This is a genomic window from Paraburkholderia nemoris, from assembly GCF_905221015.1.
Lineage (GTDB): Bacteria > Pseudomonadota > Gammaproteobacteria > Burkholderiales > Burkholderiaceae > Paraburkholderia > Paraburkholderia nemoris.
The window spans coordinates 114012-170776 of sequence record NZ_CAJNBO010000006.1 but is presented as its reverse complement, the minus strand read 5'-3'; the positions used below and the strand labels follow the sequence as shown (position 1 = coordinate 170776).

Below are 56765 nucleotides of genomic sequence, written 5' to 3'. Positions count from 1 at the left end.
AGTCCTTCGTCGTTCGTTCAGTTGTCGATACGACGAACTGGTTGGTGGTCGTGCTAGATTAGCCAAGGGCACCCGAACGGTGGGAGTGACAAGTGTGGCGGGATTCGAATAGACCATGGACTCACTAGTAACGGCTGCGGCGCGTGCGCTCGCGGCGGGCGACCCGCTCGGCGCGCTGAACCGGGTCGCCTTGCGTGACGATGCAGCCGCGCTCGCGCTGCGAGGCATTGCGATGGCGCAGCTCGGCGATCTCGTTCGGGCAAAAGCGCTGGTGCGAAGCGCAGCGCGCGCCTTCGGCCCGAAAGCGCCGGTGGCCCGTGCGCGGTGCGTCGTAGCCGAGGCCGAAATCGCGCTCGCCTCGCGCGATCTGGGCTGGCCCGCGAAGGCGCTCGACGCCGCGCGCGCAACGCTCGAAGCCCACGGCGACCGGCTGAACGCCGCGCATGCGCGGTATCTCGAAGTCCGGCGCCTCCTCCTGATCGGGCGCCTCGACGAGGCCGAGCGCCTGCTCGCCCACCTCGATCCCACGCCCTTCCCGCCCGCGCTGCGCGCCGCCCACGAGCTAGTCGTCGCGGGAATCGCGATGCGCCGTCTGCAGACGAAAACAGCGCGCGCTGCGCTCGCGAAAGCCGAGCAGGCCGCACGTCACGCAGGTATCCCGTCGCTGTCGGCGGAAGTCGAAAGCGCACGCCTTCTGCTGGACACGCCCGCGGCTCGTCTGATTGCACACGGCGAAGAACGGCTGCTCGTGCTCGAGGAAGTTGAGGCGTTACTCGCATCGAAGGCACTCGTGGTGGACGCGTGCCGTTATGTCGTACGTGAAGCAAACATCGTGGTCCCGCTCGCGAGACGTCCGGTGTTGTTCGCGCTAGCACGCGCGCTGGCCGAAGCGTGGCCCGAAGACGTATCGAGGGACACACTCATCGCGCGCGCATTCCGGACGAAACATGCCGACGAGTCGCATCGGGCACGGCTGCGCGTCGAAGTGGGGCGGCTGCGCGCGTTGCTTGGGCCGCTGGCCGGCGTGAACGCAACGAAGCGCGGTTTTGCGCTGGTGCCGCACGGCGCGCGCGAGGTCGTCGTGCTAGCGCGGCCGGTTGAAGAACCCCATGCGATGGTGCTCGCCTTCCTCGCCGACGGTGAGTCGTGGTCGAGCTCGGCGCTCGCGATTGCGCTGGATGCCAGCCAGCGCACCATGCAGCGTGCACTCGATTCGCTGGCGGCAGCCGGCAAAGTGCAATCGTTCGGCCGCGGACGCGCGCGACGCTGGATGACGCCACCCATGCCCGGATTCACGACGACTTTGTTACTCCCCGCTCCCCCTACCGAGTGATTAGGATGAAAACATGAACAAATCAGCCGCCAAAATCGTTCGGGAATATGGGCCCTTTCCGGGCGTCAACCAGGTGGGAGGCGTCACCTATGACGGTCAGCGTGTCTGGATTGCCGCCGGAGACAAGCTGAATGCCTTCGATCCGGTAAGCGGGGAAACGCTGCGCTCGTTCGACGTCGCCGCACAGGCTGGCACGGCCTTCGACGGCCAGCACCTGTTCCAGATCGCCGACGATCGCATCCAGAAGATCGATCCGGATACCGGCCGCGTGCTCGCCACGATTCCTGCACCCGGCGGCGGTGGCAACTCGGGGCTCGCGTGGGCCGAAGGCACGCTCTGGGTGGGGCGGTATCAGGACCGGAAGATCCACCAGCTCGATCCCCAAACCGGCGCGATTCTGCGCACGATCGAGTCCAACCGCTTCGTCACCGGCGTCACCTGGAGCAACGGAGAGCTCTGGCACGGCACGTGGGAAGACGACGCGAGCGAGTTGCGGCGAGTCGATCCCGGTACCGGAGAAGTGCTGGAAAGCCTGGAGATGCCGCCCGGCCTCACCGTGTCGGGGCTGGAAGCCGACGGCGGCGATCTGTTCTTCTGCGGCGGCGGAAACAGCGGCAAGGTGCGAGCCGTACGCCGCCCCGCGCGAAACGCCGAGGTCCCCGTCGAGTCTGCTAGCGAGTAATTTACCGCTTGCTTACCCAGTCGCGCACCGCTTGCGCGAACAATCTCAGTGCGATCGGCGGATGGCGGTTCGCGGGGTAATAGAGGCACAAACCGGGGAAAGTCGGACTCCATTCAGGCAGCAAATGGATGAGGCGCCCCGACGCCAGATGCTCCGACACATGATATTCCGGAACCCAGGCAATGCCGATACCTGCGAGGGCGGCCTCGATCACCAGATTGAGATTGCCGAGCGTCATCGGCCCAGCAACATCGATATTCGCGCTTTTACCCCGATGTTCGAGATCCCACCGGGGAAGCACGCCGCTATCAAAGCGGAAGCGGATGCACCGGTGCTGCATCAGGTCGTGCGGCGCTTTCGGCGGTACGTGATGCGCAAGATAGTCCGGCGAGGCCACCGCGGCGAAACGCATGTCGCCCCCGAAGCGGACGGCGATCATATCGCGCGGCACGTCGTCATAGACGCGTATGCCGGCGTCGAAGCCATCGGCCACGATATCCACAAGCCGTGTGTCCACGACGAACTCGACGTGAATGTCGGGATATGCCGCGAGGAAGTCAGGAAGAACATGCCGGATCAGCGGTCTCACTGACGCCTCCGACGCACTGATCCGGATCGAGCCCGACGGCCGGTCGTGTTCCGACGCGACCTGATTCACCGCCTCTTCCAGATCCGCGATGGCGGGCCGCACCCGCCGCAGGAGCTGCTCACCCGCCTCGGTGAGCGCAACGGATCGTGTCGTGCGGTTAAGCAGCCGCACCGCCAACCGAGCCTCCAGACCCCGCATTGAATGACTCAGCGCCGAGGGCGAGACCCCCAGCGTACGCGCCGCCGCGCGAAAGCTTCGCTGGTCGGCGATGGCGACGAATGCAGTTAATTCGGACAGACCGGCGCGCGCCATAGATGAATTTTCCTCAATACCCTGTGCAATTCTAGCCAGATTGTTGAGTCAATCACAACAGCATAAGATCGTTGGCGTCAACCGACATCGCACGAAAGGAGCAAGAACATGCAACATCGCAAGCTTGGAAACAGCGGTCTCGACGTATCGGCGCTTGGCCTGGGTTGCATGGGTTTGAGCTATGGCTATGGCCCCGCGACCGAAAAGTCCGAAGGCATCAAACTGATCCGGTCTGCTTTCGAACAGGGTGTGACGTTTTTCGATACCGCCGAAGCCTATGGGCCGTTTTTTAACGAGGAACTCGTCGGCGAGGCGCTAGCGCCGTTTCGCGATCAGGTCGTCATCGCCACCAAGTTCGGTTTCAAGGACGGCGACGTGAGCCAAGGCCTGGACAGTCGGCCCGAGCGCATTTGTGCGGTCGTCGAGGCGTCCTTGAAGCGCCTGAATACCGATCGCATCGATCTTTTCTACCAGCATCGCGTCGACCCGAACGTGCCGATCGAAGACGTCGCCGGCGCTGTCAAGGAATTGATCCAGCAGGGCAAGGTGAAGCACTTCGGTCTCTCCGAAGCCGGAGCGAATTCGATTCGTCGTGCCCATGCCGTACAACCCGTGGCGGCACTGCAAAGCGAGTACTCGATGTGGTGGCGCGAGCCGGAAGAAACGGTGCTCCCCACGCTGGAGGAACTGGGCATCGGCTTCGTGCCGTTCAGCCCACTCGGCAAGGGTTTCCTCACCGGCGCCATCGACGCGAACACCGCGTTCGACAAAACCGATTTCCGCAGTATCGTGCCGCGCTTCTCGGAGGAGAACCGCAAGGCCAATGCGGGCCTCGTCGAAGTGCTGGGCCGGATCGCGGACGGCAAAGGTGCTACCCGCGCCCAGATCGCTCTCGCCTGGTTGCTGGCGCAGAAGCCGTGGATCGTGCCGATTCCGGGTACGACGAAGCTGCATCGACTGACAGAGAACATCGGCGCGGCCGCAGTCGAACTGTCGGCTGACGATCTGTCGGCCATCGAAGCGGCCCTGCATGAGGTCAAGGTGGTCGGCGACCGGTACCCGGCCCATCTGCAGCAACGCGTGGATCGCTAATGCGCCTGGCGCGCCTCGCGCGCCTGAACTCTGCCTGACGGCTGATTTGATACAACGCCCGGATCGACACGGCAAGCCATAAACAACAAATGTTGTTGACTCAGGGTTTCCATCAACACAAATAGCTGTTGCCAAATTTTTTGTTGTCGTAGTATCCGCCTTGACAACACATGTTGCCACACAGGCGGGTTGTGCATCGCATGTTGCGACGCCGCCCGGTGTCCGTCAGCCGTCCCTTGACTCTGTCAGGGGCATTGCCTACCACCGCGGAGAAATTATGGGACGTCGCTCCTTCCTCATGTCTATGGTTGCTGTCGCCATGTTCGGCACAACCCTTGCTCACGCCGACACCAAAGAACTCATCGTCGGAACCGACACGTCGTTCATGCCCTTCGAATTCAAGCAGGGCGACAGGTACGTTGGCTTCGACCTCGATCTGTGGGCGGAAATCGCGAAAGATCAAGGTTGGAAATACAAGATTCAACCGATGGATTTCAGCGGATTGATCCCGGCCCTGCAGACGCAGAACATCGACGTCGCGCTCTCAGGCATGACGATCAAGGAAGAACGCAAGAAGGCCATCGACTTCTCCGACCCGTACTACGACAGCGGGCTCGCCGCAATGGTGCAAACCGGGAACACCAGCATCAAGTCCATCGACGACCTGAACGGCAAAGTCATCGCGGCCAAAACCGGCACGGCCACCATCGACTGGATCAAGGCGCATCTGAAGCCCAAGGAAATCCGCCAGTTCCCGAATATCGACCAGGCTTATCTCGCGCTGGAGGCAGGCCGCGTGGACGCCGCCATGCACGACACGCCGAACGTGCTGTATTTCGTCAGCACCGCCGGCAAAGACAAGGTGAAGGTTGCCGGCACGCCGGTCAGCGGCGACAAATACGGCATCGGCTTCCCGAAGGGCAGTCCACTGGTCACGAAGGTCAACGAAGAGCTGGTCAAGATGAAGGCCGACGGCCGCTACGCGATGCTGTACAAGAAGTGGTTCGGTTCGGAGCCGCCCAAGTCGTAATCGTCATCCGCAGGACGCGCAGCGAGGTCCGCTGCGCGAGAGACGACTCAACCAGGAGCGGTGTGTGGAATTCGATTGGTCAGTTATCTGGACTGCGCTTCCAGACTTGATGGCCGGCGTGAAATTAACGGTGTTCATTGCGTTCGTGGGACTGGTCGGCGGATTCGTCGTCGGCGTCATAGCCGGCATGTTCCGCGCGTACGGCCCCCTCGCACTGAACGTCATTGCGCAGGTCTACATTGAACTCATTCGCGGCACGCCGATTGTGGTTCAGGTGATGTTCCTTTATTTCGCGCTGCCACTGCTCGCGCACATCAGGATCGACGGGCTCACTGCCGCCATCATCGCGATCACGGTGAACTCGGGCGCCTACCTTGCCGAGGTCGTGCGCGGTGCATTGCTGTCCATTCCGAAGGGTTTGATGGAAGCCGGCCTCGCAATGGGATTGTCGATGCCGCGCGTGCTGCTGAAAATCGTCGGGCCGCTGGCGTTCCGGCGACTGATTCCGCCACTGGGCAATCAGTGCATCGTGAGTCTGAAGGATACGTCGCTGTTCATCGTCATCGGGGTGGGAGAACTGACGCGCCAGGGCCAGGAAATTATTGCCGGGAATTTTCGTGCGGTTGAAATCTGGTCTGCCGTCGCGGTGATTTATCTGGTCCTTACCGGTGTGATGACACTGTCGTTGCGTCTCGTTGAAAGAAGGATGCGCATACTATGAGCATGGTCGAATTCCAAAGCGTCTCGAAGAGCTTCGGCCACGTGCCCGTGCTCAAGGACATCGATCTTCGTATCGAGAATGGCGAGGTAGTGGTGATCGTCGGGCCCTCGGGATCGGGCAAATCCACCCTGCTCCGTTGCATCAATGCGCTCGAAAAAATCAGCGGCGGCGAATTGCTTGTCGACGGCCTGAGCGTCAAAGGCAATACGTCGGACATCCGCAGCATTCGCCTCGAAGCCGGCATGGTGTTTCAGCAGTTCAACCTGTTTCCGCAGATGACGGCGCTCGAAAACGTCATGTTCGGCCCCATCGAGGTACGTGGCGCAACGCGCGCCGAAGCGCGTGATCAGGCGATGGCGCTGCTCGACAAAGTCGGTCTCGAATCGCGGGCCAATCACTATCCGTCGGAGTTGTCCGGCGGACAACAGCAGCGTGTGGCCATCGCCCGTGCGTTGGCCATCAAACCGAAGCTGATGCTGTTCGACGAACCGACGTCCGCGCTCGATCCCGAGCTTCGTCACGAAGTTCTCAAGGTCATGCAGGACCTCGCGATGGAAGGCATGACGATGATCGTCGTGACGCACGAGATTGGCTTCGCCAAACGGGTGGGGACACGCCTGCTGTTTATGGACAACGGCGGAATTGCGGAAGATGGCGAACCGGCGATGCTGATCGACAATCCGCCGACGCAGCGCCTGAAAGACTTTTTGAAGCATGTGGCGTAGGCGGCGCATCATCTGGATGCCGGAATCAGGCCGGTAGGGGTATGCACGGTACCCCTGCCGCGCCCGCGATGCTACGCTTAAAGTTCTTTGCGCACGACACTAATTAAACGCAGACTTCAGCCAAACTTCGGACAACTCGTCGAGCCGCCACGGGATACATGACGAGTGTCTTTGGCGCTCCATCAAGTCGATAGCGGACTGAAAAAACGGCGCAAGCAACCGAATATCCGTTCAGGAGACTTCGATGAAGACAGCGGCTTCCACCCCTCTACCGCCGGATCAGGCGAAGAAGCAGGCCTTCTGGCCCCAAGGATGGTGGAGGCTGATGGAAATTCGCATCGGCATCATTCCGCTGCCGATCTATGTGATTGCCGGCGCGCTCATCGCAATTCTTGTCTATATCGACAAGCTGCCGAACGAAATCTCGCTCGTGATCGTGATGTTTGCGTTCTTCGGTTTCACGCTGGCCGAAATCGGCAAGCGCATTCCGGGCATTCGCGCCATCGGCGCCGCTGCCATCTTTGCGACCTTTATCCCGTCCGCGCTGGTGTACTACAAGTTGCTGCCTCCGCAGATCGTGAAGGTCACCATCGAGTTCACCAAGACCACCAATTTTCTTTACCTGTTCATTGCGTCCATTATTGTGGGCAGCATCTTGAGCATGGACCGTCAGGTCCTGATCAAGGGCTTCCTCAAGATCTTTGTGCCGCTCGGCATCGGAACGATCGCGGCCGGCGCCGTCGGCACGGCCGTCGGCACCGCGCTGGGACTCGGCGCCTATCACACGTTCTTTTTTATCGTCGTACCGATCATGGCGGGTGGCGTCGGTGAAGGGGCCATTCCGCTGACCGTCGGATATGCCGGGATCCTGCATCAGGACCCAGGTGTCCTGTTTGCAACCGTTCTGCCTCCCGTCATGCTCGGCAGCCTGTCCGCGATCATTCTCGCTGGCACGTTGAACTTCGCCGGCAAGCGATACCCGCGTTTCACGGGCGAAGGGCGCCTGCAGCCTGGTGAACAAGACGAGATGAACCCTGCCCAGCAAGAAATCTCGGGACATATGGATGTGACCCATATCGCCGCGGCGGGTATCACCGCGCTGACGCTCTATGTCGTCGGCATCTTGTGCCAGCGACTGTTCGGCCTGCCGGCGCCGGTCGCGATGCTTTTCATCGCCGTGGTCCTGAAACTGACGCAGGCAGTGTCTCCGCAGTTGCAGGAGGGTGCTTACGTTGTGTACAAGTTTTTCTCCACTGCCGTTACCTACCCTTTGCTGTTCGCCATTGGCGTGTCGCTGACGCCATGGGACAAGCTGATGGCATCCTTCACCCTGCCGACCCTCGTCACCATCGTGTCAACCGTCGCAACCCTGATGACGATCGGTGCTCTGGTGGGGTACTGGATGAAGATGTATCCAATTGACACGGCCATCGTAACCGCCTGCCACAGTGGCCAGGGTGGCACGGGCGACGTCGCCATCCTGACGGCGGCAAATCGCATGACGCTGATGCCGTTCGCCCAGATTGCGACGCGGATCGGCGGTGCGATTACCGTGACGACCGTGCTAATTGTGCTGTCGCGGGTTACCTAGGCAGCATCTCTCCACTGCGAGTGGCACCATGCAAGTCACAGGTGCCGCGGTCGCAACATGGGCACACGCGCGCCGCGTCTAGACACCCGCGAGCGCCGGCAGCTCCATCTCGTACGACACGCGCTCGCGCCAGCTGCTCATCTGCGGCTGATGTACCACGCGGGTCGGATGCGGCGCGCTTTCGACGCGCATCGATACGCGCGCCGGATAGCGCGCCTTTTTCCGCTCGAGAATGGCCCGGCTCAGAAACTCGACGCTATACGCCTTCAGCAAGTGCGGGTGATGGGCTTCGATGTACGCGGCAATTTGCGCCTCCTCGTCGTCGATCGTGGCTAGCAACGCCAGCGTGCGCGCATCCCAACGGAAGCGCAGGCCGAGTTCTTCGAAAGCACTGTTATAGGCGCACAGTTGCGCCTCTACTTCAGCATCGTGCGCGTTGTCGCGGGCGTCGAACTGGGACGGGTTCATGGTCGTCTCCTTCAGGCAGGTTGGCATGACGAAGAATAGGAGCGCGCATAGATAAACAATAGTTAAAGTTATTTAGAAACACTATAACATTTTGTTTATATATCCGTTCCCCTGACGACGACCTCCACGAAGTCAGGATGCCTCGACAGTCACCCTCAATGCGCTTTCCGGTCAGCTGCGCGACAGCTTCGTGTAGAAGAAGCTGACCCCGGCAATCCGCCGAACCCTCGTTGATCGAAAACTCCCCGAACGCAAGCACGGCCGGAAGCAGGCGCTTCTTGCAGTGCACCGCATGCCGGCTCGCTCCATGCAAGGTCGCGTTGCCCATGACGTGTAGTCAGAATCGACACATCGATCCATTCAGTATGCCTAATGCTAACCATAAAATGTTTTAACTTTTACTTATCGCTGTTCGCGCGCAGCATCCTTCAGACGCGCTCCACGCGAAACGCCTTCAACCCAGTTGTTGTGAGATCGACGGGCAAGGGTTTTCGTCAGTGCAATTCCCTCTGGCCGACCACTGGCGCTTGATTGCCAACAGACAAACCGGCGATGAAGCGATTCGATCACGTAGGTCCAACGTGCCGCTCGAGCGCGACGGAATATACAGGAGACGAAGGACATGGGACATACCAACGTATCCGGGACAGGCAGTACGCCTTTCCGGCAAAACCGCTGGGTGCAGCTAGCGATCGGCATCGTATGCATGGGGCTGGTCGCGAATCTTCAATACGCCTGGACGCTGTTCGTCGTGCCGATGGACAACGCCCACCACTGGGGCCAGGCAGCCATTCAGACCGCCTTCACGGTCTTCATCGTCACTGAAACCTGGCTCGTGCCTATCGAAGGCTGGCTCGTCGACAAGTTCGGGCCACGCCCGGTTGTGATCGGCGGTTCGGTGTGCGCGGCGCTCGGCTGGATCATCGACGCGCATGCAAGCAGCCTCGTCGAGCTCTACATCGCGGCCGTGATCGCCGGTATCGGCGCGGGGTGCGTGTATGGCACCTGCGTCGGCACGGCGCTCAAATGGTTTCCGGACAAACGCGGTCTCGCGGCCGGCCTGACCGCGGCAGGTTTCGGCGCCGGCGCGGCCGTCACTGTGATTCCCATCGCCAACATGATCCAGCGCTCGGGTTACGAGCACACGTTCATGTTCTTCGGCATTTTCCAGGGCGTCTGCATTCTGCTGCTCGCCACCATGCTGGTACGGCCGAAACCTCCCGCATTCGCGGTCGCGGCCAAACGCGTGGTCGCCAGCAAGATCGACTACACGCCTGGCGAGATGATCCGTTCGCCGCTCTTCTGGGTGCTGTATCTGATGTTCGTGTTCGTCGCGGCCGGCGGCATTATTGCCACCGCCCAGCTTGGGCCGATCGCGAAGGAATTCGGCTTTGCCAAGCTGCCGGTGAACCTGATGGGCATCACGCTGCCGCTGCTCACGATGACGCTGTCTATCGACAATCTGTGCAACGGCTTTACGCGTCCGTTGTGCGGTTTTCTGTCGGACCGCATCGGCCGCGAAAACACGATGTTCATGATCTTTCTCGGCGAAGGCGTCGCGCTGCTCGGGCTCATGCAGTTCGGCCACAACCCGTACGCCTTCATGTTCTTCGCCGCCGCCGTGTTCCTGTGCTGGGGCGAAATCTTCTCGATCTTCCCGGCGACCTGCGCGGACACGTTCGGCAGCAAATACGCCGCGGCCAATGCCGGCACGCTTTATACCGCGAAGGGCACCGCCTCGATGCTGGTGCCGCTCGCCTCGGTGCTGTCGGCCAACGGCGGCTGGAGCACGGTGTTCATCTCGGCGGCGGTGGTGTCGATTGCGGCAGCCGTATCCGCGAAATTCATCCTCGCCCCCATGAGAAAGCGCTGGATCGAAAACTCAGGCGCGCCGGCTGGCGTAGTGATCGCTGAAGCGCGCCTGCAGCCGTCGCCAGGCGGCTCACCTGAATGAACAACAACGTGAGCTCGCCACTCATGACAAACCCATAACGTCCCGCGACCAAGGAGCAGCATCATGGCAGAAGCCGACCGGCAATCAGTAGAAGAGACTTCGACACAACAAGCGGCCGAGACGACCGACGGGTTTCATCTCGTCATCGACGCGCTGAAACTGAACGACATCAGCACCATCTTTGGTCTTGTCGGCATCCCGATCACCGACCTTGCGCGGCTCGCGCAAGCGGAAGGGATGCGTTTCATCGGTTTTCGTCACGAGCAGCACGCGGGCAATGCAGCGGCGATTAGCGGTTTCATGACGCAAAAGCCGGGTATCTGCCTGACCGTGTCGGCGCCCGGCTTTCTGAACGGCCTGACCGCGCTTGCCAACGCGACCACCAATTGCTTCCCGATGATCCTGATCAGCGGTTCGAGCGAGCGTGAAATCGTCGATCTGCAGCAAGGCGATTACGAAGAAATGGATCAACTGAATGCAGCCAAGCCGTATGCGAAGGCCGCGTATCGCGTGCTGCATGCGGAAGACATCGGCATCGGCGTGGCGCGTGCGATTCGCGCAGCGGTGTCGGGGCGTCCGGGCGGCGTGTATCTGGACTTGCCGGCCAAGCTGCTCGCGCAAACATTGGACGCCGTGAAGGCGCAGCAATCGCTGGTCAAAGTGGTCGATGCCGCGCCGCGTCAGTTGCCGGCGCCGGAATCGGTCAAGCGTGCAATCGATGTGCTGAAGAGCGCCAAGCGTCCGCTGATCCTGCTCGGCAAGGGGGCGGCATACGCGCAGGCTGACGCGGAGATCCGCGCGTTCGTCGAGCAAAGCGGCATTCCCTATCTGCCGATGTCGATGGCCAAGGGCCTGTTGCCCGATACGCACGAGCAATCGGCGTCGGCGGCACGCTCGTTCGTGCTGCAGGAGGCCGACGTGGTCGTGCTGATCGGCGCGCGTCTGAACTGGCTGCTCTCGCATGGCAAGGGCAAGACGTGGGGCGCGGAGCCGAAGAAGTTCGTCCAGGTCGATATTTCGCCGACCGAGATCGACAGCAACGTCGCGATCGCCGCGCCGGTGATCGGCGATATCGGCTCGTGCGTGGCGGCATTGCGTGCCGGCCTCGATGCGGGATTCGCGAAGCCGAGCGCTGAGTGGACCGGCGCGATCGCCGAGCGCAAGAGCAAGAACCTCGCAAAGATGGCCGCCACGCTCGACAAGAACCCGTCGCCGATGAATTTCCACAGCGCATTGCGTGCGATCCGCGATGTGCTGAAGACGCGCCCAGATATCAACGTCGTCAACGAAGGCGCGAACACGCTCGACTACGCGCGCAGCATCATCGACATGTACGAGCCGCGCAAACGCTTCGATTCCGGCACGTGGGGAATCATGGGCATCGGCATGGGCTTCGCGATCGGCGCAGCGGTGACGAGCGGCAAACCGGTTGTCGCGATCGAAGGTGACAGCGCGTTCGGCTTCAGCGGCATGGAACTCGAAACCATCTGCCGCTACGACCTGCCGGTTTGCACGATCGTCTTCAACAACAACGGCGTGTATCGCGGCACCGACGTGAACCCGACGGGCGGCAAGGATGTCGCGCCGACCGTGTTCGTGAAGGGCGCGCGCTACGACAAGATGATCGAGGCATTTGGCGGCGTCGGCTACAACGCGACCACCCCGGAAGAACTGACGAAGGCGCTGCTCGAAGCGATTGCGTCAGGCAAACCGGCCTTGATCAATGCCGTCATCGACGAAGCGGCGGGCACCGAAAGCGGCCGCCTGACCAATCTGAATCCGCAAAGCGCGGCAATGAAAAAGTGATCCAGCGTAACCACGGAGATAGCAAAGTGAGCAAACCACTCGAAGGCATCAAGATCATCGACTTCACCCACGTTCAGGCCGGTCCTGCGTGCACCCAGTTGCTCGCCTGGTTCGGCGCCGATGTGATCAAGGTTGAAAGACCGGGTTCGGGCGACGTGACGCGCAACCAGTTGCGCGACATCCCTGACGCCGACGCGCTCTACTTCACGATGCTCAACAGCAACAAGAAGTCGCTCACGTTGGACACGAAAAAACCGGAAGGCAAGGAAGTACTGGAAAAGCTGATTCGCGAATCCGACGTGCTGGTCGAAAATTTTGGACCGGGCGCGCTGGACCGGATGGGCTTTTCATGGGAACGCCTGAACGAACTCAATCCGAAGATGATCGTCGCTTCGGTGAAGGGCTTCAGCGACGGCCATCACTACGACGACCTGAAGGTCTACGAAAACGTCGCGCAATGCGCGGGCGGCGCGGCCTCCACCACCGGCTTCTGGGACGGCCCGCCGACCATCAGCGCCGCGGCGCTCGGCGACAGCAACACCGGCATGCATCTGGCGATCGGCATTCTGACCGCACTGATTGGACGCGACAAAACCGGCAAAGGCCAGAAGGTCGCCGTGTCGATGCAGGACAGCGTGCTGAACCTGTGCCGCGTGAAGCTGCGCGACCAGCAGCGCCTGGAGCGCGTGGGCTATCTCGAGGAATATCCGCAGTATCCGCACGGCGAATTCAGCGACGTGGTGCCGCGCGGCGGCAATGCGGGCGGCGGTGGTCAGCCGGGCTGGGTGCTCAAATGCAAGGGCTGGGAAACGGATCCGAACGCGTACATCTACTTCACGATTCAGGGTCATGCATGGGAGCCGATCTGCAAGGCGCTCGGCAAACCGGAGTGGATCGACGATCCCGCCTACAAAACCGCTGAAGCACGTCAACCGCATATCTTCGAGATCTTCGGCACCATCGAAGCATGGCTTGCCGACAAGACCAAATTCGAAGCGGTCGACATCTTGCGCAAATTCGACATTCCGTGCGCGCCGGTGCTGACAATGAAGGAGCTGGCCAACGATCCGTCCTTGCGCGCAAGCGGCACGATCGTCGAAGTGCCGCACAAGAAACGCGGCTCGTATCTGACGGTCGGTAGTCCGATCAAGTTCTCAGACATGAAGCCGGAAGTGACCGCCTCGCCGCTGCTCGGTGAACACACGGATGAAGTGCTGGCGGGCCTCGGCTACAGCCGGCAGGACATCTTCAACCTGCACGAAATCAAAGCGGTTTAATGATGTCACTTACACTGCGAGCCTGTGCGTAGGCTCGCGCCTGTGGATACGGCGCCCCTCAGCGGGCGCCGTATCCAATTCAAGGATTTGCGGTTTTACTTCCGGGGAGCACCATGCCAAGCGCTATCGACTTCGAGCAACTCGTCAACGTAATCGGCGACGCGATCATCATTTCCGATGCCGCCGGCAGCATCACATTATGGAACCCCGGCGCTGAGCGCATGTTCGGCTTTACGCAGGACGAGGCACTGGGAAAGTCGCTCGACCTGATCATTCCGGAACGTCTGCGCGGCCGCCATTGGGACGGTTATCACAAGACCATGGCAACGGGCGAAACCCGTTATGGCAACGACGTGCTGCGTGTTCCTGCCGTCCATAAGGATGGGCGGTCATTGTCGATTGCCTTTACGGTCGCTTTGCTGCATTCGCCGCAGAACGAGCTCACCGGCATCGTCGCCGTGATCCGCGACGAAACAAGCCGCTTCCAGGAGGATCGTCAACTGCGCAAGCGTCTCGCGGAACTGGAAGCGTCCGCAGGCGCGTGAGCGTCAGGCATAGCGCGCGAGAAACATATCGGCCGCAGATTCCGCGACGTGCCTTTGTTCATCCCCGCTGAGGGGTGGCTGGCCCATCGTCACCTGCGGCCAGAACGCGAACGCTTTCACGAGAGCCTGCAACTGCTGTGAGGCGAACATCGGGTCCGACGTCTTGAGGCGACCATCAGCAGCGGCCGCCCGAATCCACACCGTCAGGTCCTCTTCACGCTCGCCCATGCGAGCCACCATATCGCGCGCGCGTTCCTGCGAATGAATGCCCGCCGCGATCGCAACGCGCGCCAGCGACAGAAACGCCTCGTTATTCAGAAGGGCCAGCTTTTTAAACAGAAGCTGGAGCAACTGCGCACGCAACGGATGCGCGGCCGAATAAGCCGTCACCTCCCCCGTATCGCTCGACTCCCACAACTGCCCCAGGATCGCCGCAAACAGCGCTTCCTTGCTCGGAAAATGGTTGTAGACCGTCCGCTTCGAGACGCCCGCGCGTGCCGCGATACGGTCCATGCTGGTCGCGTCGAAGCCGGCCGCGAGAAATTCTTCGATTGCCGCCCCAATGACGGCGGCGCGCTTGCGGTCGGTCAGGCGGAGGGTGGGTTCACTGGTGCTCATCATTAAATTTTACACCGGGCAGTTTACTTTTCTCGAAAATAAACTACACTGAGCAGTCTACTTTCCGCTTCGAGGCTGCCCGCATGACATCGTTTACCGGTTCTATTCGCCGCGCCTTGGGGCTGACGGCTGCGCAACGCGGGCGTGAATCGTTCGATATGTCGGCTCAGCACGACGGCGAGCGCTTTCGTAACGTCAAACCGCGTCCTGTCGAAGGACTCGGCAAGACCTTGAGCATCGTCTGGAATATTTTGCTCAACAAGCCGGCCGGCACGACGCCGGCGGGTGCCCTGCCCGTCGATGCGCTGTCGCCTGAACAACTCCAGGCCGCGCCGGACCGGAGCCTGTATCGCCTCGGGCATTCCACCATGCTGATCAAGCTGCGGGGGCAGTTCTGGCTGACCGACCCGGTCTTCGCCGAACGGGCATCGCCGTTCCGGCGCTTCGGTCCAAAGCGCTTTCACGCGCCGCCCATTGCGCTCGAAGACTTGCCGCCGTTGCGCGGCGTGATTCTGTCGCACGACCACTATGACCATCTGGACCGCGAGACCGTGCTGGCACTCGCTGCGAAGACGGGCGTATTCCTGACGCCGCTGGGCGTCGGCGACCGTCTGATCGAGTGGGGTATCGAGGCGTCGAAGGTTCGCCAGTTCGACTGGTGGCAGGGCGTCGAAATCGACGGGCTGGCGTTCACGGCAACTCCGGCGCAGCATTTCTCCGGCCGCAGTCTGTTCGACGGCAACAGCACCTTGTGGGCTTCGTGGGTCATCGTCGATGACGCGCTGCGCGTGTTCTTCAGCGGCGACACAGGCTACTTCGACGGATTCAAGGCCATCGGCGAGCGGCTGGGTCCGTTCGACGTGACACTGCTCGAAACAGGAGCCTACGACGCTCAATGGCCGTACGTCCACATGCAGCCCGACGAGACCGTCCAGGCCCACGTCGATCTGCGTGGCCGCTGGCTGGTGCCGGTTCACAACGGCACGTTCGATCTGGCGATGCATCGCTGGCAGGAACCGTACGAGCGCGTGATCGGGCTCACCGCCGCGCGCGGCATTCCGCTGTCGACGCCCCGCATGGGCGAGCGGCTGGACCTGGCCTCGCCGCACCGCGGCGAGAAGTGGTGGCGCGAAGTCGCCGAGACCGAGACTGCGCGAGCGTCCGCGACACCGCGGCGCCGGTTCTTCTGCCGCCAGACCCGGCAAGCGAATTCGTGAGGTCGACGACCTCACGCAGCGTCGTCTCAGCCGATTTGATCAGATACCCGCGCGCAGCGTTTTAGCTGCCGCAACCATGTTCTTCAATGCAGGAATGACTTCTTCCCACGCACGGGTCTTCAGGCCGCAATCGGGGTTCACCCACAAGCGCTCAGCCGGAATCCGCTCGGCCGCCTTGCGCATCAGATTCACGATGTGCTCCTGGCTGGGGATATTCGGCGAGTGGATGTCGTAGACGCCCGGCCCGATTTCGTTCGGATAATTGAAGTTGTCGAAGGCGTCCAGCAATTCCATGTCCGAGCGCGACGTTTCGATCGTGATGACGTCAGCGTCCATATCGGCGATCGAAGCGATGATGTCGTTGAACTCCGAGTAGCACATGTGCGTGTGGATCTGCGTCTCGTCCTGCACGCCATTTGCCGTGATGCGGAAGGATTCCACCGCCCATTGCAAATAGTCGTTCCACTGCGACTTGCGCAACGGCAGGCCTTCACGCAGCGCCGCTTCGTCAATCTGGATCACGCGTACACCCGCCTTCTCCAGGTCCAGCACTTCCTCGCGGATCGCCAGCGCCAACTGATAGCAGGAAACCGAACGCGGCTGGTCGTCACGCACGAACGACCAGTTCAGGATCGTGACCGGGCCGGTCAACATGCCCTTCATCGGCTTGGCGGTCTGCGCTTGCGCATACCTGATCCACTCGACCGTCATCGCCTTCGGACGGCTGATGTCGCCGAACAGGATGGGCGGCTTCACGCAACGCGAGCCATACGACTGCACCCAGCCGAACTGGCTGAACGCGTAACCGTCGAGTTGTTCGCCGAAGTATTCGACCATGTCGTTGCGCTCGGCTTCGCCATGCACGAGCACGTCGAGACCCAGCGCTTCCTGTTCCTGCACGCTGCGCGCAATTTCGTGCTGCATCACCGTCTTGTAGCCGGCTTCGTCCAGTTCACCGCTCTTGAACTGGCTGCGCGCCTGGCGAATTTCGGCGGTTTGCGGGAATGATCCGATGGTGGTGGTCGGGTAAGCCGGCAGGTTCAACAACGCCGACTGCCGGGCGGCACGTTGCGGATAGGCGCTGGCGCGACGGCCCAGCGCGGCATCGATCTTCGCGATCGCGTCTTTGACCGCCGGGTTGTGCACGCGCGGCGACGTGCGACGGCTCTGGATGGCGGCCTGGTTTTCCGCAAGCGCGGCTCGCACCGGCTCGCTCCCGTCGTTCAGCGCCTTCGCGATGATCTTCAGTTCATCGAGCTTCTGCAGGGCAAACGCGAGCCACGAACGGATTTCGTGATCGAGCTTCTGTTCGCTGTTCAGGTCGACCGGAACATGCAGCAACGAACACGACGGCGCGATCCACAGGCGAGCCTGCAAGGTCCGATGAATCGGCGTCAACCATTCCAGCACCGCGCTCAGGTCGGTCTTCCAGATGTTGCGGCCATTGATTACGCCAAGCGACAGAATCTTCTCGGCGGGCAAGCGTGCGACGACTTGCTCGACCTCGCTACGGCCGTTGACCGCATCGACATGCAGACCTTGAACCGGCAATCCGCAAGCAAGCGCGAGGTTGTCGCGCAGCTCACCGAAATAAGTTGCCAGCAGCAGCTTCACGCGGGTGGTCTTCAACGCGTCGTACGCCGTGACGAAAGCGTGTTGCCATGCCGGCTCGAGTTCGGTGACCAGTGCCGGCTCATCGATCTGCACCCATTCCAGCCCTTGCGCCGCCAGTTGCTCGAGCAGTGCCGCGTACACAGGCAACAGGCGCGGCAACAGCGCGAGCTTGTCCGAATCGTCCTTCGCCTTGCCGAGCCATAGATATGTCACCGGTCCGACGATGACCGGCTTGGCTTTGACGCCAAGCCCACGAGCCTCGGCGAGTTGATCGAGGAGGCGCGACGCGTCGAGCGAAAACTCGGTCGCCGCGCTGAATTCAGGCACGATGTAGTGGTAGTTCGTATCGAACCACTTGGTCATCTCGCCGGCCTGCACGCCGCAACTGCAGGCGGAATCATGCGCGGAGCGGCCACGTGCAACGCGAAAATAATTGTCGAGCGCATCGCCATCGAAGCCCCGGACCCGATCCGGGATATTGCCCAGCATGAAGCTCGTGTCGAGCACCTGGTCATAGAACGAAAAATCGCCAACCGGAACCTGATCGAGGCCGGATTGATTTTCCCAGTGGCGCTGACGCAGTTGCGCGCCCAGGCTTTTCAGTTCGTCGCGCGACGACTGGCCTTTCCAGTACTGCTCCTGGGCGAACTTCAGCTCACGCTTTGCGCCGATGCGGGGGAAACCCAGATTGTGTGTCGTAACCATGGTGATGAGCTGCTCCGAAAATGAACGGCTCAATCATAGGGTGGATGGCTCATGAAATATAATGGCATTATTTCATTGATCAATTAGTTTTCTTCATGGACTCGCCATGCTTGAACGAACCCATCTGACGATCATTCGGGAAGTGGACCGGCAAGGCTCCCTGACCGCGGCGGCTAACGTGCTGTGCCTGACGCAATCGGCGCTGAGCCACACCGTCAAGAAGATGGAACAACAGCTGGGCACCGCCGTGTGGGATCGCGAGGGCCGAAACCTGCGTCTGACCCAGGCAGGTCAATATCTGCTTGCGCTGGCCAACCGCGTGCTGCCGCAAATGGAACACGCGGAAGAACGGATGAAGCAATACGCCCAGGGGCAGCGCGGCACGCTTCGTATCGGTATGGAATGCCACCCCTGCTATCAGTGGCTGCTCAAGGTGGTCTCGCCGTATCTCGCGCGCTGGCCGGACGTGGATGTCGACGTCAAACAGAAATTCCAGTTTGGCGGCATTGGTGCGCTGTTCGGTTACGACATTGATATTCTGGTCACGCCGGATCCGTTGCGAAAACCCGGTCTACGCTTCGAGCCGGTGTTCGATTATGAGCAGGTGCTGGTAGTCGGTCCCGGGCACCGGCTTGCGCAGTTGCCCTTTATTCCGCCTGAGGAACTGGCGGATGAAGTCCTCATTACGTATCCGGTGGAAATCGATCGGCTGGATATCTATAACCAGTTTCTGATGCCGGCGAACGTCATGCCGAAGCGCCACAAGGTCATTGAAACCACCGACATCATGTTGCAGATGGTGGCGAGTGGACGAGGTGTCGCCGCGCTGCCGCGCTGGCTAGTGGAAGAGTACGCCGGCAAGGTCGCCATCAGTCCGGTCAGACTAGGCAAGCGAGGCATCGCCAAGCAGATTTTTCTCGGCGTACGCGAGACAGACGCGGCGATCGATTATCTGAAAGCGTTCGTCGAACTCGCGCGCGAATCAGACTGGAACGCGGCACAAAAAGCCGGCTGAACGGTGAACGTATCTGGAGAATTCGATGCGTTGATGGGCGGCCGTAGTGCGTGACGGCACATCGCTGATGGCCGTTTCACTGCGCCGCCCGGGGTCTCGACGGACTTACTCCGGTGACTCCATCGCCGATTGCTGATAGTTCTGAATCCCTACCTTGTCGATCAACTCCAGATTGGTCTCGAGCCAGTCGATATGTTCTTCAGTGTCGTCGAGAATATGGGTAAGGATCGCGCGTGAGACGTAATCGCTAACCGTCTCGCAGTAGGCAATGGCTTCCTTGCACGTTGCCTGCGACATCCGCTCGAGCTTGAGGTCACACTCAAGAATTTCCTGCGTTTCCTCGCCGATCAGCAATTTGTGCAGGTCCTGCAAATTCGGCAAGCCGTCCAGCACGAAGATGCGCTCGATCAGCAGATCGGCGTGCTTCATCTCGCCGATTGATTCGTCGTACTCGTGTTTGCCGAGACCTTTCAGGCCCCAATGACCATACATTCTTGCGTGCAGGAAGTACTGGTTGATTGCGGTCAGCTCATTCTTCAATTGCGCGTTCAGGTATTCGAGTACCTTGGCATCTCCTTGCATACCGCCTCCTCTATTCGCTACGCCACGCCGTTCAGGCAACGCACTTCGCGTGATGCTGTTTGGTGCATGGCATCACGCTGATCATGTGCGGCACCCGTTAGCGCAGCATAGTGCATGGCACGCCCGACCGCACGAATGAGAATTGGTATTGCTTCAGAACTCACCAAACCAAACGCGCAAACGGTCACTGGATTGCCAACTTGCGGATTCTATCCAGCAGCCTGTCAATTTCCGCCTCGGTAGTCAGATAGCTGACCGACGCGCGCGCGATCTGCTTAAGTCCTCTGGATTCCATATCAAGAGGCGTGTACGGGACACCGTTGCTGCCGATCGTGACACCCTGATCCGCCAGACTGCGCTGCACCGACACAGCCTCCAGACCTGCTATGTTGAACGCCACCAGCCCGGATTGCTCGCGGCCCTGGTCCAGCACCGTCACACCGGGAATCTCCGCGAGTTGGCCGCGCAACGCGCGTGCCACGCTGTCGATCCGCGCGCGAATATTGTCAACGCCGATCTCCAACGCCTCTTCCAACGCATTAGCCAGGCCGCAATGCAGCGCCGGCGCAGCTTCCGCTGCCTCGAAACGCACCGCGTCGTCCCGCAGGACAGGTTCGCCGTCAGCGCCCAGCGGCGCGGATCGTATGTCGACGAAAGCCGGCGTCAAGCGGGACAGAAAATCCTCCCGCACATACAACAGGCCCGTGCCTCTCGGACCACGCAGCGCCTTGCGGCACGGACCGGTGAGGACATCGCAACCCACCTCGGCGACGTCGATGGGAAGTTGTCCGATCGCCTGGGCGGCGTCAATGAAGTAGGGGATGCCGTGGCGGCGTGCGACCTGGCCGATCGCCGCAGCCGGATTGATCAGCCCGCCGTTCGCCGGCAACCAGGTCAGCGCAATCAGGCGCACACGGTCGTCAAGCATGGCCTCCAGCGCCTGCGGATCCACAGCGCCGCTGGAATCGGACGGAATGACTTCGATCGACGCCCCCGCGCGCTGCGCCGACAGACGCATGGCAGCCAGATTCCCGCCCCACTCGTGACGCCCAACCAGGATCCGTTCGCCGGATCGCCACGGCCCTAGCGCGGCGAATGCGCGCCCCCACCCTGCCGAGTTGCCGCTTGTCAGGGCGATCTCCTCCGGACGGGCGTTGAGCAGTCGCGCAGCCAGCAAGCGAGCGCGTTCAGACTGCTCACGCCCGGCTATCCCGGCTTCCATCGGCCCCGTCGTAGCTTCGAGCCAAAGGTGAGCGCGCATCGCCTCCAGCGTGGCGGACGATGGCAGCGAGGCCCCCGCGTGATTGAAATGCGTGGTGCTTTGAGCACCGGGCGTGAGGGCGCGCAACGCGTCCACGGCAGCAGGCGAAAGAGGAGAAGGCATGGTCGGTCCAATAACGCGCGGTGGGTTCACGCTTGAGTTTGTGTCAGGGATACAGCGGCTCACGCGCAAGAATCGGCGCGACGATCGAAGAGGTCATATCACGCGTGTCCGATCGTAAGGGACTCCCGATCCTATTGGCTAGGCCAGCGCGTGACAAATCAGTTTTTCCACTCGATGCATGAGCGAAACTAATACGTGCGGCCCAACGAGTCTTGCGCGGCGGCCTGTGTGATCCACGCGCGGAATGCGGACGCCGGATCGCCCAACGTCCCCTTGGGTGTGACGAGCCACCAACCGATGCGAGGGTCGTCGAGCACCGTATCGGGCAGTACCTCGACCAGGGCCTTGCTCGCCAGTTGCTGGGCAATCAGCCGGTGACGGCCCATGGCGATGCCCTGCCCGGCGAGGGCCGCTTCCACGACGATATTGTAGTCATGCAGCTGCACGCGCTGCGCCCGGGTCAGGTCCAGCCCGAAACGATGCGCCCAGACTTCCCACTCGAACGCATGTTTCGAATACGACGCCAGCAGCGGAAAGCGCAGCAGGTCCTGCGGCTTGCGCGGACGGCTCTTTCCGTCGACGAGGCCCGGGACGCAAACCAGTGACAAACGCTCCGGCATGAGTTGCTGCGAACGCACGCCCGGCCAGCCGCCGCGGCCGTAACGGATCGCCACGTCGACCTCGCCGCCGGACACGTCGGCAAGCTCGATCTCCGGACGCAGTTGCAGGTCGATACCGGGATGAGCCGCCGAGAACGCATGCAGGCGCGGTGCCAGCCAGCGCGTGGCAAATGACGCCAACAACCCGACCGTCAACGTGACGCGCTCGTCGGCGTGGGCGCGAACCTCGCTGGTGCCGGCCCGCAGGAGTTCGAATGCCGCGTGCACCTTTTCGTAGTACGCCCTTCCCTCCGGCGTGAGTTCGATGGCGCGCGTGCGTCGTTCGAACAACGCGACGCCCAGGTCGGCTTCCAGCTTCTGGATCTGGTGGCTGATGGCGCTTTGGGTCACGAAGAGTTCCTGAGCGGCATGGCTGAAACTCAGACGCCTCGCGGCTGCTTCAAAGGCACGTAACGACAGCAAAGGCGGTAATGGGCGAGCGGGATGCATCGGGCATGGACGATAGGCGCGAGGAGTTTGCCATGCTACGCCACCTGACCTCGGAAGGTGCTTGCTGCGCGCTCTCGATGGCTTCACGACTTTAAAAAAAGTCCGCATTCAGCGACGGATTCCCGCAGGTTGCTCCGTTAAAGAAGCTGAAGCACAACGTTCGCGGGTCACGAGCAGCCTGACGGCGCTGAAAGCTGGCGCGGCAAACCAGCAGTCGCGACGTGGCGGCCAACGTTATTGCCCCCTGATTGCCGGCCTATGCGTCGATTTCCCTACTATGACAACTCAAATCCTGGTCGTTGACGACGATGTCGAACTACTTGGGTCGCTGGCCGACTTTCTCGGACGAGAAGGCATGGCGGTCTCCGTATTGCACGAGGTGAAGTCGCTCGGGGAACACATCGAACGCAACCCGCCCGATCTGATTGTCCTCGACCAGATCATGCACGGTGTGAATGGCCTCGCAGCACTGAGCACGCTACGCGCCGCGGGCAACACCGTCCCCGTGATTCTGGCCTCGGGACCCGACGACATGGACCGGATCGTAGGGCTCGAAATGGGCGCGGACGACTGCATCGGCAAACCCTTCAATCCGCGCGAACTCCTTGCCCGCATGCGTGCCGTATTGCGACGACGAACCCTGCCGGCCTCGGCGGCGACGCGGGAAAAACATGAAGTCGTCGGATTCGGCCCATTCACGCTGGACCTTCAGTTGCGCACGCTCAAGACGGAGAGCAACCGGCTCACGCTATCGGCGGGAGAATTCGCGCTGCTTAAGATCTTCGTCAATCACCCCATGCGTACGCTCACCCGTGAGCGCCTGCTTGAATTGCTGCACGGCCCGGAAGACGACCATACCGGCCGCGGCGTCGATGTCCAGGTGTGGCGGTTGCGCAGACTTCTCGAAGCAGACCCTTCCGCGCCAAGGTTCATCCAGACCGTCCGCAGTCATGGTTATGTATTTGTGCCGGACGGCGCGCAAGCGTCCTCGACGCACTGAGCCTTCACGCATCGCGGCGATCGCAAGCTCGAGTGCGGATATGGACAAGGCGTGCTAGGCACTGCATTATCCATGCTGGCTGTCAGACACCACCAGCGCGAGAGAGGCGAACAATGCCCAGGCACAACCCAGCGCTTCATCGCAATGAAAAACGCCCCATGACACCGGGCCGCCGGCGCCTTCTCATCGCCGGCGTGATCGTGCTGATCGCCGCGCTTGGCTGGGGGCTTTGGGTCATACTCGAGCCCGCCTTCCGGCACACCATCGTCATCACAACCGGCGCAGACAATGGAATCTATCGCGGCTTTGCAGATCGCTATGCGCCTATCCTGAAGCGCGATGGCATCAAGCTCGATATCCGCAGTTCGTCGGGGTCGAGTGAAAACTATCAGCGGCTGAGTGACCCCAACAGCGAATACGAGGTGGGCTTCATCCAGTCCGGCACCATCAGCCCGAAAGAAACCGACCATCTGCAGACGATCGCCGCCGTCTCCTATGAACCGATCTGGGTGTTCTACCGTGGTGACTCCACCATCACCCGGCTGGCGCAACTGCGTGGCAAGAGAGTTTCAATCGGTGTTCCTGGCAGCGGCTTGCTGAACGTCTCGCAAGTATTGCTCGGCTACAGCGGCATCACACGGGACAATACGAAGCTGCTCGAAATGGATGCGGTCAAGTCCTATCAAGCCCTCGAAAACGGTCAGTTGGATGCAGCATTCTTTATCGGCAGGCCTGATGCGCCCATGCAGACCACACTGCTGAACAGCGATCTCAAGCTGATGAGTTTTGTGCAGGCCGATGCGCTGATACAGAAATTCCCGTCGCTATCCAAGGTTATTTTTCCGCGCGCCGCGACCAGCATCGTCAACGATCTGCCGCAAGCCGACGTCACGCTGCTTGCCGCCACCGCCTTGCTCGTCGCCAAAGACACGCTGCACCCTGCGCTGGTCTACCTGTTGCTGGACGCCGCTAAAACCGTTCACGGTGGAGAGGATTACTTCACGCCGCTTGGCGTGTTTCCCAATCTGAATACCGCGGATTTCCCTGTTTCCGAAGAGAGCGAGCGTTACTTCAAAACGGGCCGCCCCTTCCTGCAGCGCTACCTGCCATTCTGGCTGGCCAGCTTTATCGAACGACGTCTGCTGATCCTGCTCCCCTTCATGGCTTTATTGCTCGGCCTGCTGCAGGCGTTGCCGCGCATGGCGGAGGCACGCATAAAAAAACGCCTGGTTGTCTGGTATCGCGAGATCAAGGCGCTCGAAGACGAAATATGGAAAACCAGCCAGCCAACGCCGGACCAGATTGCACAATGGCAGGACGAGATCGAACACATCGATGCCAATGCCAATCAGATCCGGATGCCGCAGCGTTACTTCCAGGACGTGTATGCACTCAAGCAGGCGATTGCCGTCGTCCGGAACCGGATTTCCCGCGTCGCGGACCAGGCTACGACGGGCGCAGCATGAGCTTCTGAACTCGCACCGACGCCGTGCCGGCGCATATAAGATCGCGCATACTATCCCGTCTATCCGGTTCACCGGCCGTCATCAACGGCCGCAACCGCCATGCACCGCGTGTCATTCGAGGTCATATCCATGCTCAGGAAAGTTTCGCAGGCAAGCTTCGCAAGCATCGCCGTATCCCTGTTGGCCGCGTGTGCGACGCCGCCAGCAAGTCCCCCAAGTGCGTCCATCGATCCGCCTCAAGCTGAGCGCGTGATGACACTCGCTGCGTCCGGCGTACAGAACTATTCGTGTGAATTCGACGCGCAGCATCGGCTGGGATGGGTGTTCAAGAGTCCACTGGCGACGCTCTACGATGCGAGCGGCCACGCTACGGTCCGGCATGGCGCAGGGCCGTCCTGGGAAACGGAAGATGGCAGCCGGATCGTCGGCCATGTGCTTGCACAGCAGCCCAGCGAAACACGGGCGAGCATTCCCCAGCTATTGCTCGAAACGCATAGCACGGCCGGTAGCGGCCCACTGTCAGCGGTGCGGTATGTGCAGCGCTTGCATACCGTCGGCGGCCTGGCGCCGACGGCACCGTGTGCAACGGAACACGAAACCGGAAGCTCGCCCTATCTCGCGGACTACGTGTTCTACCGGTAGCCACCCGGGCATCGCGCCGCGCGCTTACTTCATGTCCGACTAATTCGGCGGCGGCAGTGACGGATCGAGTTTCGCGGACTCTCTCACCAGTTGGTCAGTCATTGCGGCCGCAACCGGATTCGAGCCCGTGCGATACGAGTCATCATGACTGGCCTGGGCCTGGGCTTGGACTTGGGTCGGCGGCGGCAAAGCCGGATCGAGCTTCGCGGACTCCTTGACCAACTGATCCGTGATCGCGGCCGCGACCGGATTCGAGCCATGACGACGCAGACTGTCACGCGTGCCATCGTTTCCCAGCGCATGGGCGGTCTTCGACTCGGCATAAGCACGAACGGCGACCGATTCGCGTGGTTGCGTGTTCGCTTGCGGCAATGGCACGGCGTCGTCCTCTGGCGAGCCGGATACGGTCGCCAAAGTCCCGCTAGTAGACTGCTTGGGGTCAGTCACCGTGCTGCCGGAGAGAGGCGCCGCGCCGATCACACTTCCCGCCGTCACATGGATGTCACCCGATGAAGGAGAAGTCGCGGCCAATTCCGTCGAACCGCTTGTCGTCGGGTCGGGGTCGACCGTCGAGCGATGGCTTTTGTGCAGCAGTAGAAAAGCGCCGAACACCAACTCGAGGAGCAGCACTCCGACAATAAATGATGTACGTACATTCCTCATATTAACCAACGATTCGTTCAATCGCGACGATTGGATTGATGATGGCCGTTGGCTAGAAGAGCATGCCAAACGGCAAGTTCGCAGCGTGAGCCTGCGATGGGTTGATGTGGGGATGATTTACGCGATCCGCACACGTTGATGGTCCGGTGGCAATGGTCCGGTGAATCACTCCACCGAACGGCACGGGACATCCCTCGTATGCTAATGCGAAAAAATAACCTGTGCCGAATGGTTGCGAGCTCGGGGCAAGATCGTCCGAAAACCGCGGGCACTCGCTGCACCCGCGGCCACGGGGGACCACAGCTCGATTTCATGGACCATGCGGTTGGCGCGAGGCAATTTTCTCGTCCGGAGCGGTCAGATTTTTGTCGGCAACGAACTAGTTCTGTGTGCGATCGGTGCGCACACGATTCGTCCGACGATCCGCACGCAGCGTGATGCCGCGTGCGCTGTCAATCAATATGCCCCTTGCACCAGATTGGTCGGCACACCGTTGACGAAGTTTTCAATGTTGTCCATTAATTGATCGGCCAGACTCTGTTGCGCCTCGTCCGACGCCCATGCAACATGCGGCGTCAGAATGACGTTCGGGCGACCGGCCGCACGCATCAGCGGATTGTCCTCAGGAGGCGGTTCGCTTGCGGTCACATCGAAACCCGCACCGCTGATCAAACCTTCGTCAAGCGCCTGCACCAAGGCGCTTTCGTCGACGAGGCCGCCGCGCGCCGTGTTGATGATCAAGGGCTTTCTTTTCATCGCGCAAAATTCGGGCATGGCCAGCATGTTTCGCGTGTTCGGTGTGAGCGGACTGTGCACGGTGATGATGTCGCTGGTCGCGAGCACCTCGTCCCATGACGTGTACAGCGGACCGAGACCGTCACGTCCCTTGTGCGCGGCGAACATCGGCTGCATGCCGAAGGCTTTGCCAATTTCCGCGACACGCTGCCCGAGCACGCCTTCACCGATGATGCCAAGACGCGCGCCGGCCAGATCGTGAATCGCGTGCGTGAAGAAACAGAATTGCCCCGACTTCTGCCACTCGCCGGCGAGCACGTCTTCGCGATACGCGATCAGATTGCGCCGCAGCGCGAGTATCAGTGCGAAGGTGTGCTCGGGCACCGTGTTGATCGCATAGCCGCGAATATTGCACACGGCGATGCCGAGCCGCTGGCAAGCCGCTTTGTCGACGCAATCGGTGCCTGTGGCCGCGATGGCGACAAGCTTCAGATCGGGCAATTGAGCGAGCACCTCCTGCGTCAGCGCCACCTTGTTGATGATCGCGATCGACACCCCGGCGAGTCGCTGCAACACCTGCTCAGGCGCCGTGTTTTCATACTCGATCAACTGATGTTCGAAGCGCGGTTCGCGCAACACGATTTGCGACGCAAGTGTGGCGCGGTCGAGAAAGGCGATCTTATGCATGCTCATGTCCTTGTTGATTTACAGATGCCGCTTTGCTTCGACCACGACATGCTGCGCGGTGATACCGAAGTGCTCGTACAACGTCTCGGCGGAAGCCGAAGCGCCGAAGCCCGTCATCCCGATGAAACCACCACGCTCGCCCAGATAGCGGTCCCAGCCGAAACGCAATGCTGCCTCGATACCGACGCGCACCGTGTTCGGACCCAAAACCGCGGCGCGATAGTCCGCGTCCTGTTCATCGAAGATTTCCCAGCACGGCATCGACACCACGGCGGTCGCAATGCCCTCTTCCTGTAACCGAATACGTGCCTGCAACGCCAGCGCGACCTCAGAGCCCGTGGCCAGCAACGTCACGACACGCGCGCCGCCCTCCGCTTCGGCCAGCACATAGGCGCCGCGACGCGACAACGACTCGGCGCTATATTCGCGGCGCACTAGCGGCAACGCCTGCCTTGCAAAAATCAACGTACTCGGCCCGCGCCGATGTTCGAGCGCGAGCGCCCAGCACTCGGCGGCCTCCACCGCATCCGCGGGACGCAGCACGCGCATATTCGGCATGGCGCGTAACGAGGCGAGTATCTCCACGGGCTGATGCGTCGGCCCGTTTTTTCCGACACCGATCGAGTCGTGGCTAAACACGTAGTGCACCGGCAAGCCCATCAGCGCGGCCATGCGCATCGCCGGGCGCTGATAGTCGGAGAACGCCAGATATGTGACGCTGGTCGCGACGATGCCGCCGTGCGCAGCCATGCCGTTGGCCATCGCCCCCATCAGATGCTCGCGCACGCCGCAGTGGACGTACGCGCCGCTGCGGTCGTCGGCGGTGAAGGCGTGTAACTGGCGTTTGTGGCCCGTAGGCGCTTCGAGATCGGCGCAACCCACCATGCGTTCAGGCAGCAGCGGCGCGAACAGATCGCTGATCTCGCCGGACACGGTGATGCCGGGCTGCGGCTCGTCGCGTTCCACCGCAAGCTTGCGATAAGCGTCGAGCACGTCACGCCAGCCTTCCGGCAAACCACCCGCCATGACCCGTTCGAACTCGGCGCACTCCGCGTCCGGTAACGCGGCGAGGCGTGCATGCCACGCGTTGTATTCCTCGCTACTGCGCCGGCCCGCTTCGCGCCATGCGCCGAGGACATCGGCGGGCACGTCGAACGGTGCATGCGGCCAGCCGAGTTGTGCGCGCGCCGCGTCGGCATCCGCCTGGAACAGCTTGCCGCTATGGCCGCCACGCTGCCCTTGCAAGCGCGCGATACCGCGGCCGATCACCGTCTTGCACGCGATCATCGAGGGCCGCGGATCGGCGCGCGCAATCGTCAACGCCGCACTGACCGCTTCGAGATTGTGGCCGTCGACTTCAATCACCTGCCAACCGGCGACACGAAATCGTGCGCAGACGTCCTCGCTGATGGAGAGCGAGGTGCTGCCGTCGTCGGTGATCTGGTTGTCATCCCAGCAGAGGATCAGTTTGCCGAGCCGCAGATGGCCGGCCAGCGAGATCATTTCCTGACCGATGCCCTCTTGCAGACAGCCGTCGCCGACGAATGCATACGTGTAGTGATCGACAAGCTCGCGGCCGAAATTCGCCGCGAGATACGCTTCGGCGACGGCCATGCCGAACGCGTTGGCAATGCCCTGCCCCAGCGGACCGGTGGTCGCCTCGATACCGTGCGCCGGCTCGTACTCGGGATGCCCCGCGCAATGCGAACCCAGTTCGCGGAAAGTCTTGAGCTGGTCAAGCCCGATCGCCGCATAGCCGGTCAGATAGAGCAGCGAATACAGCAGCAGCGAGCCATGGCCGTTGGACAGCACGAAGCGGTCGCGATCGGGCCAGGTTGGATCGGCGGGATTGAATTTCAGGTGCCGGGTGAACAACGCGGTTGCGATTTCGGCCATGCCGAGCGGCACGCCCTGATGGCCTTCACCCGCGCGCAGAATTGAATCGATGGAGAGGAAGCGGATTGCGTCGGCCAGCGGCAGTTGGGGTGCTTGCTGACGAGATTGCGTTTGCGTCGCTGCGGCCAATAGCGAAGTCGATGGCGTAAGCGAAGCGACCGATGCAGAAGACTGAGCTTCAGTGGTGGACATGACAAAAGGCTCCTCTACGCCGCCCCTGCATACAGGGCGGCGGCAATCAAAACGGATCGAATCGGATCAGGCGGAAGAACTTCGTATAAGGCCGTACCGCGCAGCCTCATACGTCAGCGGATCAATGCAGGAAACCTGTCGATATCCACGGCACCGCAGCAACGATGATCAACCCGACCATCAGCGCTGCGATGTAGCCAAGAATCGGCTTCATGCCTTCATCGGGATGAATGCGGCTCACCGCGCAGGCCGAGTAATAGCCCACGCCGAACGGCGGTGCGAACAGGCCCACGCCCATCGAGAGGATCACCACCATTGCGTAGTGCACGTCATGGATGTGCATCGCCCGCGCGATCGGGAACATCAGCGGGCCGAACAGCACAATCGCCGGAATACCTTCGAGCACGCTGCCGAGAATCACGAACACGCAGATGGATGCAGCCATGAACATCGCCGCGCCGCCAGGCAGCGCGCCGAGCGTTTGCGCGAGCTGTCCTGAGAAGCCCGATTGCGTCAACGCCCACGCCATGCTCGTCGCCGCGCCGATGATCAACAGAATCGCGCCGGACAACGTTGCGGTATCGATCAGCATCGGCTTGAGCCGCTTCCACTCGAAACGGCGATAGATCAGTAAGCCCGCCAGCACCGCATAGGCAATGCCGATGGTCGAGACTTCGGTCGCCGTTGCAATACCTTCGACCACCGCGGCGCGAATCACGAACGGCAAGGCGATCGCAGGAAACGCGATGACGAACTTGCGCAGAATCTCCACACCCGTCGCACGCTTGACGCCGGACATGTCTTCGCGCCGATAACGCCACTGCACCACGATGCACAAGGTGATCGCCAGCACGATGCCCGGCAGCATGCCGCCCGTGAAGAGCGCCGAGATCGACACGCCAGTTACGGAACCGAGCGTAATCAGCACGAGGCTCGGCGGAATCGTCTCGGTCTGCGCGCCGGTCGCGGCCAGCAGTGCGACCAGATCGCCTGGCTTCGCACCGCGTGCTTTCATCTCGGGAAACAGCACGGGCGCGACTGCTGCCATGTCCGCGGCTTTCGAGCCCGAAATGCCCGACACCAGATACATCGCGCCGACCAGCACATAGGACAGTCCGCCGCGCACGTGACCCAGCAGGCTCGCAAGAAACGCGATCATCGCCGCGGCCATGCCGGTCATCTCGATCAACTGGCCGAGAAACACGAAGAGCGGCACCGAGAGCAGGATCAGGTGCGACATGCCCTCATCCATCCGGCCGACCACCACCGGCATCGGCGTATTCGTGGTCAGCGCGAGGTAGCCGAACGTGGCAAGTCCAAACGAGAAGGCAATCGGCACGCCGCTCAGCACACCGAGCGCAACTAGGCCGACAAAGAAGATCAGCAGATTGATATTGCCGAGATCGCGCAACAGCGGGCCGAGTGCAATGAAGATGCCCGCCAGCGCACCGACCGTTGCAACCGCGGCGAGCGTCAGGCGCCAGTTGCCCATGCGGGCAAGCCGCACCACGGCCACCAGCAGCATCAGCGCCGAACCAACCGGCAACGCAGCCGCGCGCCACGAGTTCGACAATTCAAGTGCCGGCGTGGTGATGAACGACTCGTCCTGCGCGAAGCTGATCGCCGGGCCGATCACCATCGCGAGGAACGCGATCGGCGCGGCGATCGCGACCACGTCGAGAAAGGCGCGCACACCTGGCGGCGCCATGCCGACTAGCGCCGTCATTCGCATATGCTCGCCGCGCCGTAACGCGATCACGGCGCCAAGCATGGCGAGCCACAGGAACAGCATCGACGCGAGTTCATCGGACCACACGAGCGGCGCGTGCAGCAGATAGCGGCTCGTCACACCGGCCAGCAGCACGACGATTTCCGCGAGCACCAGCAACGCAGCGGGAATCTCCACCAGATGACCGAGGGCGGAGTCGAGCGCACAGGCGAACCGATGCTGCCGCTCGTGCGAATAGGAGATCGAGATCATCGCATTACCCCAGTTTCCCGACGGACTTCTCCATCAGTCCCCACGCCTCGTCGCCGTATTTGGCTTTCCAGTCGTGATAGAAGCTCGTCTTGGCCAGTGCGCCACGGAAAGCATCGCGGTCGACATCGATAAAAGTAATGCCCTTCTTTTTCAGGTCGTCGCGCAGCGAGAGGCTGAGCCTCGCGATATCCGCGCGTTGCAGCATCGCGGCACTTTCGAATTCACGCGTGACGATCGCGCGAATGTCCGCGGGCAGACGCTCCCACGCGGCGCGATTACCGAGAATCCAGTAACCGTCCCACACGTGCGACGTGAGGCTGATGTACTTCTGCACTTCATAGAGCTTGGCCGTCGCGATGATCGGCAGCGGGTTTTCCTGACCTTCCACCACGCCGGTTTGCAAGGCCGAATACAGCTCGTTGAAATTGATCGGCGCGGGGCCGGCGTCGAGCGCCTTGAAGAGCGAGGTCAGCATCGGCGCTTGCGGCACGCGAATCTTGAAGCCTTTCAGATCGGCCGGCGCGCGCAGTGCCCGCGTCGATGAACTGATCTGCCGGAAGCCGTTGTCCCACACCTTGCTCACCGACACGAGGCCCGACTTGCCGATCTGCGCGCGGATGTAGTTGCCGAGGTCGCCGTCCATCGCCTTCCAGACCGCGTCGTAGTCCTTGAACGCGAAGCCGGTGTTGACGATGCCCGCGGCGGGCGTCAGCGTCGCCAGAATCGACGAGGCCTGGTTGAAGAACTCGACGCCGCCATTGCGCACCTGCGAGAGCAGATCGGTATCGGAGCCGAGCTGATTCTGCGGAAAGAGCTTGATGTCGAGGCGGCCCTTGGTCGCTTCGCGAATGCGATTGATCGCCTCCTGCGCGCGGATGTTGACCGGATGTGTCGGGTCCTGGCCGGTGGCGAGTTTGTACGAAAACTCGGGGGCCGCCATCGCGCTTCGCGAGATGCTCCATAACGGCGCGGCGGCGGATAAAGTCGCACCGGCCTTCAGAAAGGTGCGGCGGCTAATGCCCTGCGGGGCGTTCGAACGGGTTGTCATGGTGTCTTCCTCCAATGCTGGATCGCGCGTCGTTATGGTTTTGGAATCTGAACCGCGGCGGCTGCACGTGTTGCTCGCCGCGGTCGTCTGTTTTCTACTACGTGGTCTCCATCGCCGCCGCCGGCTTCCCGCCCAACGGCCCGTCCTGCCGTTAGGCGTCAGCCGTGAATCAGCATGCCACCGTTCACATCGATCACCGCGCCGGTGATATACGACGACAGATTCGACGCGAGGAACAGGAAGGCGCCGGCCACATCGTCGGGTACGCCCAGACGATTGAGCGGAATGCCCGCGAGAATTTCGCCGCGCTTGTCGTCGCTGATCTTGCCTGCGTTGATGTCGGTCTGGATCAGACCCGGTGTCACGCAGTTCACGCGAATGCCGTCGTTGCCGAGTTCGCGCGCCATCGCTTTGGCGAGGCCCAGCACGCCGGCCTTCGCCGCGGAGTAATGCGGGCCGCCGAGAATGCCGCCGCCGCGCTGCGCCGATACCGACGACATGCAGCCGATCGAGCCGCTCTTCTGCTTCTTCATCTGCGGCACGACTGCTTGCGACAGATACAGCACGCCGCGCAGATTGACGTCGAGAATCCGATCCCAGCTTTCCGGGTCGATCTCAAGCAGCTTGGCAGCCTGCGTAATGCCGGCGTTGTTGATCAGGATATCGATCGAACCAAAATCGGCGACGGTGCGTTCGACAGCAGCCTGGCAGGCGCCACGGTCGGTCACATTGCACACATAGCCGCGATGTTCGGGCCCAATCGACGCAGCGGCTTCGACCGCAGCATTTTCGTCGAGATCGAAAATGGCGATGCGTGCGCCGTGCGCCGCGAACATGCGGGCGGTCGCCATACCGATACCGCGCGGCGACGCGCCGCCGGAAATGACGGCGACCTTGCCGTCGAGTAGACGTGACTCTGACATGATGCTGATCTCCTGAATATGAAGCTTATGGATTGCTGAATTGTTTGCTATCGGTGAGTACGCGTGTACGCGACGCTCACCAGCTTTGATGAACCTTTACCGCAGCCAGCCTTTGATCGTGTCGCACATCGCTTCGGTGGAAATGCCGTAGCGGTCGTGCAAGGTCGGCAACGCGCCCGCGTCGAGAAACGCGTCCGGCAAACCGATCTGACGGAACGGTGGCGTAACGCCATTGGTCAGCAGCACCGCAGCCACCGCTTCGCCCAGGCCGCCGATCACCGTATGGTTCTCCGCCACCACGACAAGGCGGCCGGAGCGGCGCGCTTCGCGCAGCAGCGTGGCGGTGTCGAGCGGCTTGATGGTCGGCACGTGCAGCACGCCTACGTCGACGCGATCGGCGGCCAGCGCCTTCGCCGTTTCCAGCGCACGCATCGTCATGATCCCGGACGAGATGATCAGCACCTCGGCGCCGTCGCGCAGCAGCTTCGCTTTGCCGAGTTCGAACTGATAGTCGTATTCGTCGAGCACGACCGGCACGTTGCCGCGCAACAGCCGCGCATACACGGGCCCACGATGGTCGGCGATGGCCGGCACCATCTGCTCGATTTCGATGGCGTCGCACGGGTCGATCACCGTGAGGTTCGGCATCGCGCGGAACAGGGCGAGGTCTTCCGCCGCCTGGTGGCTCGGACCGTAGCCGGTCGTGAGGCCGGGTAACGCGCAGACGATCTTGACGTCGAGGTTGTCCTCGGCAATCGCCTGATGGATGAAGTCGTAAGCACGGCGCGCGGCGAACACGGCGTAGGTAGTGACGAACGGCTGCGCGCCTTCGTGCGCCATGCCGGCCGCAGCTCCCATCAGCAGTTGTTCGGCCATGCCCATCTGGTAGTAGCGCTCCGGATATTCCTTCGCGAACAGATGCAGGTCGGTGTACTTGCCGAGATCGGCGGTCATGCCGACCACTTCGGGCCGGTTGCGCGCCAGTTCAACCAATGCGTGGCCAAACGGAGCCGAGCGGGTGATCTGCCCTTCACCGGCGATCGAGGCAATCATCGCCGATGTTTTCAAACGCGGTTTCGGTACGGCGGCGCTCATACGGTTCTCCCGGCTTCCAGTGCCTGCAGCGCGAGTTGCCACTCGTGCGCATCGACGCGGATAAAGTGATTTTTCTCGCGCGCTTCGAGGAACGGCACGCCACGCCCCATCCGCGTATCGCAGACGATGATTCGCGGTTGCGCTTCCGGATGCGCGTGTGCTGCATCGAACGCGGCGACGACGGCGGCGAGATCGTTGCCGTCCACGCGCTGCACGAACCAGCCGAACGCCTGCAGTTTGTCGACCAGCGGCTCGAACGCCATGACGCTCGAGGACGGGCCGTCGGCCTGCTGATTGTTGACGTCGACCATCGCGATCAGGTTGTCGAGCTTCCAGTGAGCCGCGGACATCAGGCCTTCCCAGATCGCGCCTTCATCGAGTTCGCCGTCGGAGAACAGCGTGTAGACGCGAGCATCCGAGCCTTTGCGCTTGAGGCCCAGGCAGCGGCCCACCGCGATCGTCAGTCCCTGCCCGAGCGAGCCGCCGGACATCTCCATGCCGGGCGTATAGCTCGCCATGCCGGACATCGGCAGACGGCTGTCGTCGCTGCCATAGGTTTCCAGTTCTTCGTCGGCAATGATGCGGGCCTCGATCAGCGCGGCGTACAGCGCGATGGCGTAGTGACCGTTCGATAGCAGAAAGCGGTCGCGGCCTTCCCATTCGGGGTCGTCGGCGCGATAGCGCATGGCGCGGAAGTAGGCGACGGCGAGGACATCGGCGATATCGAGCGCCTGGCCGATATAACCCTGCCCCTGCACTTCGCCCATGCGCAGCGCGTTGCGGCGAATCTGATAGGCGTGCTCCGCGAGCTGGGCGTACGGCGCGGTTTCGCTAGTGGTCACTGTTTGTCTCCTTGGGGATCGCTTTGCAGGGGCCGCTGTGATGCCGATCCCAGTGACTCAAGCGTAATCTCGTGCTCACACGCGCTCAAACGAATTAAGATGGTCAATGGATGAATTCAATTCACCTAGATGCTGCCATGCACAATCGCGTCACCTTCAAGTCGATACAGGCATTCGAGGCCGCCGCGCGGCTCTCTTCGTTTGCGCTCGCAGCAGACGAACTGTTTGTCACGCCCTCAGCCGTCAGCCATCAAATCAAGCTGCTGGAAGAGCAATTGAGCATTCGTCTGTTTCATCGGCTGCACCGCACGGTGATCCTGACGGACTACGGGCGGCAATACGCTGAGGAAATCACCGCGGCCTTCGCGCGAATCGATTCAGCTACCCGCGAGATTGGGCGCGCCGCCAAGAGCGACATCCTCACGATCCATTGCACGCCCAGCTTTGCGACTCAATGGCTGATGCCGCGCATCGCGCGTTTCAGCGCGGCGCATCCGGATATCGACGTGCGCTTGAACGCCTCTTCAGAGGCGGTGGATCTGATCTCGGAAGCGGTGGATATCGACATCCGCTACGGTCCGAGAAAACTGCAGCCGGCCGGCACGATGGTGCTCGAGTTGCCGCCCGAGACGATCGTGCCGTTGTGCTCGCCCGCGCTGATGGCCGGAGAACATCCGCTGCGCAGCGTCGCGGATTTACCGCACCATGCGCTGATTCATAGCGAGGGGTGTCTGGTCGGATGGAGAGACTGGATGCGTCTTTATCGCAAGACGCGGCTCGATATCGGACGCGGTCCGCGTTTCGATCGATCGTTCATGGCGATCAGCGCGGCGGTGGACGGCTTGGGCGTCTGCCTCGAAAGCCTGCTTCTGGCGCAGCGTGAACTGGAAACGGGGAGGCTGGTGGCGCCGTTCGGTCTGGAAGGACTGCCAGTAAATGGCTATACGCTGAACCTGCTGAAATCTCGCGCCGAATTACCGAAGCTGCATAGCTTCCAGGATTGGCTGTTTGCGGAACTTGAGAAGTGATGCGCGTGCGGCACTGATCCGGCATGCGCAATGCGCTGCCGGTGACAGTGCCGACTACCGGCCTTTAAGATTTGCCTTTGAGGGTAAACGGCGCCAACAGTGACCGTACGTCGACCTGTTGCCCCTGGAGCAGAAGCAGCCTCGCGTGAAGCACCGTGTTCTCGAGAACAAGTTTGGCGGTGCTCAGCAGATACAGCGCGTGGATATCGGAGATCGACATGTTGCCTGCTTCGACCTGGTGGTGACGCTCGACCAGCGAACTCATGACGAGCCGCCTGAGTTCCTGTTCTCCGAATGGAAGGTCCGCGTAGTCGATCGGGTCGTCGGCTTCTACTTCCCGCAACAGTTCCACCAGCGTTTCAGTGCTCACGTCCATGTGCAGGCTCCACGTTGTCGTTCAAGACCAGCATAGCCAAACAGAGTCACCAGCACTGACAGCCTACCGTTTCTATTTAAGGGAGTCCAGCGTGAGCAGAGCAGTAGAATGCTCCGGATACGGAGGGGCACGCCATGGCAAGAATAACGAGTGTCGGCATCGAACAACTGCGTCCGCTGCAGGCAACCGTCGGCATGCTGGAAGTCGATGCCAAACGAAAGCGCCTGCTGGCCATGGATGCAAAGTCTTTGAAAGACTTTCTGAAAAGCGCACCGATTCCCACCGTCATCGGCAAGCATGACAGGCACTACGTCATCGACCACCATCACCTCGCGCGTGCGCTGTGGGATGGCGGCATCACAAAGGCGTTCGCGGAGGTCGTGGAGGACCTGTCGCGACTACCGGACGCAAAGTTCTGGGACGCCGTGATTGAAAGACGCTGGGTACATCCCTACGATGACCGCGGCATCCTGCGAGCCATTTCCTCGATCCCCGATGAGGTTTCCGGCCTCACGGACGACCCGTACCGCAGCCTCGCCGCGTTCGTGCGTGACGCGGGCGGCTATCTGAAGACACCGGAACCCTTCGCGGAATTTCAATGGGCGGACTTTTATCGCACACGCATGCCGATCTGGACGAGCGAATCGCAGTTCAAGGCAGCCGTGGAGCAGGCTGTCCACCTTGCGTGGAGCCCCGATGCCCGGACACTGCCGGGCTTCAAGTCCCGCCGCGTGAAATAGCGTAGCGATAGTCCCGGTGAAGAAACGGTTCGACGCCCCGGCAAATAAATCGCCGGAGCGTCGAACCGCAGCGAAGCGCAACTTATCCGTGTCGCTTCTTCTTCAACTCGATCGTTTCGAACAACTCATAGTTCTGCGTCGGTGTCTGGTCCGCACCCGGCGCGTGGTAGTAGTTCATCGTAATCGTGGTCTCGCCACCCGGATGGCCCGGATCATGGTCGAACACCGCGATACCGTAGCCCGTGCCCGTATCCCGTTGCGCCGACCACACTGCATCTTCAACGGCATCCGCGCTGGCACGCACAAATGTACCCGCGGTTGTCCCGGCAACCGGACGATTCGGCCGCGTGAAAATACGCGCCTGCGGCAAGCCGGTACCGAGATCCACCCCGTACACATCGAGCGGCGCACTCGTGCCGCCACCGCCGAGAATCAGGTGAATCGTGCCGTGACTCGTATCGAACGTCGATGCGCCCGACGACACCGCCGACATCACCGGCCGCGGCTGCAACGTATCGACTACGCGCCCTGTGGCGATATCGGTGCCCTTGTTGTGATTACAGCCGCGCACAGGATAGCTGCGCTCGTAGTCGTGATCATGCCCGCACAGCACCAGATCGACGCCATAGCGATCGAACAGCGGCAGCCACGCTTCGCGGATGCCCTTATCGGAACCGTTGCCGGTCTTCGATGAGCTCAGCGCGTCCTGATGCATCTGCACGACGATCCAGTCGACTTCGTCGTCTTCCGCCGCGCGGCGCAATGTCTTCTCGAGCCAGCGGGTCTGCTCGCCCTCGCTATAGCCACGCACATAGAGCGACGTGCCCGGCTGAATCGGCGGATTGCCGGTGCTCGCCACCGGTACCAGCGGAGCCGGGCCGGCCACGAACGCAGCCGCATCCTGATAGACCACGTCATCCGCATCGAGCGAGATGAACAGCACCGAGCTCACGCGGAAGCTGTACCAACGCCCCTGAAAGCGCGTGTGATTCTCCGGCAGCGTGTAGCGCGAGAGATACGAGGCGAGGCCCTGTTCGCCGTTGTGGAATTCGAGTTCGTGATTGCCCGGACAGGGCATCCACGGACGGTTCGACGCCGAGGTCTGGCAGTTGTTGCCGAAATCGCGCCACACGTCGGGCTGGTGCGTCGGGTTCAGGTTCGCGTAGCAGAGATCGCCGTTGAGCAGGTGGAACAGCGGTTGAAATCGCTCGACGGCCTGAACCGCGAAACGGCTCTGCGGCGACGACAGGACCCAGCCGGTGTTAGGCGTCGCGAGATCGCCGTAGCTGGTCCAACGAAATGGCGCGCGTCCGCGGGGTGCCGTACGGAAGCTCGCGGTGAAGGGCTGAGCCGCGTTGCTGTCGTTGTCGGCGCTCACCTCGTACTCGTAGCTCGTGTCGGCCTTCAGGCCACGCAGACGTGCGTGATAGGTGAACACGACCTCGCCGTTGATGCCATCGGTATAGGTGCTTTGCACGCCGTGCACCGTCACTCTCGCCCCACCGCCGCCGCTTAAGCGCACCTGCGGATTGACCGCCGGCGCCGGCGACGCCCATGACACGGTGACCTCGCTCGTCGGATCGTTGCCCCAGGTCAGGTGGACCTGCTCCGGCGTACCGTCGGGCGCGCCGTTCGCGGCCCGCGCCGCCGACGCGAGCGTGCCCGCGGCGGTCGCGAGGCTCGATGCGCCTGCAAACTTCAGAAAGCCGCGGCGCGAGACGATGGTCGCGCCCTGATCGGTCGGCAAATCCTTGTCGATTTTCTTGTTTGTCATGTCGGGTTTTTGTATGGGGGTGGAAGGTCGGCAACGCGGAAGGCGAGCGCACGGCGCGATATGCGCCGCGAGTGCCGTGCCTGGCCAGGGTGCGACAGAAGTGACAGGGCATCCTAGTCGCGAAGCTATGACAGCGAGATGAAATGGCTAGACGTGGGCGGTGCCGTGCCGCCTCTTTCGGGAGAGACTACACCGCGTCGGCGCGGTGCATCGCGCCGCCCGACCGCCGTGACCATCCAGTCGATAGACGGTGTAGAAGCCGCCCAATTAACGTCGTAAAAACCCTCATGGCGGCCCAAACCACCGCATCGCGATCGGCCCGTTGGCCGCGCTGAAACCCCTCGCTTACCCTGCCCACTCATTAAGGGGCTGCATCCCTCACCCCGTCGACGTGTAAACTGCTGACTTTTTTGACTCTGGTGGTATGGTGCAAGCCCCACAGCGCACAGCTTTCAGTGGCCCGGCGCTCATTCGTTTACTTGCTCGCCTGACGGACGTCGATGTTCCCGAATCCAGCCAGTCGCTTTCGGACCGGCTAAGCCAATGGCTCGGCTGGACCGACGCGATCGCGTTGTCCTCGGCGCTGAGCAACGCTCCGCCTGCCGTCGCCGCCGGCGCACGCGCCTTCAGCGACGCTGAAGAGAGCGAGTGCGCCCGCGTGCGCGCGTCGTTGGCGGATGCCATCGTCGGCGATAGCGTGTTTGCCGTCGCGAGGCGCCGCGGGTCGGCGGCGCAGGCGCTCCCGCAAGGCGCCCCGGCGGATGCGCCGGTCGACTACGCGGTTTTTCGCCAGCGCTACCTCTCCTTGCAGCAGTCGATGGAGACGGGCATCGGCACCCTGCGCGCCCGCCTGCGGGCCATGCTGGCCGCCAGAACGCCCGCCATGGCCCGGCTCGCGGTGGTGGACGCCGTGATGGAGCGAGCGCTCAGCGAGCGCGAGCGGAGTCTGCTGGCCGCCGTGCCCGGCTTGCTCAAGGGGCACTTCGAGCGTTTGCGCGCGGCGGAGCAACAGACGCTGGCCGACGCCGAAGCCTCGGGGGACGCCGCAACCGTCCCGAACGCCACACCTGCCACACCAGGCGCATGGCTGAACACGTTCCGCAAGGATATGCAGAGCGTGTTGCTGGCCGAACTGGATGTTCGTTTACAACCGGTCGAGGGGCTGCTCGCCGCCCTTCGCACCTGCTAACTGGGACACTATGTCCAGATATCTCAATCTCGTTGTTTTTCTGGTCGGTCTGGCCGCGGTGTGCTGGATCGGTGGCGGCTACGTCGGCTCGAATGTGCTGGCGTTGGCGGTCACGCTGTTGATTGGCGCCTGCTACCTGGCAGGCGCGCTCGAACTGCGGCGCTACAGCCAGGCCACGTCCACGCTGGCGCGTGCAGTTGCGGGCCTGTCCGGGCCGCCGCCCAGCCTGGGCGCCTGGCTCGAGCCCTTGCACCCCAGCCTGCGCAACGCCGTGCGCCTGCGCGTCGAAGGCGAGCGTGTGGCCTTGCCCGGCCCGGCGCTGACGCCGTATCTGGTCGGCTTGCTCGTGTTGCTGGGTATGCTCGGCACGCTCCTCGGCATGGTGGCGACCCTGCGCGGCACCGGCCTGGCGCTGGAAAGCGCGACGGACCTACAAGCTATCCGCGATTCGCTCGGCGCGCCGGTCAAGGGACTGGGCTTCGCGTTCGGGACGTCGATTGCCGGCGTGGCCACATCCGCAATGCTGGGACTGCTTTCGGCGTTGTGCCGGCGCGAACGGATCGATGCCGCGCAGATGCTCGACGTGAAGATCGCGACGACCTTGCGCATCTACTCGCAGACCCATCAGCGCGAGGAAAGCTTCAAGCTCCTGCAGCGGCAGGCCGAGGTGATGCCCACGCTGGTGGAGCGTCTGCAGGCAATGATGACCGCCATCGAACAACAAAGCCTCGCCTTGAACGAGCGGCAGATCGCCAGCCAGGAAGCCTTCCACGGCAGGGCCGAGGCCACCTATACGCGCCTTGCTGCGTCTGTTGAGCAGTCGTTGAAGGAGAGCGTCGCCGAAAGCACCCGCGCCGCCAGCGCGGCGCTGCAGCCGGTCATGGCGGCCACGCTGGCGGGTCTCGCGCGCGAAACGGCCGCGATGCACGACACCGTCACGCATGCCGTGCAGCAACAGTTGGATGGACTCTCGACTGGATTCGAGGCAAGCACTTCCACCCTCGCGGGCATCTGGAGCAAGGCACTGGAGGGGCAGCAGCGATCGAACGAGGCGCTCACGCAGCAGTTGGGCACCTCGCTGGATCGATTCACCGAGACTTTCGAGCAACGCTCGGCTGGCCTGCTGGATGGCGTCTCCGCGCGCCTCGAGGCAACGGCGGGCAGCGTGTCGGCAGCGTGGAACGAGGCGCTGTCACGGCAAGAACAGGTCGGCGAGAAACTGGCGGGACACAATCAGCAAGCTTTGGCGGCCGCCGCTGCAACCTTCGAGCAGCACTCGGCGTCGCTGCTAGCCGCAGTGGGTCAATCGAATACGGACTTGCAGACGGAATTGGCCGCGCACGACCAGCAACGATTGGAAGTCTGGACCGAGACGCTTGGTTCGATGGCCGCTACGTTGAACAAGGAATGGGAGCAGGCGGGCACGCTTAGCGCGAGCAGGCAGCAGGAGATCTGCGACGTACTCGCACAGACCGCACGCGACATCTCCGCTCAAACTCAGGCACATGCGAGCAGCACGATTGCTGAGATCGACCGGCTCGTGCAAGTGGCTGCGGATGCCCCCAAGGCCGCCGCAAACCTGCAGGCGGAACTCGCCGCGCGAGATCAGCAGCGACTGGAGGCTTGGACCGCGGCACTCGGTTCGATGGCCGCTACTTTGAACAAGGAGTGGGAGCAGGCAGGCACGCTTAGCGCGAGCCGGCAGCAGGAAATCTGCGAGACGCTGGCGCAAACCGCGCGCGACATCTCCGCTCAAACTCAGGCACACGCAAGCAGTACGATCGCCGAGATCGACCGGCTCGTGCAAGTGGCGGCGGACGCCCCCAAGGCCGCAGCAAACCTGCAAGCGGAACTCGCCGCACGGGACCAGCAGCGGCTGGCCGCCTGGACCGAAACACTCGGCTCCATGGCCGCGACACTGACCAAGGAATGGGAGCAAGTTGGCACACGCAGCGCGAGCCGCCAGCAGGAAATCTGCGACACGCTCGCGCAAACCGCACGCGACATCTCCGCTCAAACGCAGGCCCACGCGAGCAGCACGATCGCCGAGATCGGCCAACTCGTGCAAGCCGCGTCGGAAGCTCCGAAGGCCGCAGCCGAAGTCGTCGCCGAATTGCGTCAGAAGCTCTCCGACAGCATGGTCCGCGACACCGCGATGCTGGACGAGCGTAGCCGCCTGCTGGCAACGCTGGAAACCCTGCTCGATGCCGTCAACCATGCATCTACCGAACAGCGCACGGCCGTCGACGCGCTCGTCGCCACGTCAGCGGATCTGCTGGATCGTGTCGGCACCCGTTTCACCGACAAGGTCGAACTCGAAACCGGCAAGCTGGGCGCGGTGGCCGCACAGGTCACCGGCAGCGCCGTCGAAGTGGCAAGCCTCGGCGAAGCATTCGGCGCGGCCGTCCAGGTGTTCGGCGAGTCGAACACCACGCTCGTCGCGCATCTGCAGCGTATCGAAGCCGCGTTGGACAAGTCCCTCGCGCGCAGCGACGAGCAGCTGGCCTATTACGTTGCCCAGGCGCGAGAAGTCATCGACCTGAGCATGATGTCGCAGAAGCAGATCGTCGAAGACCTGCAGCACCTCGCGGGCAAGCGGGCGTCTGTCGGAGCTGAAGCGGCATGAGCGAGGAAATCGACGGCGGCGTAGAGACCACGGCGCCCATCTGGCCCGTCTTCGGCGACTTGATGTCGGTGCTGCTGGGCGCGTTCGTGCTGATTCTGGTGGGCGTCATCGGCGTGCAACTGGAACTCTCGACGAGGCTCGAGCAAGAGGTCAAGCAGCGTCAAATGGAAACGCAGCGCCGCAAGACCCTGGAGCAGGCGCTGGCAGGACCGCTGGCCGCGGGCCGGGTCACGCTGGTCAACGGACGCATCGGCATCAACGGCAGCGTGTTGTTCGCACTGAACTCCGATCAATTGCAGCCCGAAGGCCGGGACGTTCTGAAGAGCCTGGCGGGGCCGCTGTCCGCTTACCTCCGGGCCAATGACGAGATCCTGATGGTGAGCGGCTTTACCGATGACCGGCAGGTGCGAGAGGCTAACCGTCGCTTTGCCGACAACTGGGAGCTGTCGGCCCAGCGCGCGCTGACGGTGACTCGTGCGTTGATCGATGCGGGCGTTCCCGCCTCGTCCGTATTTGCGGCCGCGTTTGGCTCGCAGCAGCCCGTCAGCACGAATGCCGACGATCAGGGCCGCGCCAAAAACCGGCGCGTGGAAATAGCACCGGTTCCGCGGCCTTCGAGCGCAACGGTGAAGCCTCGTGAGTAGTGTGAGTCATACGAGTAGTGGCGCCGGCGAGGTGACAGGCGGCGCCCGGGCAACGCTCGACGCATGGCGCGAGCGCGGCGCCGATCGCATGGATCCCATCCGCTTTCATTTCATCGAAGCGCTGGATCGGCGGGCAGCCGGTCATAGCGGTGAGGCGCGGCGTCTCCTGGATGAGCGACTCGCCAAACTGATCGAGGCCTATGCCATTGATCTCGAGCGCGCTGAATCCAAGGCTGACGACACCGACGCCAAGGCATCCTCAGGCGATCCCGCTCGCGGCACGCTGGTTGGACTGATCGACTACATCGCCAATCATGCGACTGCAGACGGTGACGGCCTCACAGCGGGCAGCGCCACGCCTCGGCCATCGTCTTATCCGGAACTGGAGGCGCTCGATTACTTCAGGGAGACCTGGTCCAAGGTCCGGTCCGAGAAACAGTTGCGGCAGTCGCTGAAGAAAGCGCCGGGCAATGCGGGTCCGCTCAACTCGAGCAGCCTTGTGCATCGATCGCTCTCGTTGATGCGTGAGTTGTCGCCGGGATATCTCCAGCAGTTCCTGTCGTACGTCGACGCCTTGTCGTGGATGGAGCAGATGAACGGCGGCGGTGCATTGCCTGCCAAAGATGCGCCTCGCGCCGCAAGCGCCAAAAAGAATACCAAGGCCAAATCGCGTTAGCGCGACGGCCGATCCGACGAGCTCCTGGTCCATCACAATCCAGCCAAAAGCAATCCTCCGGTCTGCGCCGCTTTAACATCCGAAATCGCAATTTAGAAGACAGCCTCTACTTGCGATAATCAGATTGTACTGGCTGGTTAAAATCTGAAAATGTTCGAATCCCCGCTGTCTGACGAAGATTGGCAACGCATCGCCCACCTGTTCCACCACGACACCACCCCGAGAGTCGGCCGGCCACGGCGAGATCCGCGCGAGATCGTCAACGCCATACTGTGGATCGTTCGCAATAACGAAAAGTGGCAGCGTCTCCCCGCAAGTTTTCCGCCATCGCAAACCTGTTACATCAAATGGCTGGAGTGGCGACGCGCCGGCATGATGTCGAAGGTTTTTGCCGAACTCGGCATGAGCGAGCAGTTGGAATGTTCAAACGGTACGCAATGTTGAAGTGGTGAAACAGGACAGGAAGAAGCGGGACGCCGCGGATCACATCCATCCGCGGGTTGCGCTTGTCAACGCGTCACGCCCGATCCGCTGTCCACTTCACGAACACTGCACCGACCTCCCGCAAGACAGCCTCCCGAGCGGGCATGTCAAGCGCGGGCGCATCGTAATAGGCCGCGATCAAAAGCGGCGCGCGTCCGGGTGGGCGAACGATCGCATAGTCGTTGGTTTCTTCTTCCACGCTGGTTCCGGGCCTGTCACCCGCTACCCAGTCCGGCGGTAACGCTGCGCGGAGCCGGTTCAAACCCGGTTTGCAGGCAATCATCCAGTTTTCCAGCTGCGTACGTGATTGGGGACTCAGAACATTTCCCAAGAGAATTTTGCTCGCCGAGTTAGTGATCGAACGAGGCGTAGTGGTATCGAGCACACCGCTATTTTTGTTCGACTCGGGTTCGTACCGATCGGAACGCGTCACGGTATCGCCGAGACCGCGAACGAATTGCGTCAAAGCGGCGGGACCGCCGACGCTTCTCATCAACAACACGGCCGCCGTGTTGTCGCTCACTTCGACAATCGCCTGGCACAGTGCGCCCACCGACATCGCGCCTTCTGCAACGTGTGCCTTCGTCACAGGCGACGTAAAGATCAGGTCCTTCTCCGTGTACTTCACAAGACGGGCAAGATCCTCCGTGCCGGCATCCACGCGCGATAGCACCTGTGCGGCGAGCAGTCCCTTAAAAGTGCTGCACATCAGAAAGCGTTCGTCAGCGCGATGCGCCAAGGTTCGGCCTGAACCGGTATCGATAGCGAACACGCCAAGGCGTCCGCCATTGCGGCGTTCGATGTCAGCTAATGGAGAAGCGTTTGCGGCCAGGGTGGAAGTAACGCGAAGGCTCAGGAGCAGTGGCAACCCGAGCGTCAGGGTCCTGCGTGTCGCAGAGATGGTCAAAGAATCGTCCTCAAATCAATTCGCTCACAACAACCACGCGGCGGATGGGAACGATCAGGCATATCACGTCCCGGCTCACCATAAAAAACGGGCCAGTCCTAAGTAGGACTGGCCCGCTCACAGCGCAAAAATCACGTCTGAGGATTCGTACCGTCTGCGGCCTGAGCGTTGTCGGCGTCGTCCTGCTTCTCGCCGTCTTTCTTCTCGACCAATCCCTCCAATGCACCGGCGCCTTCAAAGCCTGCAACCGCTGCAATGCCTTTCGTTAGCAGACCTGCGTCCGGATCGACTTTTTCTGCTGCTTCAACGGCCGCTACTGCTCCAGCGATCTTGCCTACTTCGTCCAAGAGTCCCATTTCGCCCTCCGCGAGAAAAAGTGAAATGCCATCCTCTCACGAACTTCGTGCCTTGTCGCCAAATGTAAAATTGACTTACCACTTTGCCGCCGACTCGAAATGACATTGAAAGAAATGTCCACTCCGCAGGCCTAAATTGCCTTCGTCACCGGCGCAGTGGCAGCCGGATCGGTGATGCTGGTGTGGCCTGTTTCCACGTGACCTGCAATGCGCCGCAACCAGCTCGCATTGCCTGCAACAGTCAATTGAAAGTCATACCACTGGCTACTGCATGACAGATCCCAATGCGCCTCCACACTGCTCGCCGCAGGCACGGTAACCGTGCGCGGCGCCTGTCCGTAGGCAACGTCGGCCACGGTGACCGTGAGCGGCGTAGTGTCCGCATTGGATAGCGTGACATAAACGTTGCCGTTGGCCACGTCATAACAGGTCACGACATCCGGCTTTGCCGCAGCATCCGCAGTGGACGAACCCGCGAAGCGCCGGAAGTAACCGTTCGGGCCATAGACGTTCACCAGATAATTACCGTTCGCGTCGAGTGCCCACGTATCGGTCAACTGCTTGCCGGCCTCGACGGTATAGCGGCGCGGCATCGCAGTCGGGTCGCCCGTGTACACCCAGAAATGCGCGCCCTGCGTACCCGTGTTCGCAAACGTCAGCGCATACCCTTGCGACTGCAGCTTCCCGTTCACATGCAATTCGTACGGCAGCGCCCGCGCGGGACGCGTGCCCGCCTCCTGCGCCGCCACCAGTTGCTGAGCCGTGCTGGCCGGCGCAGCCTGCGCGGTGGACCGCGCGCATTGCAGATCGGCCTGCGCGACGTAGGTTTGCGTATTCGGCAGCGACGGTACGGTCGAATCCGATTTCGAAAAGTCGAGCGCCGTGGTCAGGTCGCCGCAAATGGCGCGGCGCCACGGCGAGATATTGGTCTCGACTACGCCGAAACGCTTTTCGATGAATTGCAGCACCGACGTGTGATCGAACACCTGCGAGCAGACGAAACCACCCTTCGACCACGGCGACACAACCGTCATCGGTACGCGCGGCCCGAGGCCATAAGGCAGGTTGTCGGCGGTATACGTGCCGGCCTGCGTCGCGGTCACGACGTTGTGCCGTTCGAGCGAGATGTCGACGGTGCTCATGCCCGAACCGGGCACCGTAGGCGCCTGCGGCGGCACCACGTGATCGAAGAAGCCGTCGTTCTCGTCGTACATGATGAACAGGACGGTCTTACTCCACACGTCGGGATTCGACGTCAGCGCGTCGAGGATCGTCGAGATGTAATTGGCGCCGTAGAGCGGCGTGAATTTCGGATGCTCCGAATACGCGGCGGGCGGCAACAGCCAGGACACTTGCGGCAATGCACCGGCCTGCACGTCGGCCTTCAACTGTGTCAGCGTGCGCGTGCTCATCCCGCGGTTTTGCAGCGACGAACCCGCCGGTGCGTTCACGAAGTTCTGGAACGAGGCCAGCATGTTCGTGCCGTAGTTGCCGGAGAAATTGTCGAAACCGGTGCCCTGCTGATAAATCTGCCAGGAGATGCCGACCGTTTCCAGCCGCTCGGGATACGTGGTCCAGTTGAAGGGCTGCAGTTTGATCGTATCGAACTGGTTGTCGATGTAGTCGGTGTTGTCGAGTAGCGGCCCGCCACCCGTGGCAAGCGGGTCGACCATCCCCGTCATTAGATACATGCGGTTCGGGTGCGTGTTACCCGGGATCGAACAGAAGTAGTTGTCGCACACCGTGAAGGCGTCGGCGAGCGCGTAGTGGAACGGAATGTCCTCGCGCACGTGATAGCCCATCGTCATGTTGGTCTTCTGCACGGCCCACTTGTCGGCACGGCCGCTGTCGATTGCGCCGTGCGTGGTGGCCCACGTATGCGGCAGACCGCCGATACATTGCGCGTTGACGTTCGGATTGGTCGTGTCGTAGCGGAACGGCGCGATCACCTTCGTCTGATCTTCCTGACGCGGCTGGAACCATACCGGCTGGCCGTTAGGCAGCGTCACGGGGAAACGGTCGTTATAACCGCGCACGCCGCTCAGGTGACCGAGATAGTGGTCGAACGAGCGGTTCTCCTGCATGAACACGACAATGTGCTGCACGTCCTGAATCGTGCCCGTGACCGAACTCGGCTCGATAGCCAACGCCTTGCGAATCGATTCGGGAAACAGGGTGGTGGCGGCAGTCGCGCCAGCCAGTCCGGCGGACAGCTTCAGAAAATCTCGACGAGTTTTGGTGACCATGCGATGGACCTAATTTGAATTCTGGACTCAGGAGGCGGGCGGGACGAAGCCAGGAGGGCAACTCATGCGCGCGTTCACAACGGTGGCGTTGCCGCATGCTGCCTTGACCGGCGTGGACGATACGCCGTCGCTGCATGCGCTGAGTAGCGCTGCCGCAGCGATAGAACAGATGAGCGCAAAAAGCCGGAATGCCGACGTCGGCATGGAGGTCTCCGTGGGAATGAATGACGGACGCGATCGCGCGTCGGCAGCCACCGCGCTCTGGCGCAAGCGGTGCCGAGACAATAGTTTCGATTTATTACATGCGAGTGTCGTGCTGGAAAGCAGATGGACTACGTGTAATCGCTAGCGCCTGGGTGGCTGCGGGTTATTTGCCGGATTGGTATCGAACCGGGCGACGCTTTTAATGCCATCGTCACTGACGAGTGACGTCAATTCAGCTTCCATCACGTCGGTGATTTCCTTGCCGTATATCTCGTCGCCATCCACATAGACCGTGAATGATTGCAAGTACTTCGCTTTCTTCTCCGGGTTCTCAATTGTCTGCCGGGTCCATTGATAAAGCGGATAGTTTTCCAGGCCCTGCTTTTCCGCTTCACTCACGTAGTCGGCGAAAGCGTCGAACTGACATTTCAAGGTCGCGTTGTGCTGGCGCAGCACATTGCGAAGCGCTGTATGCGAAGCGCCCGCCGGGTCTGTGCGCAGATCGTTTGCAAGTTCGGGCGAGACGGTGATTCTTAGCTGGTATTGCCAGGTGGGTTCCATGTGGACCTCGGTATCGAATCATGAGCACACGCTAGCGGAGATGAGTCGGTGCTATTGGCAATAGCGCAATTTGCTGGCATGAACCGGTTAATGCCGAATTACTCCGCCGATACATCTCGCATAATAATATTACGTAAAGCTTTCAATTGAAAAGAGAATAACTCTTCTGTCAATTTTTCTCCGGACTTGCCGATAACACGTGAACTGCCTTTACATAAGCGTCGAGGCGGTCGGCCACCTCATTTTGACCATAACCAAAGAGGCATTTGAAGCCCATGTTTGCTCTGCGAAGGATTCTCCTTTTAGCCCCGATTGCCGCGCTCGCCGCATGCTCGGTTGTCGCGCCGCCCTATTCGGCTTCTGTCGACAATATCCAGACGCTGAAGAACGCATCTCCCGTGGCAACGCGTCTCGGCGCTTTCACCAACGACCCAGCCGACGGCAATCACTCATCGGTGCAACTGCGTGCAAATAGCATGCGCTCGCCCGTTGGCGATTCGTTTGCCCAATACCTTTCGAGCGCTCTACAGCAGGAACTGACGATCGGCCGTGCGCTTTCACCCGACGCCAAGGTCGAACTAAGCGGCGTGCTGCTGAAGAATAACGTCGATGCCAACATCGGTACAGCCACGGGCACGATCTCCGCGCGCTTCATCGTCAAACGTGGCGCCGAGGTGCGATACGACAGCGTGAAAACCGCCACGACGCAATGGGATTCGTCGTTCGCAGCCGCGATCGCGATTCCGCGAGCGACCTAGGAGTATCCGCTCATCGTCCAGAAACTGCTCGCGTCGCTCTATGCGGATCCCGCGTTCATGCAAGCCATCCATTAATCCCTCTTTTCTCAACGAGCAGAAATCATCATGAAGCTGACGCACTTTATTCGCAGTATCGCGGTCACCGGCGCCATTGCGTCGCTCGCAGGTTGCGCGCACGACATCACCATCTCCGGCGACCCGGCAGCGCTCACAGCAACATCTACTACCGCAGCAAACTCGACAGCGCAAACGCAGCCGATCAACAAGACGGTTGGGCTCGTCATCACCGACGAACTGCGCGCAAAGGAAGTTGTCTCGCCAGGCGGTGGTGGCGACAAGGTGGCCTACAAACCGTATCGCGATCTGGAACTCCCGATCTACGTCGAACTCAGCCAGGTGTTCAGCAATGTTGTTAAGCTGAATGCCGCGCCTGATCAGGCAACCGTCCAGGCAAAAAGCCTGAGCTATGTCGTCACACCGACCATCTCGACGACATCGTCGTCGCCGAGCCTCCTGACCTGGCCGCCGACCGACTTTTCGGTGACGCTCGTGTGCACCGTGACAGATCCGACCGGCAAGCTCGTGACGAAAAAAGAAGTGACCGGCAACGGCCACGCGGAGTTTGGCGAATTCAAGCGCAACTTCGGTCTCGCCGCACAGCGCGCGACGATTGACGCCGTGCAGAAGTTGCAGGCAGCCATGCAGGATTCGCCGGAACTGCGCCAATAAGAGCAGACCGCCATGATCGGCGCCCGCTGGATTCAGCGGGCGCATCGCCTTAAAGCTGCTGTCAGACAAGCAGTCCATCAGCACACTGCTCGCAATCCAGCAGTTTGAAACCCCAACCCCACCCATAGAGCAACGCGGCCGGACGCCCGCCTCGATGGCATAGCTCGTGCTTTGTAGTCCATATGGTCAAGAGCCCAACCGCTCTGCCTTACTCCACCTATCGACTTAAGAGCAGGCGCATGACATCACAAAACTCGCGTGAAAAATTCCCGCTTTCGTACGGCGCCGACTATGAACAGTTGGCTGCCAGGTTCAGGCCGATCTTCAACCGCATCGCGGAAGGCGCGCTCGAACGCGAACGCACTCGTGCGCTGCCGTACGAGCAGATTGTCTGGTTGAAGGAAGCTGGGTTCGGCGCAGTCAGAGTGCCGCGCGAATACGGCGGCGCCGGCGCGTCGCTTCCGCAGCTCGTGCAACTCCTGATCGAACTGGCCGAGGCCGATTCGAGTTTGCCGCAAGCGTTGCGCGGCCATTTCGCCTTCGTCGAAGACAGAATCAACGCAGCACCCGGCGCTGCACAGGAAAAATGGCTGCAACGCTTCGTGGCGGGTGAGATCGTCGGCAATGCGTGGACCGAAGTCGGCGCGGTCAAGATCGGCGACGTGATTACGCGTGTCTCGCGGCACGGCAATCAGTGCGTCGTCAACGGAACCAAGTACTACAGCACGGGCAGTATCTTTGCCGACTGGATCGACGTCTACGCGCAGCGCGACGACAACGGCGCCGACGTCATCGCGGCAGTGAGCACGCATCAGTCAGGCGTCAAACAAAGCGACGACTGGGATGGCTTCGGTCAACGCACCACCGGAAGTGGGACGTCCGTATTCGAAAATGCCGTGGTCGAAGAAGAAAACATCATCGACTTCTCCACGCGCTTCAAATACCAGACAGCGTTCTATCAACTCGTGCTGATCGCCGTAATTGCAGGTACGGGGCGCGCTGCCTTGCGTGACATCTCGCATGAAGTACGCAAACGCACACGGGTTTACAGCCACGGCAACGCGCCACGCGTTAGCGAAGACGCCCAGGTGCAGCAGGTGGTGGGGCAAATAGCGGCACGCGTGTATGCGGCAGAAGCGGCCGCTGTGCGCGCCGCGGAGCCTTCACAAAGAGCGTACGAAACGCGCTTCGGTGCGGATCGTGATGCTGAACATGCGGCGAATGTAGCGGCCGAAATCGAATCGGCAAAAGCCCAGGTCGCCGTGGCCAGTTTGATTTTGCAGGCGACCACGGACCTGTTCAATGCACTCGGTGCTTCGGGCACTAGCGAAAACAAACTATTGGATCGCCACTGGCGAAACGCGCGCACCGCTGCGTCACACAATCCGCTGATCTATAAGGAGCGGATCGTGGGGGATTGGGAAATCAACGGCAAAGAACCGCCCTTCGTCTGGCAGATTGGCAACAGCAGAACTGCAGCATAGTCCGTTACTGGCGCGAACGGAGCGACGCGTAGCAACATGCGGACCGGTCTCGCGGCCGGTCTGCTTTAACCTGCATCCGCCATCACGCACGTGAGCCTACTTCTGCGCAGAAATCTGCTTCGCCCGAATCAAGCGCGCCCGCAACACATTGCGACTAATGCCCAGCAGCCTCGCCGCCTGAATCTGATTCCGATAGCAGAAATCGAACGCCACGCGCATCACCGTGTCTTCGATCTGTTCGAACAGGTTGCCTTCCGCGTGATCGAACAGATGGCGCAACGCCCCCTCCAGCCCTTCCAACGGTGTAGACGCAACAGGTTCGGCGGCCGCTCGTCGCGCGGCGTGAATCCCGAACGACGACATCTGCAAATCGCCCTCGCCTAGCGAATCGCTGCGGCACACCAGCAACGCATAGTGAATGACGTTCTCAAGCTCACGGATATTGCCGGGCCAACTATGTTCCAGCAGCTTTCGCTCCGCGCGCGGCTCGATGTCGACGGGACCGTAGCCCAGCCGGTTCCGGTACTCTTCAATGAAGTAGCGGGCCAGCGGCAATATATCGCCGGGCCGATCGCGCAGCGTCGGCACAGCCAGATGCACGACGTTCAGGCGATAAAACAGGTCCTCGCGGAAATGGCCTGCCGCCACCGCATCCTGCAGATGCACATTGGTGGCCGCCAGCACCCGCACGTCGATAGGAATGCTCCGGCGCGAGCCGAGCCGCACGATCTCACGCTCCTGCAATACGCGCAGCAGTTTGACCTGCATCGATAGCGGCAGATCGCCTATCTCGTCGAGAAACAGCGTCCCGCCATTCGCCGCTTCGAACCAGCCAGGTTTGGCGCAGAACGCACCGGTGAACGCGCCCTTCTCGTGGCCGAACAACTCGCTCTCCACCAGCGACTCGGAGAACGCCCCGCAATTGACCGCCACAAACGGGCCGTCCTTGCGAGCACTCAGGTTATGCACGTGACGCGCGACCAGTTCCTTACCCGTCCCTGTCTCGCCGATCACGAGCACGTTAGCGTCGCTCGGCGCCACCATGCGAATACGTTCGAGCAGCGCCAGCGATTGCGGGTCCGAGAAGACCTGTGCAGTTGCGCGAATCGAGGTGGTCAGCGTGCGCTTGTCGGGCATCGTCAACAAAGGCGGCACTTCCGTTCGCGCGATGGCAGGCCGGTCTGGTAACACGTGATTGAGTGAATAGTTCATGAGTAGAAGCTCGGCGTCGGATATCGTTGCGTCAGGGCCCATTCGCCGATTTCTCGAAGCTTATAGGCAAGCGGATCGTGAAGCGTATGCGTGCGCAAATTTCGCCAGTGACGGTCCAGCCTCAGCGCGCCATGCGTCGCACGCGCGCCGGCCACGTCGAACATACGGGTACAAATGGTGAGCCCGATTTCTGTGGCGGCAACTTTGGCCGTTGCAACCGCCAACGCCACGTCGCCGCGCTCGGCGTCGGTCAGCGCATCCGCTCGGGTCCAGGCTGCATCGAAACGATCGGCCGCGCGGTCGGTCAACAACCGCGCCGCCTCGAGGCCTGCCCAAAACTCGCCGTACTGGCCGAGGATATAAGGATCCGCCGCGGTGGTTTGCACGCCGGACGTATGCCACGGACGCGCCTCATGAAGCGTGTAATGACGCGCGTCGTTGAACGCGCTTTCGCCGATACTGAGGTACACATTCGTCAGGATCAACTGAGCGAGCAAGGGCCGCAGGCACGCAAAAGGCGTCGACAGCGGCCCCGGGTCGGTCAGAATCTCGTGGTTCTCCACCCGCACCTTTTCCAGCGTCACCGTGCCGCTGTCCGTTTGGCGCTGGCCGATGTTGTTCCAATCCTCCGCAACGGAGATGCCCGTGCGCCCCGTGGGTACTGCCGCGATGAGCAACGTCCCCGACTCGGCGTCTCGTGCGGACGCGATCAGCATTTCGGAATCGAGCGCGCCGGAGCAAAAGCTCTTCTGTCCGCTGAACTCCCGCCAATCGGCGCGCGAGTGGCTCACCGCCCGTTCATCGAGCGGGTTTAACGCATTACCCCAGAACCATTGACGGCGGGCAGTCTGCTCGAACCAGGCACGCCATTGCGCCGACGAACCGAACAGCCGCACCGTCGCCAGCATCAGATGATGGAAGCCGAATACATGTCCGAGCGAACTGTCGGCCCGGCCAAGCGTGCGCACTACATCCAGCGTCTGCCGCCAGTTCGCGCCGAGACCGCCGTGCGCTTCGGGAATGCTCATCGCAAGAAGACCACTGGCACGCAATGCATCCCGCTCCGCTTTTGGCGTTCCGCCTCGCGCGTCGCGTTCGGCGGCGGTTAGCGCAAATGTGATCGCGAGCCGCTGCGCGATCTGCAGCGGCGTTTCATTGACCGATGCTGTCTCCGCGTCAGGTAGCAGGGAAGCCGGCGCGTCCGGCAGTACGTAGGACGAATTCATATGGGCAAGAACACTCACTCCGCTACGCGCGGGCGTTGAACGGCATCGATCAGGGTTGCTTCCTCAGAAGCGTATTCTGACCATCTAGCGCCGCTTCCGATGCATTTTGTTGTGGTATCCAAAGTCGAATTGCTGCTTACGCAGCAGCATCGGTATGGATGCTGCCTCTGCACCAGCACCGCCGTCCCTTATTGCCTCTCAGGCAGCAGGCCGGTTGGAATAATGAAAGCCCGCGCGTCCATCGCGGACACCCCGCACTGCTTCTCCAGCAGCAACACCGAGGCCATCTTGCTTCGTCAGCTTCATACGCCAGCCTGCAATGGTTCCATGCCACCGCGATATGCGCGCGAGCAAAAAACCGCAAACGGTTATGCCATTTGACTTGGCACGCGATCGACGTTGGCCCGCGCATTCGTCGTCAACCCGTCCTGTTCACGCAAAGCCGGATGGCACGGTATTCGCTAAACAAGCGGCACTCCCGATTAATTCGCTTTCGCCTGAAAGGATCGTTCGAATGAGTAAGAGATTGAAAGTAGTCGCCGTCTCCGGCGGATTGCAGCGGCCGTCGCGCACCCTCGTGGTGGTGGAACGCCTGCTTGCAGCGCTCGGCGACGCGCTGCCGATCGACACGCATCTCGTCGAGTTAGGGCAGATCGCTTCACGTCTTGCCGGCGCGATTCATCGCTCGCAGGTTCCTGCTGACGTGGGAGCACACATCGAGGCCATTGAATCGGCGGACCTGCTGGTTGTTGCGAGCCCGGTTTATCGCGGCTCGTATACGGGACTCTTCAAGCATCTGTTCGATCTCGTGCATCACGAGGCGCTGATCGACGTGCCGGTTCTGCTCGCCGCAACGGGCGGCAGCGATCGTCACGCACTCGTCATCGATCATCAATTGCGTCCGCTGTTCAGCTTTTTTCAGGCCCGCACGCTACCGATCGGCGTGTATGCATCTGAAGCGGAGTTCAACGGTTATGCGATCTCTAACCCGGCACTGGAAGAACGCGTTGCTCTCGCGGTGACACGCGCGCTTCCATGGCTGCATGCCGGACGCCTCCCTGCCTCTTCCCCGCAAGCCGCAACGCTGGCTGCCTAGACCTATCCATTCAATCACCAGGAATATCATGAGCCAGAACCACTCTCACGACGACGCCGTCAAGTTCGCCTACTGGGTGCCCAATGTCAGCGGCGGTTTGGTCGTCAGCACGATCGAGCAGCGCACGGACTGGAGTCTCGAGTACAACCAGAAGCTCGCACTCACCGCGGAGAAGGCGGGTTTCGAATACGCGCTGAGCCAGATCCGCTTCACCGCCGGATATGGTGCGGAATATCAGCATGAATCGGTGTCGTTCAGCCAGGCGCTGTTGCACGCTACTACCAAACTCAAGGTGCTGGCGGCGATTCTGCCAGGTCCGTGGCACCCCGCCGTTGTCGCCAAACAGATTGCCACCATCGACCATATTTCCAACGGCCGTATTGGGATCAACGTGGTGAGCGGCTGGTTCAAAGGTGAATTCACCGCGCTCGGCGAACCGTGGCTCGAACACGACGAACGTTATCGCCGCTCGCACGAATTCATCGAGGCACTCAAGGGCATCTGGACACAGGACAATTTCACCTTCAAGGGTGACTTCTACCGCTTCAACAATTACACGCTGAGTCCCAAGCCCGTGCAAAAGCCGCATCCGGAGATTTTCCAGGGCGGCAGTTCACGTGCCGCGCGCGACAACGCCGCGAGCGTCTCCGACTGGTATTTCACCAACGGCAACACGCCGGAGAACCTGAAAGCACAGATCGACGATATTCAAACCAAGGCAGCAAAGAACAATCACAAAGTGCGCATTGGCGTGAATGCCTTCGTGATCGCCCGCGATACCGAAGAAGAAGCCAAGGCCGTGCTCGCCGACATCATCAAACATGCGCACGTCGAAGCCGTGCATGCGTTCGGCGACGCCGTCAAACAGGCCGGCAAGGCTTCGCCGGAAGGCGAAGGCAACTGGGCCAAGT

52 protein-coding genes (1 of these 52 only partly in view) are annotated in these 56765 nt (G+C 61.6%); 29 read left to right on the top strand and 23 right to left on the bottom strand.

The genetic code is table 11. From position 1 onward, the window contains the following. Positions 1-115: 115 nt before the first annotated feature. Positions 116-1333, top strand: coding sequence for a hypothetical protein (locus tag KHO33_RS11475; protein WP_054033589.1), 1218 nt, complete (start codon positions 116-118; stop codon positions 1331-1333). 13 nt (positions 1334-1346) lie between these two features. After that, positions 1347-2015: a Vgb family protein gene (locus KHO33_RS11470; protein ID WP_054033590.1), complete on the top strand. Its 669-nt coding sequence runs from the start codon at positions 1347-1349 to the stop codon at positions 2013-2015. A 1-nt stretch (position 2016) separates the two neighbouring features. On the opposite strand, the gene KHO33_RS11465 is transcribed toward KHO33_RS11470, so the two are convergent. Continuing rightward, on the bottom strand, positions 2017-2916 hold the full coding sequence (locus tag KHO33_RS11465; RefSeq protein WP_093637104.1) for a LysR family transcriptional regulator: 900 nt from the start codon (positions 2914-2916) through the stop codon (positions 2017-2019). 108 nt (positions 2917-3024) lie between these two features. Here KHO33_RS11465 and KHO33_RS11460 point away from each other — a divergent pair, with 108 nt between their 5' ends. From KHO33_RS11460 to KHO33_RS11440, 5 genes are all read left to right on the top strand, one after another. Continuing rightward, the gene (locus tag KHO33_RS11460) at positions 3025-4008 is read left to right on the top strand and encodes an aldo/keto reductase (RefSeq protein WP_054033593.1); all 984 of its coding nucleotides are present in this window, start codon (positions 3025-3027) and stop codon (positions 4006-4008) included. A 277-nt stretch (positions 4009-4285) separates the two neighbouring features. After that, positions 4286-5038 (top strand): glutamine ABC transporter substrate-binding protein GlnH, encoded by a 753-nt coding sequence (glnH, locus tag KHO33_RS11455; RefSeq protein WP_054033594.1) that lies wholly within the window; start codon positions 4286-4288, stop codon positions 5036-5038. A 64-nt stretch (positions 5039-5102) separates the two neighbouring features. Further along, positions 5103-5759, top strand: a complete 657-nt coding sequence (gene glnP, locus KHO33_RS11450) for a glutamine ABC transporter permease GlnP (protein WP_200565069.1) — start codon at positions 5103-5105, stop codon at positions 5757-5759. Then, positions 5756-6484, top strand: coding sequence for a glutamine ABC transporter ATP-binding protein GlnQ (glnQ, locus tag KHO33_RS11445; RefSeq protein WP_054033597.1), 729 nt, complete (start codon positions 5756-5758; stop codon positions 6482-6484). The genes glnP and glnQ overlap by 4 nt, the downstream gene beginning before the upstream one ends. Before the next feature lie 244 nt (positions 6485-6728). Then, positions 6729-8075, top strand: coding sequence for a 2-hydroxycarboxylate transporter family protein (locus KHO33_RS11440; protein ID WP_200565070.1), 1347 nt, complete (start codon positions 6729-6731; stop codon positions 8073-8075). A gap of 78 nt (positions 8076-8153) precedes the next feature. On the opposite strand, the gene KHO33_RS11435 is transcribed toward KHO33_RS11440, so the two are convergent. After that, the gene (locus KHO33_RS11435; RefSeq protein WP_054034225.1) at positions 8154-8543 is read right to left on the bottom strand and encodes a hypothetical protein; all 390 of its coding nucleotides are present in this window, start codon (positions 8541-8543) and stop codon (positions 8154-8156) included. Between the two features lie 622 nt (positions 8544-9165). On the opposite strand from KHO33_RS11435, the gene oxlT reads away from it, so the two are divergent. From oxlT to KHO33_RS11415, 4 genes are all read left to right on the top strand, one after another. Continuing rightward, positions 9166-10497: an oxalate/formate MFS antiporter gene (oxlT, locus tag KHO33_RS11430; protein WP_054033598.1), complete on the top strand. Its 1332-nt coding sequence runs from the start codon at positions 9166-9168 to the stop codon at positions 10495-10497. Between the two features lie 63 nt (positions 10498-10560). After that, positions 10561-12303 carry an oxalyl-CoA decarboxylase gene (oxc, locus tag KHO33_RS11425; RefSeq protein ID WP_054033599.1) on the top strand — a complete coding sequence of 581 codons (1743 nt, stop codon included), beginning with the start codon at positions 10561-10563 and terminating at the stop codon, positions 12301-12303. A gap of 26 nt (positions 12304-12329) precedes the next feature. Next, a complete protein-coding gene (frc, locus tag KHO33_RS11420; protein WP_200565071.1) occupies positions 12330-13580 on the top strand; it encodes a formyl-CoA transferase in 1251 nt (416 codons plus the stop codon). A gap of 113 nt (positions 13581-13693) precedes the next feature. Continuing rightward, positions 13694-14125 (top strand): PAS domain-containing protein, encoded by a 432-nt coding sequence (locus KHO33_RS11415; RefSeq protein ID WP_054033600.1) that lies wholly within the window; start codon positions 13694-13696, stop codon positions 14123-14125. Between the two features lie 3 nt (positions 14126-14128). On the opposite strand, the gene KHO33_RS11410 is transcribed toward KHO33_RS11415, so the two are convergent. Continuing rightward, positions 14129-14743 carry a TetR/AcrR family transcriptional regulator gene (locus tag KHO33_RS11410; protein ID WP_128576037.1) on the bottom strand — a complete coding sequence of 205 codons (615 nt, stop codon included), beginning with the start codon at positions 14741-14743 and terminating at the stop codon, positions 14129-14131. An 83-nt stretch (positions 14744-14826) separates the two neighbouring features. Here KHO33_RS11410 and KHO33_RS11405 point away from each other — a divergent pair, with 83 nt between their 5' ends. After that, positions 14827-15960 (top strand): MBL fold metallo-hydrolase, encoded by a 1134-nt coding sequence (locus tag KHO33_RS11405; RefSeq protein WP_200565072.1) that lies wholly within the window; start codon positions 14827-14829, stop codon positions 15958-15960. Between the two features lie 39 nt (positions 15961-15999). On the opposite strand, the gene metE is transcribed toward KHO33_RS11405, so the two are convergent. Then, complete coding sequence (gene metE / locus KHO33_RS11400; protein ID WP_200565073.1) at positions 16000-18279, bottom strand: 5-methyltetrahydropteroyltriglutamate--homocysteine S-methyltransferase; 2280 nt, start codon at positions 18277-18279, stop codon at positions 16000-16002. Positions 18280-18385: 106 nt separating this feature from the next. Here metE and KHO33_RS11395 point away from each other — a divergent pair, with 106 nt between their 5' ends. Beyond that, positions 18386-19294, top strand: a complete 909-nt coding sequence (locus KHO33_RS11395) for a LysR family transcriptional regulator (RefSeq protein ID WP_054033604.1) — start codon at positions 18386-18388, stop codon at positions 19292-19294. A 105-nt stretch (positions 19295-19399) separates the two neighbouring features. Here the strand turns inward: KHO33_RS11395 and bfr are convergent, their stop codons facing one another. The 3 genes from bfr to gcvA (KHO33_RS11380) form a co-directional block, all read right to left on the bottom strand. Next, entirely contained in the window at positions 19400-19876 is a 477-nt protein-coding gene (gene bfr / locus KHO33_RS11390) for a bacterioferritin (RefSeq protein ID WP_054033607.1), read from the bottom strand. A 184-nt stretch (positions 19877-20060) separates the two neighbouring features. Next, positions 20061-21260 (bottom strand): aminotransferase class V-fold PLP-dependent enzyme, encoded by a 1200-nt coding sequence (locus tag KHO33_RS11385; protein ID WP_054033609.1) that lies wholly within the window; start codon positions 21258-21260, stop codon positions 20061-20063. 188 nt (positions 21261-21448) lie between these two features. Next, the gene (gcvA, locus tag KHO33_RS11380; protein ID WP_054033611.1) at positions 21449-22369 is read right to left on the bottom strand and encodes a transcriptional regulator GcvA; all 921 of its coding nucleotides are present in this window, start codon (positions 22367-22369) and stop codon (positions 21449-21451) included. Between the two features lie 277 nt (positions 22370-22646). Here gcvA (KHO33_RS11380) and KHO33_RS11375 point away from each other — a divergent pair, with 277 nt between their 5' ends. The 3 genes from KHO33_RS11375 (at position 22647) to KHO33_RS11365 (ending at position 25477) form a co-directional block, all read left to right on the top strand. After that, the gene (locus KHO33_RS11375; protein WP_054033613.1) at positions 22647-23369 is read left to right on the top strand and encodes a response regulator; all 723 of its coding nucleotides are present in this window, start codon (positions 22647-22649) and stop codon (positions 23367-23369) included. A 158-nt stretch (positions 23370-23527) separates the two neighbouring features. After that, positions 23528-24835, top strand: coding sequence for a TAXI family TRAP transporter solute-binding subunit (locus tag KHO33_RS11370; RefSeq protein ID WP_054033615.1), 1308 nt, complete (start codon positions 23528-23530; stop codon positions 24833-24835). A gap of 252 nt (positions 24836-25087) precedes the next feature. Then, the gene (locus KHO33_RS11365; RefSeq protein ID WP_407946172.1) at positions 25088-25477 is read left to right on the top strand and encodes a DUF3455 domain-containing protein; all 390 of its coding nucleotides are present in this window, start codon (positions 25088-25090) and stop codon (positions 25475-25477) included. A 39-nt stretch (positions 25478-25516) separates the two neighbouring features. Here KHO33_RS11365 and KHO33_RS11360 read toward each other — a convergent pair whose 3' ends face one another. The 8 genes from KHO33_RS11360 to KHO33_RS11325 form a co-directional block, all read right to left on the bottom strand. Beyond that, positions 25517-26140, bottom strand: coding sequence for a hypothetical protein (locus tag KHO33_RS11360; protein ID WP_200565075.1), 624 nt, complete (start codon positions 26138-26140; stop codon positions 25517-25519). A 456-nt stretch (positions 26141-26596) separates the two neighbouring features. Further along, positions 26597-27562 carry a D-2-hydroxyacid dehydrogenase gene (locus KHO33_RS11355; RefSeq protein ID WP_054034226.1) on the bottom strand — a complete coding sequence of 322 codons (966 nt, stop codon included), beginning with the start codon at positions 27560-27562 and terminating at the stop codon, positions 26597-26599. A gap of 18 nt (positions 27563-27580) precedes the next feature. Then, entirely contained in the window at positions 27581-29650 is a 2070-nt protein-coding gene (tkt, locus tag KHO33_RS11350; RefSeq protein WP_200565076.1) for a transketolase, read from the bottom strand. 121 nt (positions 29651-29771) lie between these two features. Further along, positions 29772-31631, bottom strand: coding sequence for a TRAP transporter large permease (locus KHO33_RS11345; protein ID WP_200565077.1), 1860 nt, complete (start codon positions 31629-31631; stop codon positions 29772-29774). Between the two features lie 4 nt (positions 31632-31635). Beyond that, the gene (locus KHO33_RS11340; protein WP_054034227.1) at positions 31636-32679 is read right to left on the bottom strand and encodes a TRAP transporter substrate-binding protein; all 1044 of its coding nucleotides are present in this window, start codon (positions 32677-32679) and stop codon (positions 31636-31638) included. A gap of 158 nt (positions 32680-32837) precedes the next feature. Next, positions 32838-33602 carry an SDR family NAD(P)-dependent oxidoreductase gene (locus KHO33_RS11335; protein WP_054033623.1) on the bottom strand — a complete coding sequence of 255 codons (765 nt, stop codon included), beginning with the start codon at positions 33600-33602 and terminating at the stop codon, positions 32838-32840. A gap of 96 nt (positions 33603-33698) precedes the next feature. Next, complete coding sequence (locus KHO33_RS11330; protein WP_054033626.1) at positions 33699-34697, bottom strand: transketolase family protein; 999 nt, start codon at positions 34695-34697, stop codon at positions 33699-33701. Further along, positions 34694-35539, bottom strand: a complete 846-nt coding sequence (locus KHO33_RS11325) for a transketolase (protein ID WP_054033628.1) — start codon at positions 35537-35539, stop codon at positions 34694-34696. The genes KHO33_RS11330 and KHO33_RS11325 overlap by 4 nt, the downstream gene beginning before the upstream one ends. 137 nt (positions 35540-35676) lie before the next feature. On the opposite strand from KHO33_RS11325, the gene gcvA (KHO33_RS11320) reads away from it, so the two are divergent. Further along, positions 35677-36567 (top strand): transcriptional regulator GcvA, encoded by an 891-nt coding sequence (gene gcvA / locus KHO33_RS11320; protein WP_175049985.1) that lies wholly within the window; start codon positions 35677-35679, stop codon positions 36565-36567. A 64-nt stretch (positions 36568-36631) separates the two neighbouring features. Here gcvA (KHO33_RS11320) and KHO33_RS11315 read toward each other — a convergent pair whose 3' ends face one another. Next, a complete protein-coding gene (locus KHO33_RS11315; RefSeq protein WP_054033629.1) occupies positions 36632-36943 on the bottom strand; it encodes a hypothetical protein in 312 nt (103 codons plus the stop codon). Positions 36944-37077: 134 nt separating this feature from the next. Between KHO33_RS11315 and KHO33_RS11310 the strand changes: the two genes are divergently transcribed. Further along, complete coding sequence (locus KHO33_RS11310) at positions 37078-37683, top strand: ParB-like protein (protein ID WP_054033631.1); 606 nt, start codon at positions 37078-37080, stop codon at positions 37681-37683. Between the two features lie 82 nt (positions 37684-37765). Here KHO33_RS11310 and KHO33_RS11305 read toward each other — a convergent pair whose 3' ends face one another. Beyond that, entirely contained in the window at positions 37766-39457 is a 1692-nt protein-coding gene (locus KHO33_RS11305; RefSeq protein WP_054033633.1) for a purple acid phosphatase family protein, read from the bottom strand. Positions 39458-39881: 424 nt separating this feature from the next. Here KHO33_RS11305 and KHO33_RS11300 point away from each other — a divergent pair, with 424 nt between their 5' ends. The 5 genes from KHO33_RS11300 to KHO33_RS11280 all read left to right on the top strand — a co-directional run bounded on the left by KHO33_RS11300 (position 39882) and on the right by KHO33_RS11280 (position 45036). Further along, positions 39882-40646 carry a DUF3348 domain-containing protein gene (locus KHO33_RS11300; RefSeq protein WP_054033635.1) on the top strand — a complete coding sequence of 255 codons (765 nt, stop codon included), beginning with the start codon at positions 39882-39884 and terminating at the stop codon, positions 40644-40646. A 10-nt stretch (positions 40647-40656) separates the two neighbouring features. Further along, complete coding sequence (locus KHO33_RS11295; RefSeq protein WP_200565078.1) at positions 40657-43272, top strand: DUF802 domain-containing protein; 2616 nt, start codon at positions 40657-40659, stop codon at positions 43270-43272. Beyond that, a complete protein-coding gene (locus KHO33_RS11290; RefSeq protein ID WP_054033637.1) occupies positions 43269-43916 on the top strand; it encodes an OmpA family protein in 648 nt (215 codons plus the stop codon). Before KHO33_RS11295 ends, KHO33_RS11290 begins: the two co-directional genes overlap by 4 nt. After that, positions 43909-44592, top strand: coding sequence for a DUF2894 domain-containing protein (locus tag KHO33_RS11285; RefSeq protein ID WP_236074663.1), 684 nt, complete (start codon positions 43909-43911; stop codon positions 44590-44592). Before KHO33_RS11290 ends, KHO33_RS11285 begins: the two co-directional genes overlap by 8 nt. 150 nt (positions 44593-44742) lie before the next feature. Continuing rightward, positions 44743-45036 (top strand): transposase, encoded by a 294-nt coding sequence (locus tag KHO33_RS11280; protein ID WP_054033640.1) that lies wholly within the window; start codon positions 44743-44745, stop codon positions 45034-45036. 73 nt (positions 45037-45109) lie between these two features. Here KHO33_RS11280 and bla read toward each other — a convergent pair whose 3' ends face one another. From bla to KHO33_RS11265, 3 genes are all read right to left on the bottom strand, one after another. Further along, positions 45110-45943 (bottom strand): class A beta-lactamase, encoded by an 834-nt coding sequence (bla, locus tag KHO33_RS11275; RefSeq protein WP_234476862.1) that lies wholly within the window; start codon positions 45941-45943, stop codon positions 45110-45112. Positions 45944-46113: 170 nt separating this feature from the next. After that, positions 46114-46338, bottom strand: coding sequence for a hypothetical protein (locus KHO33_RS11270; RefSeq protein ID WP_054033642.1), 225 nt, complete (start codon positions 46336-46338; stop codon positions 46114-46116). A gap of 131 nt (positions 46339-46469) precedes the next feature. Next, positions 46470-48584 (bottom strand): phosphocholine-specific phospholipase C, encoded by a 2115-nt coding sequence (locus KHO33_RS11265; protein WP_200565080.1) that lies wholly within the window; start codon positions 48582-48584, stop codon positions 46470-46472. A gap of 64 nt (positions 48585-48648) precedes the next feature. On the opposite strand from KHO33_RS11265, the gene KHO33_RS11260 reads away from it, so the two are divergent. Beyond that, positions 48649-48933 (top strand): hypothetical protein, encoded by a 285-nt coding sequence (locus KHO33_RS11260; protein WP_200565081.1) that lies wholly within the window; start codon positions 48649-48651, stop codon positions 48931-48933. Here KHO33_RS11260 and KHO33_RS11255 read toward each other — a convergent pair. Beyond that, positions 48930-49349 carry a hypothetical protein gene (locus tag KHO33_RS11255; protein ID WP_054033643.1) on the bottom strand — a complete coding sequence of 140 codons (420 nt, stop codon included), beginning with the start codon at positions 49347-49349 and terminating at the stop codon, positions 48930-48932. The genes KHO33_RS11260 and KHO33_RS11255 overlap by 4 nt on opposite strands. A 275-nt stretch (positions 49350-49624) precedes the next feature. Here KHO33_RS11255 and KHO33_RS11250 point away from each other — a divergent pair, with 275 nt between their 5' ends. From KHO33_RS11250 to KHO33_RS11240, 3 genes are all read left to right on the top strand, one after another. Next, positions 49625-50107: a hypothetical protein gene (locus KHO33_RS11250; protein WP_234480561.1), complete on the top strand. Its 483-nt coding sequence runs from the start codon at positions 49625-49627 to the stop codon at positions 50105-50107. 105 nt (positions 50108-50212) lie between these two features. Further along, positions 50213-50836, top strand: a complete 624-nt coding sequence (locus tag KHO33_RS11245) for a hypothetical protein (RefSeq protein WP_054033646.1) — start codon at positions 50213-50215, stop codon at positions 50834-50836. Positions 50837-51075: 239 nt separating this feature from the next. After that, positions 51076-52320 carry an acyl-CoA dehydrogenase family protein gene (locus KHO33_RS11240; protein WP_054033649.1) on the top strand — a complete coding sequence of 415 codons (1245 nt, stop codon included), beginning with the start codon at positions 51076-51078 and terminating at the stop codon, positions 52318-52320. 96 nt (positions 52321-52416) lie between these two features. Here the strand turns inward: KHO33_RS11240 and KHO33_RS11235 are convergent, their stop codons facing one another. Next, positions 52417-53532, bottom strand: a complete 1116-nt coding sequence (locus KHO33_RS11235; RefSeq protein ID WP_054033651.1) for a sigma-54 interaction domain-containing protein — start codon at positions 53530-53532, stop codon at positions 52417-52419. Continuing rightward, positions 53529-54758 (bottom strand): acyl-CoA dehydrogenase family protein, encoded by a 1230-nt coding sequence (locus tag KHO33_RS11230; protein WP_200565082.1) that lies wholly within the window; start codon positions 54756-54758, stop codon positions 53529-53531. The genes KHO33_RS11235 and KHO33_RS11230 overlap by 4 nt, the downstream gene beginning before the upstream one ends. A 514-nt stretch (positions 54759-55272) precedes the next feature. Between KHO33_RS11230 and msuE the strand changes: the two genes are divergently transcribed. Continuing rightward, a complete protein-coding gene (gene msuE, locus KHO33_RS11225; RefSeq protein ID WP_054033653.1) occupies positions 55273-55854 on the top strand; it encodes an FMN reductase in 582 nt (193 codons plus the stop codon). Between the two features lie 28 nt (positions 55855-55882). After that, positions 55883-56765: the 5' portion of a dimethylsulfone monooxygenase SfnG gene (gene sfnG, locus KHO33_RS11220; RefSeq protein ID WP_054033655.1), read on the top strand. It continues 221 nt past the right edge of the window; the window shows 883 of its 1104 coding nt (coding positions 1-883); its start codon is at positions 55883-55885; its stop codon lies beyond the right edge, outside the window.

What these genes read in the sequence shown, in the direction of transcription:
- KHO33_RS11475 (WP_054033589.1), top strand. Translation starts at nt 116, where the DNA reads ATGGACTCACTAGTAACGGCTGCGGCGCGTGCGCTCGCGGCGGGCGAC.
- KHO33_RS11470 (WP_054033590.1), top strand. Translation starts at nt 1,347, where the DNA reads ATGAACAAATCAGCCGCCAAAATCGTTCGGGAATATGGGCCCTTTCCG.
- KHO33_RS11465 (WP_093637104.1), bottom strand. Translation starts at nt 2,916, where the DNA reads ATGGCGCGCGCCGGTCTGTCCGAATTAACTGCATTCGTCGCCATCGCC.
- KHO33_RS11460 (WP_054033593.1), top strand. Translation starts at nt 3,025, where the DNA reads ATGCAACATCGCAAGCTTGGAAACAGCGGTCTCGACGTATCGGCGCTT.
- glnH (WP_054033594.1), top strand. Translation starts at nt 4,286, where the DNA reads ATGGGACGTCGCTCCTTCCTCATGTCTATGGTTGCTGTCGCCATGTTC.
- glnQ (WP_054033597.1), top strand. Translation starts at nt 5,756, where the DNA reads ATGAGCATGGTCGAATTCCAAAGCGTCTCGAAGAGCTTCGGCCACGTG.
- KHO33_RS11440 (WP_200565070.1), top strand. Translation starts at nt 6,729, where the DNA reads ATGAAGACAGCGGCTTCCACCCCTCTACCGCCGGATCAGGCGAAGAAG.
- KHO33_RS11435 (WP_054034225.1), bottom strand. Translation starts at nt 8,543, where the DNA reads ATGAACCCGTCCCAGTTCGACGCCCGCGACAACGCGCACGATGCTGAA.
- oxlT (WP_054033598.1), top strand. Translation starts at nt 9,166, where the DNA reads ATGGGACATACCAACGTATCCGGGACAGGCAGTACGCCTTTCCGGCAA.
- oxc (WP_054033599.1), top strand. Translation starts at nt 10,561, where the DNA reads ATGGCAGAAGCCGACCGGCAATCAGTAGAAGAGACTTCGACACAACAA.
- KHO33_RS11415 (WP_054033600.1), top strand. Translation starts at nt 13,694, where the DNA reads ATGCCAAGCGCTATCGACTTCGAGCAACTCGTCAACGTAATCGGCGAC.
- KHO33_RS11410 (WP_128576037.1), bottom strand. Translation starts at nt 14,743, where the DNA reads ATGAGCACCAGTGAACCCACCCTCCGCCTGACCGACCGCAAGCGCGCC.
- KHO33_RS11405 (WP_200565072.1), top strand. Translation starts at nt 14,827, where the DNA reads ATGACATCGTTTACCGGTTCTATTCGCCGCGCCTTGGGGCTGACGGCT.
- metE (WP_200565073.1), bottom strand. Translation starts at nt 18,279, where the DNA reads ATGGTTACGACACACAATCTGGGTTTCCCCCGCATCGGCGCAAAGCGT.
- KHO33_RS11395 (WP_054033604.1), top strand. Translation starts at nt 18,386, where the DNA reads ATGCTTGAACGAACCCATCTGACGATCATTCGGGAAGTGGACCGGCAA.
- bfr (WP_054033607.1), bottom strand. Translation starts at nt 19,876, where the DNA reads ATGCAAGGAGATGCCAAGGTACTCGAATACCTGAACGCGCAATTGAAG.
- KHO33_RS11385 (WP_054033609.1), bottom strand. Translation starts at nt 21,260, where the DNA reads ATGCCTTCTCCTCTTTCGCCTGCTGCCGTGGACGCGTTGCGCGCCCTC.
- gcvA (WP_054033611.1), bottom strand. Translation starts at nt 22,369, where the DNA reads ATGCATCCCGCTCGCCCATTACCGCCTTTGCTGTCGTTACGTGCCTTT.
- KHO33_RS11375 (WP_054033613.1), top strand. Translation starts at nt 22,647, where the DNA reads ATGACAACTCAAATCCTGGTCGTTGACGACGATGTCGAACTACTTGGG.
- KHO33_RS11370 (WP_054033615.1), top strand. Translation starts at nt 23,528, where the DNA reads ATGACACCGGGCCGCCGGCGCCTTCTCATCGCCGGCGTGATCGTGCTG.
- KHO33_RS11365 (WP_407946172.1), top strand. Translation starts at nt 25,088, where the DNA reads ATGACACTCGCTGCGTCCGGCGTACAGAACTATTCGTGTGAATTCGAC.
- KHO33_RS11360 (WP_200565075.1), bottom strand. Translation starts at nt 26,140, where the DNA reads ATGAGGAATGTACGTACATCATTTATTGTCGGAGTGCTGCTCCTCGAG.
- KHO33_RS11355 (WP_054034226.1), bottom strand. Translation starts at nt 27,562, where the DNA reads ATGCATAAGATCGCCTTTCTCGACCGCGCCACACTTGCGTCGCAAATC.
- tkt (WP_200565076.1), bottom strand. Translation starts at nt 29,650, where the DNA reads ATGTCCACCACTGAAGCTCAGTCTTCTGCATCGGTCGCTTCGCTTACG.
- KHO33_RS11345 (WP_200565077.1), bottom strand. Translation starts at nt 31,631, where the DNA reads ATGATCTCGATCTCCTATTCGCACGAGCGGCAGCATCGGTTCGCCTGT.
- KHO33_RS11340 (WP_054034227.1), bottom strand. Translation starts at nt 32,679, where the DNA reads ATGACAACCCGTTCGAACGCCCCGCAGGGCATTAGCCGCCGCACCTTT.
- KHO33_RS11335 (WP_054033623.1), bottom strand. Translation starts at nt 33,602, where the DNA reads ATGTCAGAGTCACGTCTACTCGACGGCAAGGTCGCCGTCATTTCCGGC.
- KHO33_RS11330 (WP_054033626.1), bottom strand. Translation starts at nt 34,697, where the DNA reads ATGAGCGCCGCCGTACCGAAACCGCGTTTGAAAACATCGGCGATGATT.
- gcvA (WP_175049985.1), top strand. Translation starts at nt 35,677, where the DNA reads ATGCACAATCGCGTCACCTTCAAGTCGATACAGGCATTCGAGGCCGCC.
- KHO33_RS11315 (WP_054033629.1), bottom strand. Translation starts at nt 36,943, where the DNA reads ATGGACGTGAGCACTGAAACGCTGGTGGAACTGTTGCGGGAAGTAGAA.
- KHO33_RS11310 (WP_054033631.1), top strand. Translation starts at nt 37,078, where the DNA reads ATGGCAAGAATAACGAGTGTCGGCATCGAACAACTGCGTCCGCTGCAG.
- KHO33_RS11305 (WP_054033633.1), bottom strand. Translation starts at nt 39,457, where the DNA reads ATGACAAACAAGAAAATCGACAAGGATTTGCCGACCGATCAGGGCGCG.
- KHO33_RS11300 (WP_054033635.1), top strand. Translation starts at nt 39,882, where the DNA reads ATGGTGCAAGCCCCACAGCGCACAGCTTTCAGTGGCCCGGCGCTCATT.
- KHO33_RS11295 (WP_200565078.1), top strand. Translation starts at nt 40,657, where the DNA reads ATGTCCAGATATCTCAATCTCGTTGTTTTTCTGGTCGGTCTGGCCGCG.
- KHO33_RS11290 (WP_054033637.1), top strand. Translation starts at nt 43,269, where the DNA reads ATGAGCGAGGAAATCGACGGCGGCGTAGAGACCACGGCGCCCATCTGG.
- KHO33_RS11280 (WP_054033640.1), top strand. Translation starts at nt 44,743, where the DNA reads ATGTTCGAATCCCCGCTGTCTGACGAAGATTGGCAACGCATCGCCCAC.
- KHO33_RS11270 (WP_054033642.1), bottom strand. Translation starts at nt 46,338, where the DNA reads ATGGGACTCTTGGACGAAGTAGGCAAGATCGCTGGAGCAGTAGCGGCC.
- KHO33_RS11265 (WP_200565080.1), bottom strand. Translation starts at nt 48,584, where the DNA reads ATGGTCACCAAAACTCGTCGAGATTTTCTGAAGCTGTCCGCCGGACTG.
- KHO33_RS11260 (WP_200565081.1), top strand. Translation starts at nt 48,649, where the DNA reads ATGCGCGCGTTCACAACGGTGGCGTTGCCGCATGCTGCCTTGACCGGC.
- KHO33_RS11255 (WP_054033643.1), bottom strand. Translation starts at nt 49,349, where the DNA reads ATGGAACCCACCTGGCAATACCAGCTAAGAATCACCGTCTCGCCCGAA.
- KHO33_RS11250 (WP_234480561.1), top strand. Translation starts at nt 49,625, where the DNA reads ATGTTTGCTCTGCGAAGGATTCTCCTTTTAGCCCCGATTGCCGCGCTC.
- KHO33_RS11245 (WP_054033646.1), top strand. Translation starts at nt 50,213, where the DNA reads ATGAAGCTGACGCACTTTATTCGCAGTATCGCGGTCACCGGCGCCATT.
- KHO33_RS11240 (WP_054033649.1), top strand. Translation starts at nt 51,076, where the DNA reads ATGACATCACAAAACTCGCGTGAAAAATTCCCGCTTTCGTACGGCGCC.
- KHO33_RS11235 (WP_054033651.1), bottom strand. Translation starts at nt 53,532, where the DNA reads ATGAACTATTCACTCAATCACGTGTTACCAGACCGGCCTGCCATCGCG.
- KHO33_RS11230 (WP_200565082.1), bottom strand. Translation starts at nt 54,758, where the DNA reads ATGAATTCGTCCTACGTACTGCCGGACGCGCCGGCTTCCCTGCTACCT.
- msuE (WP_054033653.1), top strand. Translation starts at nt 55,273, where the DNA reads ATGAGTAAGAGATTGAAAGTAGTCGCCGTCTCCGGCGGATTGCAGCGG.